Source organism: Streptomyces sp. NPDC090032, from assembly GCF_044748025.1.
Classification (GTDB): domain Bacteria; phylum Actinomycetota; class Actinomycetes; order Streptomycetales; family Streptomycetaceae; genus Streptomyces.
In genome coordinates this window covers 512,390-567,487 of the sequence record NZ_JBIVFF010000006.1, presented here as the reverse complement: position 1 = coordinate 567,487, position 55,098 = coordinate 512,390, and the positions used below count along the sequence as shown (strand labels likewise).

60 protein-coding genes (2 of these 60 only partly in view) are annotated in these 55,098 nt (G+C 70.8%); 34 read left to right on the top strand and 26 right to left on the bottom strand.

Annotated elements, in window-relative coordinates; genetic code table 11:
• Window positions 1-29 carry the 3' portion of a hypothetical protein gene (locus ACIPWY_RS18015; protein ID WP_401533825.1) on the top strand. It extends 163 nt beyond the left edge of the window, so 29 of the gene's 192 nt are visible here — the last part of the coding sequence; its start codon lies beyond the left edge, outside the window; its stop codon occupies window positions 27-29.
• A gap of 93 nt (window positions 30-122) precedes the next feature.
• Here the strand turns inward: ACIPWY_RS18015 and ACIPWY_RS18010 are convergent, their stop codons facing one another.
• The gene (locus ACIPWY_RS18010) at window positions 123-473 is read right to left on the bottom strand and encodes a metal-sensitive transcriptional regulator (RefSeq protein WP_362898339.1); all 351 of its coding nucleotides are present in this window, start codon (window positions 471-473) and stop codon (window positions 123-125) included.
• Window positions 474-661: 188 nt separating this feature from the next.
• On the opposite strand from ACIPWY_RS18010, the gene ACIPWY_RS18005 reads away from it, so the two are divergent.
• Window positions 662-1,282 carry a DUF47 family protein gene (locus tag ACIPWY_RS18005; RefSeq protein ID WP_362898337.1) on the top strand — a complete coding sequence of 207 codons (621 nt, stop codon included), beginning with the start codon at window positions 662-664 and terminating at the stop codon, window positions 1,280-1,282.
• Window positions 1,283-1,290: 8 nt separating this feature from the next.
• On the top strand, window positions 1,291-2,289 hold the full coding sequence (locus ACIPWY_RS18000) for an inorganic phosphate transporter (RefSeq protein WP_362898335.1): 999 nt from the start codon (window positions 1,291-1,293) through the stop codon (window positions 2,287-2,289).
• A 281-nt stretch (window positions 2,290-2,570) separates the two neighbouring features.
• Here the strand turns inward: ACIPWY_RS18000 and pstB are convergent, their stop codons facing one another.
• The 12 genes from pstB to mshD form a co-directional block, all read right to left on the bottom strand.
• The gene (pstB, locus tag ACIPWY_RS17995) at window positions 2,571-3,347 is read right to left on the bottom strand and encodes a phosphate ABC transporter ATP-binding protein PstB (protein ID WP_266672019.1); all 777 of its coding nucleotides are present in this window, start codon (window positions 3,345-3,347) and stop codon (window positions 2,571-2,573) included.
• 35 nt (window positions 3,348-3,382) lie between these two features.
• Window positions 3,383-4,453, bottom strand: coding sequence for a phosphate ABC transporter permease PstA (pstA, locus tag ACIPWY_RS17990; RefSeq protein WP_390014145.1), 1,071 nt, complete (start codon window positions 4,451-4,453; stop codon window positions 3,383-3,385).
• On the bottom strand, window positions 4,450-5,457 hold the full coding sequence (gene pstC / locus ACIPWY_RS17985) for a phosphate ABC transporter permease subunit PstC (RefSeq protein WP_362898331.1): 1,008 nt from the start codon (window positions 5,455-5,457) through the stop codon (window positions 4,450-4,452). Before pstC ends, pstA begins: the two co-directional genes overlap by 4 nt.
• 99 nt (window positions 5,458-5,556) lie before the next feature.
• Window positions 5,557-6,687, bottom strand: coding sequence for a phosphate ABC transporter substrate-binding protein PstS (gene pstS, locus ACIPWY_RS17980; RefSeq protein ID WP_362898329.1), 1,131 nt, complete (start codon window positions 6,685-6,687; stop codon window positions 5,557-5,559).
• Between the two features lie 238 nt (window positions 6,688-6,925).
• Window positions 6,926-7,345, bottom strand: coding sequence for an NUDIX hydrolase (locus ACIPWY_RS17975; RefSeq protein WP_393701227.1), 420 nt, complete (start codon window positions 7,343-7,345; stop codon window positions 6,926-6,928).
• The gene (locus ACIPWY_RS17970; protein ID WP_362898325.1) at window positions 7,342-8,415 is read right to left on the bottom strand and encodes a CHAD domain-containing protein; all 1,074 of its coding nucleotides are present in this window, start codon (window positions 8,413-8,415) and stop codon (window positions 7,342-7,344) included. The genes ACIPWY_RS17975 and ACIPWY_RS17970 overlap by 4 nt, the downstream gene beginning before the upstream one ends.
• A complete protein-coding gene (locus ACIPWY_RS17965) occupies window positions 8,396-10,768 on the bottom strand; it encodes an RNA degradosome polyphosphate kinase (RefSeq protein WP_401533818.1) in 2,373 nt (790 codons plus the stop codon). Before ACIPWY_RS17965 ends, ACIPWY_RS17970 begins: the two co-directional genes overlap by 20 nt.
• A gap of 112 nt (window positions 10,769-10,880) precedes the next feature.
• Window positions 10,881-11,828, bottom strand: a complete 948-nt coding sequence (locus ACIPWY_RS17960; protein WP_401533816.1) for a hypothetical protein — start codon at window positions 11,826-11,828, stop codon at window positions 10,881-10,883.
• The gene (locus ACIPWY_RS17955) at window positions 11,825-12,859 is read right to left on the bottom strand and encodes a hypothetical protein (RefSeq protein ID WP_362898319.1); all 1,035 of its coding nucleotides are present in this window, start codon (window positions 12,857-12,859) and stop codon (window positions 11,825-11,827) included. Before ACIPWY_RS17955 ends, ACIPWY_RS17960 begins: the two co-directional genes overlap by 4 nt.
• Window positions 12,856-13,776, bottom strand: a complete 921-nt coding sequence (locus tag ACIPWY_RS17950; RefSeq protein WP_362898317.1) for an ABC transporter ATP-binding protein — start codon at window positions 13,774-13,776, stop codon at window positions 12,856-12,858. Before ACIPWY_RS17950 ends, ACIPWY_RS17955 begins: the two co-directional genes overlap by 4 nt.
• Window positions 13,773-14,159 (bottom strand): GntR family transcriptional regulator, encoded by a 387-nt coding sequence (locus tag ACIPWY_RS17945; protein ID WP_383882368.1) that lies wholly within the window; start codon window positions 14,157-14,159, stop codon window positions 13,773-13,775. Before ACIPWY_RS17945 ends, ACIPWY_RS17950 begins: the two co-directional genes overlap by 4 nt.
• Window positions 14,160-14,285: 126 nt before the next feature.
• Window positions 14,286-15,218, bottom strand: a complete 933-nt coding sequence (gene mshD, locus ACIPWY_RS17940) for a mycothiol synthase (RefSeq protein WP_362898313.1) — start codon at window positions 15,216-15,218, stop codon at window positions 14,286-14,288.
• Between the two features lie 174 nt (window positions 15,219-15,392).
• Between mshD and ACIPWY_RS17935 the strand changes: the two genes are divergently transcribed.
• The gene (locus ACIPWY_RS17935; protein WP_362898311.1) at window positions 15,393-17,222 is read left to right on the top strand and encodes a bifunctional metallophosphatase/5'-nucleotidase; all 1,830 of its coding nucleotides are present in this window, start codon (window positions 15,393-15,395) and stop codon (window positions 17,220-17,222) included.
• A gap of 90 nt (window positions 17,223-17,312) precedes the next feature.
• On the top strand, window positions 17,313-18,566 hold the full coding sequence (locus ACIPWY_RS17930) for a DUF2993 domain-containing protein (protein ID WP_393701237.1): 1,254 nt from the start codon (window positions 17,313-17,315) through the stop codon (window positions 18,564-18,566).
• A 25-nt stretch (window positions 18,567-18,591) separates the two neighbouring features.
• Here the strand turns inward: ACIPWY_RS17930 and ACIPWY_RS17925 are convergent, their stop codons facing one another.
• The 3 genes from ACIPWY_RS17925 to ACIPWY_RS17915 all read right to left on the bottom strand — a co-directional run bounded on the left by ACIPWY_RS17925 (window position 18,592) and on the right by ACIPWY_RS17915 (window position 21,954).
• Entirely contained in the window at window positions 18,592-20,025 is a 1,434-nt protein-coding gene (locus ACIPWY_RS17925) for a HAMP domain-containing sensor histidine kinase (RefSeq protein WP_362898307.1), read from the bottom strand.
• Complete coding sequence (locus ACIPWY_RS17920; protein ID WP_362898306.1) at window positions 20,022-20,756, bottom strand: response regulator transcription factor; 735 nt, start codon at window positions 20,754-20,756, stop codon at window positions 20,022-20,024. The genes ACIPWY_RS17925 and ACIPWY_RS17920 overlap by 4 nt, the downstream gene beginning before the upstream one ends.
• 100 nt (window positions 20,757-20,856) lie before the next feature.
• On the bottom strand, window positions 20,857-21,954 hold the full coding sequence (locus tag ACIPWY_RS17915; RefSeq protein WP_401533811.1) for a S1C family serine protease: 1,098 nt from the start codon (window positions 21,952-21,954) through the stop codon (window positions 20,857-20,859).
• Window positions 21,955-22,292: 338 nt separating this feature from the next.
• On the opposite strand from ACIPWY_RS17915, the gene ACIPWY_RS17910 reads away from it, so the two are divergent.
• Window positions 22,293-24,047 (top strand): trypsin-like serine protease, encoded by a 1,755-nt coding sequence (locus ACIPWY_RS17910; RefSeq protein WP_401533809.1) that lies wholly within the window; start codon window positions 22,293-22,295, stop codon window positions 24,045-24,047.
• An 88-nt stretch (window positions 24,048-24,135) separates the two neighbouring features.
• On the opposite strand, the gene ACIPWY_RS17905 is transcribed toward ACIPWY_RS17910, so the two are convergent.
• Together ACIPWY_RS17905 and ACIPWY_RS17900 are read right to left on the bottom strand one after the other, a co-directional pair.
• Window positions 24,136-25,158, bottom strand: coding sequence for a LacI family DNA-binding transcriptional regulator (locus ACIPWY_RS17905; protein ID WP_362898303.1), 1,023 nt, complete (start codon window positions 25,156-25,158; stop codon window positions 24,136-24,138).
• Between the two features lie 23 nt (window positions 25,159-25,181).
• Window positions 25,182-26,054: a winged-helix domain-containing protein gene (locus ACIPWY_RS17900; RefSeq protein ID WP_401533807.1), complete on the bottom strand. Its 873-nt coding sequence runs from the start codon at window positions 26,052-26,054 to the stop codon at window positions 25,182-25,184.
• Between the two features lie 271 nt (window positions 26,055-26,325).
• Between ACIPWY_RS17900 and ACIPWY_RS17895 the strand changes: the two genes are divergently transcribed.
• From ACIPWY_RS17895 to ACIPWY_RS17845, 11 genes are all read left to right on the top strand, one after another.
• Window positions 26,326-27,159: an alpha/beta fold hydrolase gene (locus tag ACIPWY_RS17895; RefSeq protein ID WP_362898300.1), complete on the top strand. Its 834-nt coding sequence runs from the start codon at window positions 26,326-26,328 to the stop codon at window positions 27,157-27,159.
• Between the two features lie 35 nt (window positions 27,160-27,194).
• Entirely contained in the window at window positions 27,195-27,449 is a 255-nt protein-coding gene (locus tag ACIPWY_RS17890; protein WP_362898298.1) for a MoaD/ThiS family protein, read from the top strand.
• Window positions 27,450-27,577: 128 nt separating this feature from the next.
• A complete protein-coding gene (locus ACIPWY_RS17885) occupies window positions 27,578-29,122 on the top strand; it encodes a hypothetical protein (protein WP_401533858.1) in 1,545 nt (514 codons plus the stop codon).
• Window positions 29,123-29,248: 126 nt separating this feature from the next.
• On the top strand, window positions 29,249-29,977 hold the full coding sequence (locus tag ACIPWY_RS17880; protein WP_362898295.1) for a DUF2993 domain-containing protein: 729 nt from the start codon (window positions 29,249-29,251) through the stop codon (window positions 29,975-29,977).
• A gap of 239 nt (window positions 29,978-30,216) precedes the next feature.
• Window positions 30,217-30,297 (top strand): putative leader peptide, encoded by an 81-nt coding sequence (locus ACIPWY_RS17875; protein WP_351257108.1) that lies wholly within the window; start codon window positions 30,217-30,219, stop codon window positions 30,295-30,297.
• Between the two features lie 148 nt (window positions 30,298-30,445).
• On the top strand, window positions 30,446-31,285 hold the full coding sequence (locus ACIPWY_RS17870; protein ID WP_362898293.1) for a sulfurtransferase: 840 nt from the start codon (window positions 30,446-30,448) through the stop codon (window positions 31,283-31,285).
• Window positions 31,286-31,334: 49 nt separating this feature from the next.
• A complete protein-coding gene (locus ACIPWY_RS17865) occupies window positions 31,335-31,622 on the top strand; it encodes a DUF1416 domain-containing protein (RefSeq protein WP_328311485.1) in 288 nt (95 codons plus the stop codon).
• A 293-nt stretch (window positions 31,623-31,915) separates the two neighbouring features.
• A complete protein-coding gene (locus tag ACIPWY_RS17860) occupies window positions 31,916-32,299 on the top strand; it encodes a hypothetical protein (protein ID WP_362898291.1) in 384 nt (127 codons plus the stop codon).
• 14 nt (window positions 32,300-32,313) lie between these two features.
• Entirely contained in the window at window positions 32,314-33,885 is a 1,572-nt protein-coding gene (locus ACIPWY_RS17855; RefSeq protein ID WP_393701250.1) for a peptidoglycan-binding protein, read from the top strand.
• 35 nt (window positions 33,886-33,920) lie between these two features.
• A complete protein-coding gene (locus ACIPWY_RS17850; RefSeq protein ID WP_362898287.1) occupies window positions 33,921-34,391 on the top strand; it encodes a protease inhibitor I42 family protein in 471 nt (156 codons plus the stop codon).
• A 69-nt stretch (window positions 34,392-34,460) separates the two neighbouring features.
• The gene (locus ACIPWY_RS17845; protein WP_401533802.1) at window positions 34,461-34,871 is read left to right on the top strand and encodes a hypothetical protein; all 411 of its coding nucleotides are present in this window, start codon (window positions 34,461-34,463) and stop codon (window positions 34,869-34,871) included.
• A 46-nt stretch (window positions 34,872-34,917) separates the two neighbouring features.
• Here ACIPWY_RS17845 and ACIPWY_RS17840 read toward each other — a convergent pair whose 3' ends face one another.
• Window positions 34,918-35,184 (bottom strand): DUF3099 domain-containing protein, encoded by a 267-nt coding sequence (locus tag ACIPWY_RS17840; protein WP_351986526.1) that lies wholly within the window; start codon window positions 35,182-35,184, stop codon window positions 34,918-34,920.
• A gap of 73 nt (window positions 35,185-35,257) precedes the next feature.
• The gene (locus ACIPWY_RS17835; protein WP_351986525.1) at window positions 35,258-35,620 is read right to left on the bottom strand and encodes a DsrE family protein; all 363 of its coding nucleotides are present in this window, start codon (window positions 35,618-35,620) and stop codon (window positions 35,258-35,260) included.
• A gap of 150 nt (window positions 35,621-35,770) precedes the next feature.
• Here ACIPWY_RS17835 and ACIPWY_RS17830 point away from each other — a divergent pair, with 150 nt between their 5' ends.
• The 6 genes from ACIPWY_RS17830 (at window position 35,771) to ACIPWY_RS17805 (ending at window position 40,682) form a co-directional block, all read left to right on the top strand.
• Window positions 35,771-36,469, top strand: coding sequence for a hypothetical protein (locus ACIPWY_RS17830; RefSeq protein ID WP_401533799.1), 699 nt, complete (start codon window positions 35,771-35,773; stop codon window positions 36,467-36,469).
• A complete protein-coding gene (locus ACIPWY_RS17825; RefSeq protein WP_401533797.1) occupies window positions 36,466-37,305 on the top strand; it encodes a hypothetical protein in 840 nt (279 codons plus the stop codon). Before ACIPWY_RS17830 ends, ACIPWY_RS17825 begins: the two co-directional genes overlap by 4 nt.
• A complete protein-coding gene (locus tag ACIPWY_RS17820; RefSeq protein ID WP_401533795.1) occupies window positions 37,302-38,330 on the top strand; it encodes a hypothetical protein in 1,029 nt (342 codons plus the stop codon). Before ACIPWY_RS17825 ends, ACIPWY_RS17820 begins: the two co-directional genes overlap by 4 nt.
• A gap of 237 nt (window positions 38,331-38,567) precedes the next feature.
• Window positions 38,568-39,140, top strand: coding sequence for an FABP family protein (locus ACIPWY_RS17815; protein ID WP_362898278.1), 573 nt, complete (start codon window positions 38,568-38,570; stop codon window positions 39,138-39,140).
• A gap of 71 nt (window positions 39,141-39,211) precedes the next feature.
• Window positions 39,212-39,658, top strand: coding sequence for a transcriptional repressor (locus ACIPWY_RS17810; RefSeq protein ID WP_362898276.1), 447 nt, complete (start codon window positions 39,212-39,214; stop codon window positions 39,656-39,658).
• A 58-nt stretch (window positions 39,659-39,716) separates the two neighbouring features.
• Window positions 39,717-40,682 carry a YgfZ/GcvT domain-containing protein gene (locus tag ACIPWY_RS17805; RefSeq protein ID WP_401533792.1) on the top strand — a complete coding sequence of 322 codons (966 nt, stop codon included), beginning with the start codon at window positions 39,717-39,719 and terminating at the stop codon, window positions 40,680-40,682.
• 38 nt (window positions 40,683-40,720) lie between these two features.
• On the opposite strand, the gene dtd is transcribed toward ACIPWY_RS17805, so the two are convergent.
• Complete coding sequence (dtd, locus tag ACIPWY_RS17800) at window positions 40,721-41,158, bottom strand: D-aminoacyl-tRNA deacylase (protein ID WP_362898272.1); 438 nt, start codon at window positions 41,156-41,158, stop codon at window positions 40,721-40,723.
• A gap of 138 nt (window positions 41,159-41,296) precedes the next feature.
• Between dtd and ACIPWY_RS17795 the strand changes: the two genes are divergently transcribed.
• Window positions 41,297-41,917: an ABC transporter substrate-binding protein gene (locus ACIPWY_RS17795; RefSeq protein WP_401533789.1), complete on the top strand. Its 621-nt coding sequence runs from the start codon at window positions 41,297-41,299 to the stop codon at window positions 41,915-41,917.
• A gap of 84 nt (window positions 41,918-42,001) precedes the next feature.
• Window positions 42,002-42,964, top strand: a complete 963-nt coding sequence (locus ACIPWY_RS17790) for an asparaginase (RefSeq protein ID WP_362898268.1) — start codon at window positions 42,002-42,004, stop codon at window positions 42,962-42,964.
• A gap of 277 nt (window positions 42,965-43,241) precedes the next feature.
• Here ACIPWY_RS17790 and ACIPWY_RS17785 read toward each other — a convergent pair whose 3' ends face one another.
• Window positions 43,242-43,427, bottom strand: coding sequence for a hypothetical protein (locus ACIPWY_RS17785; protein WP_362898266.1), 186 nt, complete (start codon window positions 43,425-43,427; stop codon window positions 43,242-43,244).
• A 210-nt stretch (window positions 43,428-43,637) separates the two neighbouring features.
• On the opposite strand from ACIPWY_RS17785, the gene ACIPWY_RS17780 reads away from it, so the two are divergent.
• The 5 genes from ACIPWY_RS17780 (at window position 43,638) to ACIPWY_RS17760 (ending at window position 49,140) form a co-directional block, all read left to right on the top strand.
• The gene (locus ACIPWY_RS17780) at window positions 43,638-44,519 is read left to right on the top strand and encodes a GntR family transcriptional regulator (protein WP_362898264.1); all 882 of its coding nucleotides are present in this window, start codon (window positions 43,638-43,640) and stop codon (window positions 44,517-44,519) included.
• Window positions 44,468-45,253 carry an HAD family phosphatase gene (locus ACIPWY_RS17775; protein ID WP_362898262.1) on the top strand — a complete coding sequence of 262 codons (786 nt, stop codon included), beginning with the start codon at window positions 44,468-44,470 and terminating at the stop codon, window positions 45,251-45,253. Before ACIPWY_RS17780 ends, ACIPWY_RS17775 begins: the two co-directional genes overlap by 52 nt.
• Before the next feature lie 172 nt (window positions 45,254-45,425).
• Window positions 45,426-46,313, top strand: a complete 888-nt coding sequence (locus tag ACIPWY_RS17770) for a hypothetical protein (RefSeq protein ID WP_362898261.1) — start codon at window positions 45,426-45,428, stop codon at window positions 46,311-46,313.
• Window positions 46,314-46,339: 26 nt separating this feature from the next.
• Window positions 46,340-47,008, top strand: a complete 669-nt coding sequence (locus ACIPWY_RS17765) for a TetR family transcriptional regulator (RefSeq protein ID WP_362898259.1) — start codon at window positions 46,340-46,342, stop codon at window positions 47,006-47,008.
• Window positions 47,009-47,049: 41 nt separating this feature from the next.
• A complete protein-coding gene (locus ACIPWY_RS17760; protein WP_401533785.1) occupies window positions 47,050-49,140 on the top strand; it encodes a HelD family protein in 2,091 nt (696 codons plus the stop codon).
• Between the two features lie 9 nt (window positions 49,141-49,149).
• Here ACIPWY_RS17760 and ACIPWY_RS17755 read toward each other — a convergent pair whose 3' ends face one another.
• The 3 genes from ACIPWY_RS17755 to ACIPWY_RS17745 form a co-directional block, all read right to left on the bottom strand.
• Window positions 49,150-49,614, bottom strand: coding sequence for a pyridoxamine 5'-phosphate oxidase family protein (locus ACIPWY_RS17755; RefSeq protein WP_401533783.1), 465 nt, complete (start codon window positions 49,612-49,614; stop codon window positions 49,150-49,152).
• Window positions 49,615-49,664: 50 nt separating this feature from the next.
• Entirely contained in the window at window positions 49,665-51,110 is a 1,446-nt protein-coding gene (locus ACIPWY_RS17750) for an MFS transporter (RefSeq protein ID WP_401533781.1), read from the bottom strand.
• A 132-nt stretch (window positions 51,111-51,242) separates the two neighbouring features.
• Window positions 51,243-51,728, bottom strand: a complete 486-nt coding sequence (locus ACIPWY_RS17745; protein ID WP_393701273.1) for a MarR family winged helix-turn-helix transcriptional regulator — start codon at window positions 51,726-51,728, stop codon at window positions 51,243-51,245.
• Between the two features lie 223 nt (window positions 51,729-51,951).
• Between ACIPWY_RS17745 and ACIPWY_RS17740 the strand changes: the two genes are divergently transcribed.
• The 4 genes from ACIPWY_RS17740 (at window position 51,952) to ACIPWY_RS17725 (ending at window position 54,055) form a co-directional block, all read left to right on the top strand.
• On the top strand, window positions 51,952-52,443 hold the full coding sequence (locus ACIPWY_RS17740) for a helix-turn-helix transcriptional regulator (protein ID WP_393701275.1): 492 nt from the start codon (window positions 51,952-51,954) through the stop codon (window positions 52,441-52,443).
• Window positions 52,444-52,528: 85 nt separating this feature from the next.
• Window positions 52,529-52,957 (top strand): helix-turn-helix transcriptional regulator, encoded by a 429-nt coding sequence (locus tag ACIPWY_RS17735; RefSeq protein WP_362898250.1) that lies wholly within the window; start codon window positions 52,529-52,531, stop codon window positions 52,955-52,957.
• Between the two features lie 28 nt (window positions 52,958-52,985).
• Complete coding sequence (locus ACIPWY_RS17730; protein WP_401533778.1) at window positions 52,986-53,585, top strand: hypothetical protein; 600 nt, start codon at window positions 52,986-52,988, stop codon at window positions 53,583-53,585.
• Window positions 53,586-53,713: 128 nt separating this feature from the next.
• A complete protein-coding gene (locus tag ACIPWY_RS17725) occupies window positions 53,714-54,055 on the top strand; it encodes a DUF2516 family protein (protein WP_116512297.1) in 342 nt (113 codons plus the stop codon).
• Window positions 54,056-54,111: 56 nt separating this feature from the next.
• Here ACIPWY_RS17725 and ACIPWY_RS17720 read toward each other — a convergent pair whose 3' ends face one another.
• A protein-coding gene (locus ACIPWY_RS17720) for a PP2C family protein-serine/threonine phosphatase (protein ID WP_393701627.1) crosses the window boundary here: on the bottom strand, window positions 54,112-55,098 show its 3' portion. It continues 270 nt past the right edge of the window; the window shows 987 of its 1,257 coding nt (coding positions 271-1,257); the start codon falls outside the window, past its right edge; it ends in the stop codon at window positions 54,112-54,114.

Here is a 55,098-nt window from a genome sequence, read left to right as displayed (position 1 = left end):
CCCGGAGCGAGGGGTTAGGGGAGTCCTGAACCCGGAAGGGGCGCGGCCGGCTGTCCGGCGCGCCCCGGCTCGGGGTCGCGTTCCTCACAGGGGCAGGGCGCGCGGCGCGCGTCCCGGGCGTCTCAGGTGCGGAGCATCCGGGCGATCGCCTTCGTCGCCTCCTCGACCTTCGCGTCGATCTCGTCACCGCCCTTGACCGCCGCGTCGGCGACGCAGTGGCGCAGGTGCTCCTCGAGGAGCTGGAGGGCGAAGGACTGGAGGGCCTTGGTGGAAGCGGAGACCTGCGTGAGTATGTCGATGCAGTAGACGTCCTCGTCGACCATGCGCTGCAGGCCCCGGATCTGGCCTTCGATGCGGCGCAGGCGCTTGAGGTGCTCGGCCTTCTGGTGGTGGTATCCGTGGATTCCACGGTCGTGGTCCGTCACGGTCTCGCCGTCGTGGTCGGTCACGATCTCGGTCGCTTCCGTGGTCATCGCGTCCTCCCGTTGTATACCCCTACTGGGTATATGGTACCGAATTTCGAGGGGGTCTGGCGGGTTCGCGGGACCCCGTGCTCATCACAGTGCCTGATGGGCGACACTGGGGTATTGCCGGTTAGCCGTGGCCGGATGATGCGCCTAGCATCAGCCTGACCGAATCCAAAGCACCCCGAGGACCCCACGTGCGCTTTCGTCTGACCCCCAGGGAGACGAGCTTCTACGACATGTTTGCCGCATCCGCGGACAACATCGTCACGGGCTCGAAACTCCTCATGGAACTGCTCGGCGCGGATTCCTCCGCCCGAGTCGAGATCGCGGAGCGGATGCGGGCAGCGGAACACGCCGGTGACGACGCCACCCACGCGATTTTCCACCAGCTGAACTCCTCGTTCATCACGCCCTTCGACCGCGAGGACATCTACAACCTCGCGTCGTCCCTCGACGACATCATGGACTTCATGGAGGAGGCCGTCGACCTCGTCGTCCTCTACCAGGTCGAAGAGCTCCCCAAGGGTGTGGAGCAGCAGATCGAGGTCCTGGCCCGGGCGGCCGACCTGACCGCCGAGGCCATGCCGAACCTGCGGACCATGGACAACCTCACCGAGTACTGGATCGAGGTCAACCGCCTGGAGAACCAGGCCGACCAGATCCACCGGAAGCTTCTCGCGCAGCTCTTCAACGGCAAGTACGACGCCATGGAGGTGCTGAAGCTGAAGCAGATCGTGGATGTGCTCGAAGAGGCGGCGGACGCCTTCGAGCACGTGGCGAACACGGTGGAGACCATCGCCGTCAAGGAGTCCTGAGCCGTCTCATGGACACCTTTGCACTGATCGTGACGATCGGCGTCGCGCTCGGATTCACGTATACGAACGGCTTTCACGACTCGGCGAACGCCATCGCCACGTCGGTCTCCACGCGTGCGCTGACGCCTCGGGCGGCACTCGCGATGGCCGCGGTGATGAACCTCGCCGGTGCCTTCATGGGCAGCGGCGTCGCCAAGACGGTGAGTGAGGGGATCATCGCCACCCCCGAGGGCAGCAAGGGGATGGGCATCCTCTTCGCCGCCCTCGTCGGCGCGATCATCTGGAACCTGATCACCTGGTACTTCGGCCTGCCGTCCTCGTCGTCGCACGCGCTGTTCGGTGGCATGGTCGGCGCGGCACTCGCCGGCGGGACGGCCGTCTACTGGACCGGCGTGCTCGACAAGATCGTCATCCCGATGCTCACCTCGCCGGTGATCGGTCTCGTCGTCGGCTATCTCGTCATGTGCGCGATCCTGTGGCTGTTCCGGCGGTCCAACCCGCACAAGGCCAAGCGCGGTTTCCGTATCGCGCAGACGGTGTCGGCGGCCGGTATGGCGCTCGGTCACGGTCTGCAGGACGCGCAGAAGACCATGGGTGTCGTGATGATGGCCCTGGTCATCTCCGGGCACACGACGTACAGCGACGCGATCCCGGTCTGGGTCAAGCTCGTCTGCGCCCTGATGCTCTCGCTCGGTACGTACGCGGGTGGCTGGCGCATCATGCGCACCCTCGGCCGCAAGATCATCGAGCTGGACCCGCCGCAGGGCTTCGCGGCCGAGACGACCGGTGCGTCGATCATGTTCGGCTCGGCCTTCCTGTTCCACGCGCCGATCTCGACGACGCACGTCATCACCTCGGCGATCATGGGCGTGGGCGCGACCAAGCGCGTCAACGCGGTCCGCTGGGGCGTCGCCAAGAACATCGTCCTGGGCTGGTTCATCACCATGCCGGCCGCGGCGCTGGTGGCCGCGGCCAGCTACTGGGTCGTGAATCTCGCGTTCGGGTGAGTGCCGGTGGGCTGATGCGGCTGGGGGTCCGGGGGTCGTCCCCCCGGGCGATGCAGCATCACGATGCCGGCCGCGGCGCTGGTGGCCGCGGCCGGCTACTGGGTCGTGCATCTCGCGTTCGGCCAGCAGCACACGCAGTGCTCGTAACGCAGTCCTAGTAGCGCAGTCCTAGTAACGCAGTCCCAGTAGCGCAAAAGAGGGCCCGCCCCCCGGGAGCCAGGGGGCGGGCCCTTTGCCTTGCGGTGGCACCGCCATGCAGCACCGCAAGGAGTCGGTGGTGTCTAGCCGAAGCGGCCGGAGATGTAGTCCTCGGTGGCCTGGACCGACGGGTTGGAGAAGATCCGCTCGGTCTCGTCGATCTCGACGAGCTTGCCGGGCTGGCCGACGGCGGACAGGTTGAAGAACGCCGTGCGGTCCGAGACGCGGGCCGCCTGCTGCATGTTGTGCGTCACGATGACGATCGTGAAGCGCTCCTTGAGCTCGCCGATCAGGTCCTCGATGGCGAGGGTCGAGATCGGGTCGAGGGCCGAGCAGGGCTCGTCCATGAGGAGCACCTGGGGCTCGACCGCGATGGCGCGGGCGATGCACAGACGCTGCTGCTGGCCGCCGGAGAGGCCGGAGCCGGGCTTGTTCAGGCGGTCCTTGACCTCGTTCCAGAGGTTGGCGCCCTTGAGGGACTTCTCGACGATGTCGCCGAGCTCGCTCTTCTTGTACGAGCCGTTCAGGCGCAGGCCCGCCGCCACGTTGTCGAAGATCGACATGGTGGGGAACGGGTTCGGGCGCTGGAACACCATGCCGACCGTGCGGCGCACGGCGACCGGGTCGACGTGGGTGCCGTAGAGGTCCTCGTCGTCCAGGAGTACCTTGCCCTCGACGCGGCCACCGGGGGTGACCTCGTGCATGCGGTTCAGGGTGCGCAGGAAGGTGGACTTGCCGCAGCCGGACGGGCCGATGAAGGCCGTCACGGAGCGGGGCTCCACGGTCATCGAGATGTCCTCGATCGCCTTGTGGGAGCTGTAGTACGCGGTGAGGCCGCTGACGTCGATTCGCTTGGCCATAACTAATTCACTTCCGGAGGTCGCTGATGGTCGCGTCAGCGACCGGTCTTCGGGGCCTTCCAGCGGGCGATGCCGCGGGCCACCAGGTTGAGGATCATGATGAAGGCGATGAGGACGAGAGCCGCCGCCCATGCACGGTCGTACGCCGCCGGGCTGCCGCCGCTGTTCTGGTACTGCTGGTAGATGTACAGCGGCAGCGAGGACTGGGGTCCCTGGAACGGGTCCGTGTTGATGAGCGGGTTGCCCCAGACCAGCAGCAGTACGGGCGCGGTCTCACCGGCGATGCGGGCGATGGCCAGCATCACACCGGTCGTGATGCCGCCGATCGACGTCGGCAGGACGACCTTGACGATCGTGCGCCACTTCGGTACGCCGAGCGCGAGGGAGGCCTCGCGCAGCTCGTTCGGGACGAGCTTGAGCATTTCCTCGGTGGAGCGGACGACGACCGGGATCATCAGGATGGACAGCGCCATGGACCCGGCGAAGCCGGAGTAGCTGAAGCCGAGGATCAGGATCCAGAAGCTGAGGATGAACAGGCCCGCGACGATCGACGGGATGCCCGTCATGACGTCGACGAAGAAGGTGACGGCCTTGGCGAGCCTGCCCCGGCCGTACTCGACCAGGTAGACCGCGGTGAGCAGGCCGATCGGCACGGAGATCAGGGTGGCGAGGCCGACCTGCTCCAGGGTGCCGATGATGGCGTGGTAGATGCCGCCGCCGGGCTCGGCGTCGGTGACGACGCCCATCGAGTGCGTCAGGAAGAAGACGTCCAGGACCTTCACGCCGCGCGAGACGGTCTCCCAGATCAGGGAGACCAGCGGGATCACGGCGAGGATGAACGCGACCCAGACGACGCTGGTCGCGACGCGGTCCTTGGCCTGGCGCTTGCCCTCGACGGCGGTGGCGATGCCGTACGTACCGAGCACGAACAGGACCGCGGCGATCAGACCCCACTGGATCTGGCTGTCGAGTCCGGCGCCCAGGCCGATCGCGCAGCCGAGCGCGATGGCGCCGGCGGCGATGGCGTACGGGGACCAGCGCGGCAGGCGCGCGGCGCTGAGGGAGTTGGTGCCGGGGGCCGGCGGGGTGATGGTTGCGTTGCTCATGCGTTGGCCCCCGAGTACTCCTTGCGGCGGGCGATGATCGCACGGGCCCCGCCGTTCACGACGAGCGTGATGATGAACAGGACCAGACCGGAGGCGATGAGCGCGTCACGGCCCTGCTCGGTGGCCTCGCTGAACTTCGCGGCGATGTTCTGCGCGAAGGTGCCGCCGCCCGGGTCGAGCAGGCTGGCGTTGATCTCGAAGCTGGGGGAGAGGACCGTCGCGACGGCCATGGTCTCGCCGAGCGCGCGGCCGAGGCCGAGCATCGAGGCGGAGATGACGCCGGAGCGGCCGAAGGGGAGCACCGACATGCGGATGACTTCCCAGCGGGTGGCGCCGAGCGCGAGTGCGGCCTCCTGGTGCATCAGGGGCGCCTGCCGGAAGACCTCACGGCTGACGTTCGTGATGATCGGGAGGATCATGATCGCGAGCAGGATGCCGACAGCGAGGAGGGTGCGCGGGGCGCCGCCCTGCCACTCGAAGATGCCGGTCCAGCCGAAGTAGTCGTCGAGCCAGCTGTAGACGCCGGTGAGGTGCGGCACCAGGAAGAGGGCGCCCCACAGGCCGTACACGATGGACGGTACGGCGGCGAGCAGGTCGACGACGTACGCGATCACGCCGCCGATCTTCTTCGGCGCGTAGTGCGTGATGAACAGCGCGATGCCGACGGCGATCGGGACGGCGATCGCCATGGCGATGACCGAGGAGACGATCGTGCCGAAGGCGAGGACCGCGATGCCGAAGACCGGCGGGGTCGCGTTGGCGTTCCACTCGAAGGTCGTGAGGAAGTTGCCGTCGTTCTTGGAGAGCACCAGCGAGGCGCGGTAGGTGAGGAAGGCCGCGATGGCGGCCATGATCACCAGAAGCAGGATGCCGGAGCCGCGCGAGAGGCCGAGGAAGATCCGGTCACCGGGGCGGGTGGCGCCGCGCCCGGCGCGCTTTTGGAGCGCGGGCTTCGGCGGGTCGGCTGGAGTGGGTGGAGCAGTCGTTTTCGTGGATATATCCATGGGGTTCTCCGGTCTGCGGAGCCGCGGTCGGGCGGCTCCAGGCGGCGGTGCACCGGACGGTGCGGCCCGCCCCCTTCAGGGGACGGGCCGCACACTGGGTCAGCTCAGGCTCGCGATGGTCTCGCGGACCTTGGTGTTGATCTCGGTGGGGATCGGCGCGTAGCCGAGGGCCGCCAGGGAGTCCTGGCCGTCCTGGCTCGCGATGTAGGTGAGGAAGGACTTGGTGGCCGGGAAGGTGTCGGCCTTGTTGCCCTTGTCGCAGACGATCTCGTAGGTGACGAGGGTGATCGGGTAGGCGCCGTCGGCCTTCGTCGCGTAGTTCAGCTCGAGGGCGAGGTCCTTGCCGGTGCCCACGGTCTTGGCCTCGGAGATCGCCTTGGTGGCGTTCTCGACGGTGGCCTTGACCGGCGCGGAGGCGCCCGTGTCGAGGTCGACCGTCTTGATGCCGTCCTTGGCGTAGGAGAGCTCGAAGTAGGAGATCGCGCCGGCGGTCTGCTTGACCTGCTGGGCGAGGCCGGAGGAGCCCTGCGCGGACTGGCCGCCCTTGGCCTGCCAGGCCTTGCCGCCCGAGTACTTCCAGTCCGCCGGGGAGGCGGCCTTGAGGTACTTGGTGAAGTTGTCCGTGGTGCCGGACTCGTCCGAGCGGTGGAACGCCTGGATCTTGGTCTTGGGCAGCTTCGCCTTCGGGTTCAGCTTGGCGATCGCCTTGTCGTCCCAGGTGCTGATCTTGCCGTCGAAGATCTGGGCGAGGGTCTTGGCGTCCAGGATCAGGTTGTCGACACCCGGGACGTTGTAGCCGACCGCGATCGGGCCGCCGACCATCGGGAGGTCTATGCCCTGGCCGCCGGAGCAGATCTTCTTGGAGGCGGTGACCTCTTCGGGCTTCAGCGCGGAGTCCGAACCGGCGAAGGCGACCTGGCCCTGGGTGAACGCCGTGACACCGGCGCCCGAACCCTCGGGCTTGTAGTTGATCTGAACGCCCTTGCACTCGGCGGTGTACGCCTTGACCCAGGCCTGGATGGCGTTGGCCTGTGCCGAGGAACCGTTCGCGAGGAGCTGGCCCTTGGCGTCGTCGCACTTGATGTTGCCGGCCTTGGCCGTCGGGCCGCTGCTCGAACCGCCGTTGGCGCTCGTGTCGTCCGAGCCGCACGCCGTGAGGGCCAGGGCGCCGGAGACGGCGATGGCGCCGAGGGAGAGGGCGCGGAGCCGGTTCTTGCGCTGAAGCTTCACTTTCGGATGTTCCTTCCAGGAGCCGCCGGTCGGAGATCCGGGACGGCGTGCGAAGTCTGTTCGTTCCAGGCAGGCGGTGCGGTGTTCGCCCTCGTGGGCGACTCGCACCGTGTAAGCCCGAAATTAGGCAGGACAGGTGAAGCGACCGATGGGCATGAGTGAACGGCGGGTGAACCTCGGCGGTCGGTGCGGTGAGCTAATGTGTGACGTTTTGTGATGACGCGGGCACTGGCTGCGACTATGCCAGGTGGAGGGCGTTGAGCAGCGCGTCGACGAGTGTCTTGTCGCGGGGCTGGGTCAGACGGTGGCGGGCGGCGGTCGGGGAGAGCCAGGCGATGCGGTCGACCTCGCGGTTCGGTGTGAACGCACCGTCCGTCGCCTCGGCGGCCCAGTAGTCGACGCGCTTGGGGCGGCCTCTCGCGATGTAGCGGGTGGTGGGGAGGCGGGCGCCGGGAGCGCACTGGAACCCGGTCTCCTCCGCCACCTCGCGCAGCGCGCCCGCGAGGATCTCCTCACCGCGCTTCAGCTTGCCCTTGGGGTGCGACCAGTCGTCGTACTTGGGCCGGTGCACGAGGCAGATCTCAAGGCCGCCGTCGTGGGAGGAGCGGCGCCACAGCACGCAGCCGGCCGCGCGGATCATGTCGTCGCAGCTGCTCATGGGGTGTGCACCGTCTCCTTCAGCCAGGCCCGCTGGAACGCGAAACGGGCCGCTTCCACCTCGTGGCGCTGGTCGGCGTGCAGGACGCCGAGCGCGTAGGCCGTCGCCGGGGCGATGCGCGGGGTGCGGGCCGCGTGGGCGGCGGCTGCCGCGGCCTCTGCGGCGTCCCGGTGCCGGTCGAGCGCGGCGGCCGCCTCGGTCTCCGCGTCGGCCGGACCGCCGCCGGTGCCGGGCCCGCCGGGCACGACCTCCTGGGCGTAGCGGTGCAGCCGCAGCAGGAGGCGTACGTGGTGCCAGGGCGCGTCCTGGGACGGGGGCGCCGTGTCGGCGGTGAGGCCCTGGACGAGGGCCTCCGCGTTGTAGGGGTGGCCCGCCCGGTGCAGGGGGAGTGCGGCGACGGCCTCGGCGAGGCGGGACTGGGCGGTGGCGGCCAGCGCGTCGAGGTCGGCGGTGGTGGTGCGCAGCGGGACTTCGCTGGCGAGTACGGCGACGTTGTCCGCGACCGCGTGGAAGCGGCTTGAGCCCAGGGCTTGGAGGGCCGTGGAGTGGGCTCGCGTGCGGGCCAGTGTGAGCTGGCGTTCCAGGAGGGCGCCGGCCTTCGCGGCGCCGACGGTGAGATTTCCCGACGCCCGATTCTCGTTGCGCGGCAACTGGGCTGTGCCCACCCGCCCCGGCACCCCGGCCGCCGCGGGTGTCTGGGCCGGGACCGCGTGGGCGCCCGACAGACGGTGCAGTGCGCACAGCAGTCGCTCCAGGCGGCTCGCGTACGCGTGCTCCTGCGCCAACGTGCCCGACAGCCACGCCAGTTCGGGGCGCAGCGCGTCGGACCACTCGGCGTCGAGCAGAGGACGGAACGTGTGGAGGGTGCCGCTGATGCGGCGGGCCGAGCGGCGCAGGGCGCGCGCCGCGTCGGCCGCCTCCTCGGCGGTTCCCCCGGGTGCGGCGCCGCCGCTCTCGCGGTGTTGCCTCAGGGAGCGCAGGAACTCGGTGGCCTGCTCGCGCAGATAGGCCGCGACGACCTCGCCCGCGCAGCCCTCCGCTCCCGTTGTCTCAAGGTGTTGCTGTGCCACGCCGGCGCCTCCGGGCGTCTATGAGCATCTCCTGTACGTTCCGCAGGGGCCGGCCCTCCGCGTCCTTGGCGTGCCGGACCCAGTTCCCGTCCGGTCCCAGGTGCCAGGAGGCGGTGGTGTCGGACATCCCCGTCTCCAGGAGCCGGTTCAGGGCGCCCCGGTGGGCCGGGTCGGAGACCCTGACCAGGGCCTCGATGCGGCGGTCGAGATTGCGGTGCATCATGTCCGCGCTGCCGAACCAGACCTCGGGCTCGCCGCCGTTGCCGAAGGCGAAGACCCGGGAGTGCTCCAGGAAGCGGCCGAGCACGGACCGTACGCGGATGTTCTCCGACAGGCCCGCGACGCCCGGCCGCACGGCGCAGATCCCGCGGACCCACACGTCGACGGGTACGCCGGCCTGCGCCGCCCGGTACATCGCGTCGATGACGGCCTCGTCGACCATCGAGTTGACCTTGAAGCGGACGTAGGCGGGGCGGCCGGCGCGGTGGTGCTGGACCTCGTTCTCGATCCTCGAAATGAGGCCGTCGCGCAGGGACTTGGGGGCGACGAGGAGCCGGCGGTACGTCTCGCGGCGCGAGTATCCGGACAGCCGGTTGAAGAGGTCGGAGAGGTCGGCGCCCACCTGTGAGTCCGCGGTGAGCAGGCCCAGGTCCTCGTAGAGGCGGGCCGTCTTCGGGTGGTAGTTGCCCGTGCCGACGTGGCTGTAGCGGCGCAGCGTGTCGCCCTCCTGGCGCACGACGAGCGACAGCTTGCAGTGCGTCTTCAGGCCGACGAGGCCGTATACGACATGGCAGCCGGCCTCCTCCAGCTTGCGCGCCCACTTGATGTTGGCCTGCTCGTCGAAGCGGGCCTTGATCTCGACGAGGACGAGGACCTGCTTGCCGGACTCCGCGGCGTCTATCAGCGCGTCGACGATCGGCGAGTCGCCCGAGGTCCGGTAGAGCGTCTGCTTGATCGCGAGGACGTCCGGGTCGGAGGCGGCCTGCTCCAGGAACGCCTGCACGGACGTGGAGAACGAGTCGTACGGGTGGTGGAGCAGCACGTCCCGCTCGCGCAGGGCGGCGAAGATGTCGGGCGCGGACGCGGACTCGACCTCGGCCAGGTCGCGGTGGGTGCCCGCGATGAACTTGGGGTACTTCAGCTCGGGCCGGTCGAGGCCGGAGATGCCGAAGAGGCCCGTGAGGTCCAGGGGGCCCGGCAGCGGGTACACCTCGGACTCGCTGATCTTCAGTTCGCGTACGAGGAGATCGAGGACGTACCGGTCGATGGTCTCCTCGACCTCGAGCCGCACCGGCGGGCCGAAGCGGCGCCGCATGAGCTCCTTCTCCAGCGCCTTGAGGAGGTTCTCGGCGTCGTCCTCCTCGACCTCCAGGTCCTCGTTCCGGGTCAGCCGGAACATGTGGTGCTCCAGGACCTCCATGCCGGGGAACAGCTCGCCCAGGTGCTTGGGCGCCGAGATGACGTCCTCGATGGGGACGTAGCGCTGCGGCGAGGCCTCCAGGAAGCGGGAGAGCAGCGGCGGCACCTTGACGCGCGCGAAGTGGCGGTGCCCGGAGACCGGGTTGCGCACGACGACGGCGAGGTTCAGGGACAGGCCGGAGATGTACGGGAACGGGTGCGCGGGGTCCACGGCCAGCGGGGTGAGCACCGGGAAGATCTGCTGCTTGAACAGCGTGAAGAGCCGGGACTGCTCCTTGTCCGTGAGCTCCTCCCAGCGCACCAGGTGGATGCCCTCGTCGGCGAGCGCGGGGGCGACGTCCTCCTGGAAGCAGGCGGCGTGCCGGGCCATGAGCTCGCGCGAGCGGTTCCAGATCAGCTCGAGGACCTCACGGGGCTGGAGCCCTGAGGCCGAACGGGTGGCGACGCCCGTCGCGATACGGCGCTTGAGTCCGGCCACGCGGACCATGAAGAACTCGTCCAGGTTCGACGCGAAGATCGCCAGGAAGTTCGCCCGCTCCAGGAGCGGGGTGTCCGGGTCCTCGGCCAGTTCGAGTACGCGCTCGTTGAAGGCGAGCCAGCTGCGCTCCCGGTCCAGGAAGCGGCCCTGGGGCAGCTCGGCGCTGTAGTCCTCGAACTCGTCGGGGTCGGCGTCGATGTCGGCCGTGAGCTCGGGGAGATCGGGTTTGAAGTCACCGCCTGCGACGGTGTGCGGGCGGTGCGCGGCTATGGAGCCGACGGACGGCTGCGCCTGCCGGTCGGAGGCCTGGTCCTGGGCGTTCTGCTGGCTCATGGACCCATTCTTCCGCGCCTTGACCACGATGGGCGCGTCGGAGAGCGCGGGCGTGAGGCGGAGTCTCCCGTGGGGGGAGCTCTCCGCCGGTGCCCCGGTGGGGTCGGGCGCGGCGGGCTGCATTCTGTGAGAGTGGCAAGCCCGTCTGAATGGTTGGTTACGGCGACATGACGTGCGGGGCATGGCGGGGCGTCCCGGGGACGTCATCGAGGACGCCCCCGGCGCTCTGCGAAGCCTACGGCCGCTGGTTCCGGCGCAGGAGGGCGAAGACCGCCGCCACCACGAGTGCCGTCAGGGCCAGCAGGATGCCCGTCTCGACGAGCTGGAGCGGCCAGAAGTGGGAGGACGGCTGGAACTCGCGGTAGAAGCCGGTGACATTGTGCTGGGCGAGGCAGTTCGTGCCGGCGCGGCACAGGGGGTCGGCGATGTGGGCGCCGCTCGCGGTGACCGCGCCCTCGTCGAGGAAGAGGCCGGTGAAGCCCCGGTAGCCCTCGCGGACATTCCCGGTGACGGTGGCGCCGGGCCACAGGTGGGGCCGGATCTCGCCGAGCGCGGTGATCACGATGCCGGTGAGGGCGAGCGAGACACACATCGACGTGATCACGCGCCGGGAGATGAACGCGACCAGGGCACCGAGTGCCAGGCCGAGCAGCGGGAGCGCGACGGCGGTCGGGCCGAGGACGCCGTAGATGCCGTCGGTGAACCACTGGTTGTCGGGGAGGCCGCTCGCCCCCGACGCCACCAGGCGGCGCAGCGCCACGAGGATGCCGGTGCCGACGACGAGGAACGCGGCCGGGACGGTGAGCTTCGTCGTCAGCCAGCGGGCCGGGGAGACGGACTGCGTCCACGCGAGGGCGGCCGTGCCGCGCTCCAGCTCGCGGCCGAAGAGCAGCCCGCCCGCGAAAGCGGCCGCGATCCCGGGCACGAGCGTGATCAGGCTCGTGGTGAGCGCGAGCAGATACTCGTACGTGCCCGCTCCCTGGCCCGTGACGGTGCAGGCGTTCGCGACGCCCGCGACGCACTTGCCGGTGATGTGCAGCCCGGAGAAGCCCGGCCCCCACAGCCACAGCAGCATCGCGGCGGTGATCGCGACGTAGGCGACCCACAGCCACAGGGCGAGCCGGTGCACCTTCAGCACGGTCCAGGTCATCCCGGTCGAGGGGGAGAAGGTGGCGGTGCTCATGCTGCGGTCTCCTTCTTCGGCCGGTGGGTGTTCTTCGCCTGGTACCTGCGCAGGACGAGGAACGCGCCGACGACGGCGAGCGCGGTCAGGGCGAGCAGGATGCCCGTCTCCGCGAGCTGGCGGGGCCAGTAGTCGGGCGAGTGGAGGTAGGTGCGCGTGAAGCCGGTGATGTCGTGGCGGTCGAGGCACTTCTGGCTCAGGTAGCAGCCGGGGTCGGAGACCTTGGCGCCCGAGGACGTGATCGCCTTGCTGTAGACGGGCAGTTCGGGCTGCAGGCGCGAGAACGGCGAGTGCTGGAACGGCCAGTTGTTGCCGCGCAGCGCGCCGGCCAGGAGCTGCACGACACCGGCGGCCAGCAGGGCCGGCAGCGTACGGCGCAGGACGAGGGCGGCGAGTACGCCGACCGCGAGGCCGAACAGGGCGGTCGCGACGGTGGCGGGGCCGATGGAGAAGTAGAAGGAGCGGGGGCCGATGCCCGCGACCAGCAGGTGGTTGTGCGCGTTCCACACGAGCCGGTACAGGACGACGATCAGGCTCGTGCCGACGGCGACGAACACCGCGGGCACGGCCAGCTTCGCGGCCAGCCAGCGGGCGGGGGACACGGACTGGGTCCAGGCCAGCCTGGCCGTTCCCCGCTCCAGTTCGCGCGCGATCAGCGGTCCCGCCGCGAAGACGGCTATGGCGCACGAGGCGAGGCTGATCAGCGTGGACGGGCCGTAGAAGCGGTGGTCGAACGAGCCGCCGAGACCGAGGAACGAGAATCCGCCGATGTACGCGTTCTCCTGCGCACCGCTGTAGCCGAGCACGTCGAACGCCTGCTGTGCCGCGCTCGCGCCCGGTCCCCACAGCCACAGCAGCAGGCCCGCGGTGATGACGACGTACGCCGTCCACACCCACAGGGCGGTGCGGTGCAGGCGCAGCACGGTCCAGACGAGGCCGTCGGGGCCGGGGAGGGTGCGGCGCGCGGCGGGGCGGCCGGTGGCGTCGGCCGTGTTGTGCGCGTTGTCGGCGTTGTCGGTGAGTGTCTTCATGCCGTCACCGCCACGGCGGACGCGGTCGTGCCCGGGGTGATCAGCGCCGGGGCGCCGGGGTTGCGCAGATGGGCGAGGATCAGTTCCTCCATGGACGGCTCCTGTGCCTCCCAGGCGCTGTCGAGCGGCCCGTCGCGGCGGATCATGGCGGTCAGTCCGCGGCCGGCGGCGCGGGACTCGACCACGGTGTGCGGGGCGAGGTCGGCGGCCGTGCCGCGTCCGGTGACCAGGCTGTGCGCGGCCGTCAGGTCGTCGATGCCGCCGCCGAGCCGGATGCGGCCGGCGCCCAGGAGCAGCAAGTGGTCGCAGGCGTCGGTCAGTTCGGCGACGATGTGCGACGACATCAGGACGGTGGTGCCGTGTTCGGCGGCGTCCGCCATCAGCGTGCCCATCAGCTCGTGGCGGGCGAGCGGGTCGAGGTCCGCCATCGGCTCGTCGAGGAGCATCAGCTGGGGGCGCTTGCCGAGTGCGAGTGCGAGGGCGACGCGGGTGCGCTGTCCGCCGGAGAGCGAGCGGACCCTGGACGAGGGGTCGAGGTCGCCCTGCTCGACGATCCCGTGGGCGTAGGCGGCGTCCCAGCAGCCCGGGTTCAGCTCGGCGCCCATGCGCAGGGTGTCCGCGATGGAGAGCTGCGGGTACAGCGGCTTGTCCTGCGAGAGGTACGCGACGCGGTCGCGGTGCACGCCGGGGGCGGCGCCGAGGACGGTGAGGTGCCCGGAGGTGGGGCGCAGGAGCCCGGCGGCGATCGCGAGGAGGGTGGACTTTCCCGCCCCGTTGGGCCCGACCAGGGCGCTGATCCGCCCGGCGGGCAGCCGGAAGGAACACAGGTCGAGCGCGGCGTGGCCGTGGCGGCCGTAACGCTTGCCGAGCCCTGTCGCCTCGATGGCGACGGCCGGGGTGGTGCTGGTGGAACTCACTGGTCCCCCTTCGGGAAGTTTTCGTCCAGTACGGCGCCGAACAGGGCGGCCGCGTCCTCACGGTCGAGGCCCGCGGCGTGGGCGCGCCGGGCCCAGTCCGCGAGTTCGGCCCGCAGTGGCGAGTCGGCCGGGGCCGCGCCGAGCGTCCTGCGGACGAACGTGCCGAGACCTCGGCGGGCCTCGACGAGGCCCTCGCGTTCCAGCTCGCGGTACGCCTTGAGGACGGTGTTCGGGTTGATCGCGGTGGCTTCGACGACCTCGCGGGCCGTGGGCAGCTTGTCTCCGGGCTCCAGCAGGCCGAGGCGCAGGGCCTGCTGGGTCTGCTGGACGATCTGGAGATAGGTGGCGACGCCGCTGCGCCGGTCGATCCGGTACTCGACCACGTTCTTCAACACCACCCTTTCACTAATCAAGTAGTGAAAGGGTGGTGCAAAGAGAGGGGCAGTGTCAAGTGACGACTGCCCCTCGGCCGAGCTGCTGGGTCGTGCAGGACCTGGGTCTGGTCCGGCCTACGACTCCGTGCGGTACATCAGGTCCGTCTCGTACGTGACGAAGCCGAGGCGCTCGTAGACCGTGACCGCCGGCTTGTTGTCGGCGTCCACGTAGAGCATCGCCGTCGGCAGGCCCGACCTCGCCAGATGCCGCAGGCCCACCGCCGTGAGCGCCTTGCCGAGGCCGCCGCCCTGGTTGCCCGGCGCGACCCCGACGACGTAGACCTCGCCGAGCTGTTCCTCGGCGTGGACCTTGGTCCAGTGGAAGCCGATGACCTCGCCGTCGCCCTCCCGCACGGCGAGGAAGAATCCGGCCGGGTCGAACCACGGCTCGGCCTTGCGGTCGTCCAGGTCGCGCTGGGTCAGCGAGCCCTGCTCGGGGTGGTGGGCGAACGCCGCCGCGTTCACCGCGAGCCAGGCCGCGTCGTCCTCGCCGGGCACGAAGGCCCGGATGGCGACGCCCTCGGGGAGCACCGGCTCGGCGAGCGAGGGGCCCTCGGCCAACGGGCGCCGCATCTGGCGCAGTTCGCGGAACAGGGTCAGGCCGAGGACCTGCGCGAGATGCCGGGCCGCCGAGTGGCCGCCGTGCGCCCAGACCCGCAGCCGCTTGCCGGACGCGCCGAGCAGCGCCGAGCCGAGCGCCCGCCCGTGCCCGTGCCCGCGGTGCGCGGGGTGCACGACGAGTTCGGCGGCCGGCGCCTCGATGGGGTCGGTGTCCTCCAGCTGGCCGTACCCGATCAGCTCGCGGTCGACCTTCAGCAGGAAGTGGCGCACGCCCTCCCTGGGGCCGCCGCGCAGTTGCAGACGGCCCTGCTCCGACACCGCCTGCTGCCCGTCGGCGCGGGCGGCGTCGGCAAGGATCTCCAGGACGGCTTCCGCCTGGTCGGGCGTGAGAGCGGTGAGCGTCTCGATCTGGCGGTCGGGGGAGGTGGGCACGGCGTCGCTGGTCATGCACAAGAGGGTACGGCGACGGGCCCGCGCCGGGCTTGCGCCGAGTGATGGCAACCAGCTCGTAACCGGCAAACACCTGTTGTGCTACGCGCGTTGACCCTAGGCTGCCGACTTGGTCACGGCACACGGCCACCACCGCCGCCACACAGCACCCACACAGGGGGACGCAATCCGATGAACCCGTTGCCACCGCAGTCTCCGCCGGCACCGCACCGGCCCGGACGCCGCCCCGCATCGCGGATACTCGCCGTGGCGGCCGGGCTCGCCACCGTCGGCGCGCTCGTCGCGGCGCTGCCCGCGGGCGCCGCGCAGGACCGGCACCACGGCGGCAAGGACCGGCGCACGGTCGACGTGCAGCTGCTCTCCTTCAACGACTTCCACGGCAATCTGGAGCCGCCGGCCGGTTCGTCGGGTCAGGTCACGGAGAACCTGCCGGACGGCACCACGCGGAAGGTCGACGCGGGCGGCGTCGAGTACCTCGCCACGTCCCTGCGGACCGCGAGGAAGAGCCACCCGTACAGCGTCACCGCCGCGGCCGGCGACCTGATCGGGGCCAGCCCGCTGCTGTCCGGGCTCTTCCACGACGAGCCCACCGTCGAGGCGATGAACAAGCTCGACCTGGACGTCACGAGCGTCGGCAACCACGAGTTCGACGAGGGCGCCACGGAGCTGGCCCGCATGCAGAACGGCGGCTGCCACCCCAAGGACGGCTGCTTCGAGGACGGCAAGAAGTTCAAGGGCGCCGACTACCCCTACCTCGCCGCCAACGTGACGAACGAGAAGACCGGCAAGCCGATCCTCGCCCCCTACTGGGTGTGGAAGCACAACGGCGTGAAGATCGGGTTCATCGGCGTGACCCTTGAGGGCACCCCCGACATCGTCTCCGCCGAGGGCGTCAAGGGCCTGAAGTTCCACGACGAGATCGAGACCGTCAACAAGTACGCCAAGATCCTCGACAAGCAGGGCGTGAAGTCGATCGTCACGCTCATCCACGAGGGCGGCGTGCCGGCCTCAGGCTCGTACAACTACGACTGCGACTCCCCGAGCGGAGGCGCGGGCATCTCCGGCCCGATCGTCGACATCGCCAAGGGCATCTCGCCGAAGGTCGACGCGCTGGTCACCGGCCACACGCACAACGCGTACGTCTGCACGATCCCCGACCCGTCCGGCAAGCCCCGCATGGTCACTTCGGCGTCCTCGTACGGGAAGCTCTACACGGACACGACGCTGACGTACGACCGCCGCACCAAGGACATCGTGCGTACGTCGGTGAAGTCGGCCAACCACGTGGTGAGCCGCACGCAGCCGAAGGCAGCGGACATGACCGCGCTCATCGGCCGCTGGAACAAGATGGCCGCGCCCGTCGCGAGCCGGCCCGTCGGCTACATCTCGGCGGACATCCCGGGCCGCGGCGCCACTTCGCCGGAGGCGCCGCTCGGCGATCTGATCGCGGACGCGCAGCTCGCGCACGCCAAGACCCTCGACCCGAAGACCTCGCTGGCCCTGATGAACCCCGGCGGCGTGCGCTCCGACCTCGTGTACAAGGCGAGCGGCAGCGAGGGCGACGGCGTCGTCACCTACGGCGAGGGCTTCACCGTGCAGCCCTTCAGCAACACCGTGAACCTGGCCGACCTGACCGGCGCGCAGGTCATCGCCGCGCTCCAGCAGCAGGTCAGCGGTTCCAACGAGGCCTCGCCGAAGATCCTCCAGCCGTCGGCGGGCCTGACGTACACGCTCGACATGACGAAGACGGGCGCGGCCCGGGTCGTCGTCGACTCCATCAAGCTGAACGGCGCCGCGATCGACCCGGCGGCGACCTACCGCGTCGCGATGAACTCGTTCCTCGCGGGCGGCGGCGACGGCTTCGCGGCGCTCGGCCAGGGCAAGAACCCGCTGGTCGGCGACGACGACCTGAAGGCGCTCAACGACTACCTGACGGCCAACTCGTCGGCCACGTCACCGATCGCGCCCCCGAAGGCGGACCGGATCACGGTCGTGAAGTGACGTATCGCACGGCCGGGTCGGGGGCCTAAACCGTCCCTTACTGGGAGTAATGCTGGGCGGTGGGGTCGGTTCGTATGGTGAAATCTCACGATGCGTTCCCCCCACCGCATAGCCGCGTTCACGTCCGAGTCCGCCGAACTGTCTGATGTACGCACGGAGGAATCCGTTCCATCAGACACTGTGCCGCACAACCCGTACGACGAGCTGGGCGCCCTCGCGGACAATCCGCTCGACGAGTTCCTCCACGAGGAGGAGCCCGGTGACGTCGAGTGGGCGCCGCCCAACCACCGCCGTGGCAGCCGCCGCCGCAACCGGTTCGCCGGGCTCCCGCTCGCCACGAAGGCCGTCGTCGGGATCGTCGTCCTCGCCGCCTTCGTCACCCTCGCGGACCGCTGGGCCCTCCTCTACGCCGAGCACCGCGCCGCGGACCGGCTCAAGGACCAGCTGCACCTGAGCGCCGCGCCCGAGGTCGACATCGAGGGCTTCCCGTTCCTCACGCAGCTCGCCGACCGGCGCCTGGACGAGGTGAGGGTCACCGTCCCCGACGTCGCCGCGAGCCGCGTCTCCCTCGCCAAGGTGTCCGCGACCATCCGCGACGTCCGCATCGAAGGCGACGGACCCACCGATGTGCGCGGCGCCCGCATCGGCGGCATGACCGGCGAGGTCCTGCTCTCCTTCGACGACCTGAACCGCGAACTCGGCGCCTCCCAGGTCACGTTCAGCGGCCGGGGCCGCGACCGCATCCTCGCGCGCGGCACGCTGCCCGTCGCCGGACACGACCTGAAGATGCGCGCCGACGCGACGATCCGGCGCATCGGCGACACCGGCATCGCCACCGACATCGGCGGCATGCGGCTCGACATCGGCGACCTCGCCACGTACCGGCCCGGCACGCGTCCCTCCGAGGGCCTGCACCTGAGCCGCCGCTCGGTGGCGCGCCTCGCGACCGAGACCGCCAAGGCGAAGGCCCTGCTGTCCGTGCCGTCGCTCGTGCGCCGGCTGGGCGTGCCCGACTCCGCGGTGCGCGAGGCGCTGCGCAGTGACCGGCGGCTGAGCGAGCTCACCGGCTCACCGCGCTTCGTGCACCAGCTGATGTCCCTGAACCTGGTCGACCTCGCGCTCGCGCACCCGGCGCTCCTGAAGAAGTTCGGCCTCGACCCGGCCTTGCTCCAGGGCCTCACCCGGCTCACCCGCCCCGAACTCGCCGACCGCCTCTCGCTGGCGTTCCGGCTGCCGAAACTGCCGGGCGACGGGATGGGCGACGTCCGGCTGAGCGACGTGAAGGTCGAGAAGGACGGGATCCGGGTCGGGCTCACGGGGGAGGGGCTGGGCTTCGAGCGCTAGGCCCCTGGGGGGTGTTCAGCGCGCCTCAGGGGACTTCCGGCGGGGGCGTCGGTGCGCCCGGCAGCTGCACCGTCGCGACCGTGCCGCCGCCCTCCGCGGCCCCGAGCCCGACGGTGCCACCGCAGCTCTCCACCGTGCGGGCCACGATCGACAGGCCGAGGCCCGAACCCGGCAGGGCCCGCGCGGACTGCGAACGCCAGAACCGGTCGAAGACGTACGGGAGTTCATCGGCCGGGATACCGGGACCGTGATCGCGCACGGTCAGCCGGCCGCGCATGAGGTGGACCTCGATGGTGCCCTTGGGCGGGCTGAACTTGACCGCGTTGTCGAGGAGGTTCACGATCGCGCGCTCCAGGGACGCGGGCTCGGCCCGTACGTACCAGGGGGCGAGCTCGGAGGTGATCTTCAGCTCGGGCCCGCGCAGCGCGGCACGCTCCAGCGCGGTACGGACCGTGTCGTGCAGGGCGACGACCTTGAGGGGCGCGTCGCCGGCGGTCAGTCCCGTACGGGACAGCTCCTGCAAGTCCCCGATGAGCGCGGCCAGTTCGGTCATCTGGGCCTTGAGCGAGGCCATCAGCGCCTTGCGGTCGTCCGGCGGGATCGCCCGGCCCGTCTCGTCGCTGCGGGTGAGCAGCTCGATGTTGGTGCGCATGGAGGTGAGGGGGGTGCGCAGCTCGTGCCCGGCGTCGGCGATGAGCTGCTGCTGGAGTTCGCGCGACGAGGCGAGGGACGCGGTCATGGAGTTGAAGGACGCGGACAGCCGCGCGATCTCGTCGTCTCCCTCCACGGGGATGCGCACGGTGAGGTCTTCGGTACGGGCCACGTGCTCGACGGTGTCGGTGAGTTCGTCGACGGGGCGGAGTCCGGACCGGGCGATCCAGAGTCCGGCGGCACCGGCGCCGACGACGCCGATTCCGGAGACGAGGAGGAGGACCAGGGCGAGTTCGTTGAGCGTGGACTGGGTGTCCTGGAGGGGGAGGGCGATGAGCAGGGCGTTTCCGGCGAGCACCGGCTGACCGGGGCCCTCGAGCACGACGGGTACGGTCACCACCCGGACGGGCTGTCCGTCGGTGTCCGTGCCGTTGCGGTAGGTCTCGACGCCGGGGTTGGGGTCACGCGCCACGGCCTTGTCGCTGCTGGCCACCTCGACGGTGCCGCGGGAATTGGGCAGGACGCACGGGGTGCCGTCGACCTTGACCAGTTGGGCGTACGAGGTGCTCCGCAGGGCGCTCGGACGGTCGCTGGGCTTTTGGCTGCAGTTCTGCAGGAGGCCGGAGATCTCGCCGGCCTGGAGCGTCTTGCCCGACGAGTGCAGCTGGTCGTCCACCTCCGCGTACAGCTTCTTCTGCACGATCACCCAGCAGGTGACCGAGACCGCGGCCACCGCGACGGCCACCGCCACCGCGACGAGCAGCGCCAGCCGTGACCGCAGGGGCAGCGCACGGACCCGCCCGATCACTCGCCGCCCCCGGCCCGCAGCACGTACCCCACACCCCGCACCGTGTGGACGAGCCGCGGCTCGCCGCCCGCCTCCGTCTTCCTGCGCAGGTACATCACGTACACGTCCAGGGAGTTGGAGCTCGGCTCGAAGTCGAAGCCCCAGACCGCCTTGAGGATCTGTTCGCGGGTGAGGACCTGGCGCGGGTGGGCGAGGAACATCTCCAGGAGCGTGAACTCCGTGCGGGTCAGCTCCACGGTGCGCGCGCCGCGCGTGACCTCGCGGGTCGAGAGATCCATCCGCAGGTCCGCGAAGGACAGGACCTCACCGGCGTCGTCCGCCGGGCCGCCCGCCGAGGCGTAGGCGCTGCGCCGCAGCAGGGCCCGTACCCGCGCGAACAGCTCGTCCAGTTCGAACGGCTTGACCAGGTAGTCGTCGGCGCCCGCGTCGAGCCCGGTCACGCGGTCGCCGACGGTGTCGCGGGCCGTGAGCATCAGGATGGGGGTGCGGGACCCGCCGGCCCGCAGCCGCCGGGCGGCCGTGAGGCCGTCCATGCGGGGCATCTGGATGTCGAGGACGACCAGGTCGGGCTGGTACGCGGCGGCCTTGTCGAGCGCGTCCGCGCCGTCGACCGCGACCTCCGTGCCGTACCCCTCGAAGGCGAGGCTGCGCCGCAGCGCCTCGCGGACGGCGGGTTCGTCGTCGACGATGAGAATGCGCTGGGGTTCGCGGTCGCCTTCGGCGGGGCTCATGGGCGGGCTTCCTCGGGGGTGCGGGCGGTGGTGCGGGGCCGGTATCAGCCTCGCACGGCGGCTCTACGGGTGCGTGCGGCGCGGCGGCGCGCGGCCGGGGTCAGCTGCCGGAGGTGCCCCCGCTGCGCAGCGAGTCGAGGTCGGCCTTGACGGTGTTGACCGGGATGGCGAAGCCGAGGCCGACGCTGCCCGCGCCCGACGATCCGGACCCGCTGTCCGAACTGGACGAGTACATCGCGGAGTTGATGCCGATGATGTTGCCGTTCATGTCGATGAGGGCGCCGCCGGAGTTGCCGGGGTTGAGGGACGCGTCGGTCTGTATGGCCTTGTACGTCGTCTTCGACGAGCCGGTGTCGCCGTTGAACTGCTGCCCGCCGAACTCGAACGGCCACCGGCCGTCGCCTCCACCGCCCTGTTGCTGCTGCTGCTGTTCCTCGTCCGTGGAGACGGTGACGTCGCGGTCGAGCGCGGAGACGATGCCGCTGGTGACGGTGCCGGTCAGGCCCTCGGGGGAGCCGATGGCGACGACCTCGTCGCCGACCTTCACGTTGTCGGAGTCGCCGAGGGACGCGGTCTTGAGACCCGACGCGTTCTTCAGCTTGATGAGGGCGAGGTCCTTCTTGGCGTCGGTGCCGACGACCTCGGCCGTGTAGGTCTTGCCGTCGCTCGTGCGCACCTTGACCGCCGAGGCGCCGGAGACGACGTGGTTGTTGGTGACGATCTCGCCGTCACTCGTGATGACGACACCGGAGCCGGTGGAGCTGCCCGCGTTCGAGGTCGCGCTGATCTCCACGATGGCGGGGCTGACTGCCGCGGCGACGCCGGAGACGGTGCCCTTCTGGCTGGTGGGCACGACGCTCGCCCCGGCGTTCGTGGACGTGGAGTCCTTGCCGGTCAGCTCCTGGAAGGCGTACGCGGTGCCGCCGCCGACGGCCGCGGCGGCGATGGCGACCGCGGCCAGCAGGCCGAGCGGACCCTTGACCCGTCGCCGCCGCGGGGCGGGCGGAACAGGGGAGCCCTCCGGCACCGGAGCGGGCCACATCTGCGAACCCGGCGCGGCGTTCGCCGGCTGCGGCGGGTCGTACGCGGGCGGGGGCGGAAAGGCGCCGCCCGCCTCGGGGGTCCCCGGATACGGGGACTGCGAGTGCTGCTGCTGGCCCTGGGGGTACTCGCCGCTTCGGCGGAAGCTCTCGGTCATGGCAGTAAGCCTGAGCCGCGTTCATGAGAGCCACCTGAGCGTGCCCTGAGAGTCCCGCGAGAACCCTGTTTGCCCGATATAAAGGCGCACTCGGGAAACGGCCGGTGGACGCAGGATGAGATGCGGGCGGGCGCCGGGACAACTCTCACCTGCCCGCTGTGAAGGTCGTGTGTCGAGGGGTCCGTGAGGCCTACGATCCGTGCGCCGGAGGGGGGTCTGCGGCGTGGTCCGGGGCTGAGCCCGATTCTTCGTGTGCTCTGTGTCCGGTACCGGCCGTGGTGCGCATCGTCACGCCCCTTCTCGGGCCCTGAAGCCACTCTTCACACCAGGAGCCCTGAGTGATACCTGCCCTGCGCGACCGCTGGAGACGCCCCGTCACGGCGCTGTCCACGGCCGCTCTCGCGCTGACGCTGAGCTGCGCCGGCGCCCTCGTGGCACACCCCGCCACCGCGGCCGACGAGCCGCACAGACTGCCCGACGCGAGCGTCGCCCGGACCGCGAATCCGGCCCCTGCCGCATCCGACGCCGAACTGCGCAAGCGGGTCGTCGAGGCCGCGAAGACCCAGGCGACCCCGGAGACGAAGCCCAAGAAGACGCCGTTCATCATCGGCGGCACCGAGACGCCGATCTCCTCCGCGCCGTGGATGGTCCAGCTCTCGTACTACGACCCCGCGTCCGGGGACGGCTACTTCTGCGGCGGCACCCTCGTCGCCCCGAACAAGGTCCTCACCGCGGCCCACTGCGTCTCCGGCCTGGACTGGGTGAACAACGGCGCGGTCGTGGCCGGCACCGCGGGCCTGCTCGACAGTGCCCAGGGCACCGTCGCGGGCGTCTGGCGCCAGTGGAACCACCCGCGCTACAACGCCGAGACCATCCAGAACGACATCGCGGTGCTCACCCTGGACCGTCCGCTGGAGGACCAGTGGTCGAAGGTGGTCCAGAGCAACGACACCGCCTCCTACAAGGCGGGCACCTCCGCCACCGTCTACGGCTGGGGCCTGACCTCCGGCGCCGAGGGCGCCGACCTGTCGGCGACCCTGCGCAAGGCGACCCTGCCGATGGTCTCCGACTCCACCTGCAACACCGCGATGCAGTCGGTCCTCGGTGAGGACGACTTCATCGAGGGCTCGATGTTCTGCGCGGGCACCCCGGCGACGGGCGCCGACGAGGGCACCAAGAGCCCCTGCAGCGGCGATTCCGGCGGCCCGGTGGTCGTCGGCGGACGTGTCGTCGGCATCGTCTCGTGGGGCGTCTCCGGCTGCACCGCGAAGGGCGCCTACCCCGTCTTCACCAAGGTCTCCTCGTACGTCTGGGCGGCCCAGCCGCGCATCGACGACACGGACCTGAGCTTCGACGGCCGGGCCGACCTGCTGGCGCGCACCCCCTCCGGTGGCCTGTTCGAGCAGGACAGCAAGGGCACCTCGCTTGCCACGCGCGCCTACCAGAGCGCCGGCTGGCAGACCGCGAGCTGGGCTCTCCAGGCCGACCTGGACCGGGACTTCTTCCAGGACCTGATCATCCGCGACAGCACCGACGGCAAGCTGTACCGCAGCTACTACAACCACGCGTCGGACACCTTCGAGTGGATGCAGATCACCTCGGTCTGGGGCGGCTACAAGTCCTACGCCATCCCCGGCGACATGACCGGTGACTCCCGCCCCGACCTCGTCGCGGTGGACGCCGACGGCTCGACGTACCTCTACCCGGGCAAGGGCAACGGCGAGTTCTACGGCAAGGTCAAGGTCGTCGACAAGGCCTGGAAGGGCGTCAAGGTCTTCGGCCGCGGCGACCTGACCGGCGACGGCAAGGCGGACCTCCTGGTCCGCAACAGCTCCGGCGTCCTGTACCTCTACCGGGGCACGCAGGTCGAGCACACCCCGTTCGCGGCGCGCATCCAGGCGCGTACGGGCTGGAACTTCACCTCGTACGTGACGAACGGAGACGTGACCGGCGACGGTATCGCCGACGTCATGGCCCGCGACTCGGGCGGCACGCTCTGGCTCTACCCGGGCACCAACAAGGCGTCCGCCGACGTCTTCGGCGCGCGCAAGAGCCTGGGCACCGGGTTCAACCAGTACAACCTGATGTTCTGAGCGATCACGCGCCACGAGTGACACACAGCACGCGCGCGTCGGTCCCGAAGTCCGGGGCCGGCGCGCGCGGTCGTTCCTCGCGGTCAGGTCACGGGCAGCCGCAGGACTGGCGGACGACCAGCCGCGAGGGGAACACCTTGAGGCGCTCACGCCGGGACCCTGCGACGCGCAGCGAGTCGTCGAGGACGAGGTCGACGGCGGACCGCGCCATCGCCGAGCGGTCCGACGCGACCGTCGTCAGCGGCGGATCCGTCAGACCCGCCTCCTTCACGTCGTCGAAGCCGGCGACGGCCAGTTCGCCCGGCACCTCGATCCGCAGCTCGCGCGCGGCCCGCAGGATGCCGAAGGCCTGGTCGTCCGTGGAGCAGAAGATCGCCGGAGGCCGCTGCGGCCCGGCGAGCAGCTCGAGCCCGATCTTGTACGCGTCGTAGCGGTTGTACGGCGCCTCGAACAGCCGCCCCTCGGTGGACAGTCCCGCCTCGTGCATGGCCCGGCGCCAGCCCTCGACGTGGTCGGAGACCGGGTCGCCGACGGACGGCGTCTCGGCGGTGCCGCCGAGACAGGCGACGTACGGGTGGCCGTGTTCGAGAAGGTGCCGGGTGGCCAGCTGGGCGCCGCCGATGTCGTCGATCACGACGGCGACGTCGTCGATCGCCTCGGGCCGCTCGTGCAGCAGGACCACGCGCGCGTCCCACGCCTCTATCTCGGCCGCGGCCAGATCGTTCAGGCCGTGGCTGACGAGGATGAGGCCGGACACCCGCATGCCGAGGAAGGCCCGCAGATAGTGGACCTCGCGCTCCTCGACGTAGTCGGAGTTGCCGACGAGGACCATTTTTCCGCGCTCGGAAGCCGCCTGTTCGACGGCGTGCGCCATCTCCGCGAAGAACGGCTGGCGCGCGTCCGGCACGATCATGCCTATGAGGTCGGTCCGCCGCGACGCCATGGCCTGGGCGACCCGGTCGGGCCGGTACCCCAGTTCCTTGATCGCGGCGAGTACACGCTCGCGCGTGGCCGGGGCAACCGGCCTAGGTCCGTTGTTGATGACGTAGCTCACGACCGCGGTCGAAGTACCCGCCAGTCGCGCCACATCATCCCGAGTCACCTTGGCCACGCGCGGAGTCTACGCGGATGGACCTACCGCTGGGCAGGGCGTCCGGCGGCGGCCTGGTGAGCGCCCGCCCGGGGCTGCTCGACCGGCTCCCGCACGGCACGGGAATCGGCCCCGGAGTCCGTGTCGTCGGCCCTTTCCGTGTGTGCTGCGTGCGCCGCGTGCTCTGCGGGATCCGGCTTCGGAGCGGCTGCCTTGGCCTTCGCCGCGTCCGCCGCCCGCTCGACCTTCTCGGGCGTCACGAAGCGGTAGCCGACGTTGCGCACGGTCCCGATCAGGGACTCGTGCTCGGGCCCGAGCTTCGCGCGCAGGCGCCGCACGTGGACGTCCACGGTGCGGGTGCCGCCGAAGTAGTCGTAGCCCCACACCTCCTGGAGGAGCTGGGCGCGCGTGAAGACGCGGCCCGGGTGCTGCGCGAGGTATTTGAGGAGCTCGAACTCCTTGAAGGTCAGGTCGAGGACCCGCCCCTTCAGCTTCGCGCTGTAGGTGGCCTCGTCGACCGACAGGTCGCCGTTGCGGATCTCCATCGGGGAGTCGTCGGCGACGATCTGCTGGCGGCCCATCGCGAGCCGCAGCCGCGCCTCGACCTCGGCGGGTCCCGCCGTGTCGAGAAGTACGTCGTCGATGCCCCAGTCGGCGGTGACCGCCGCCAGGCCGCCCTCCGTCACCACGAGGACCAGCGGACAGCCGGGCCCGGTGGAACGGAGAAGCTGGCACAGGCTGCGTACCTGCGGGAGGTCGCGGCGCCCGTCGATGAGGATGACGTCGGCACCGGGGGTGTCGACGAGAGCCGGGCCTTCGGCGGGGGCGACCCGCACGTTGTGCAGCAGCAGGCCGAGAGCGGGGAGCACCTCCGTCGACGGCTGAAGGGCATTGGTCAGGAGCAGCAGAGAACTCATCGCGCCCCACCTGCCTGGGTCGTCCTGCGGTCCTGCACGTTTCGCTCGCCCATAACGTCTGGTTCCTCCTCGGTCCCTGCGAGGACGTTTACGGCACTGCTTCGTACTGCTTGTTCGTACTGCTCTTCTGTACTGCTTTGCACTGCTTCGGACCCCGCGCCCTGGGGCCCTGCGCGCCCTGCCGACCGCGTTCGTATACAACGCAGTCCGAAAGCACAAAAGGACCCGGGGGCTTCGCTGCCCGGATCCTCTGGCAAGCAGAATAGCCCACATGAGTTCCGGTGGGGCAGGTCAAGACGCACGTTCTTCTGTGCAGCCGATCACTGCGCGCTCACGGCGCGTGATGCTGCGCACGCGGGACGGCGTCCCGATCGAGGCTTCCTACGACCCCGGTCCGGGCCCGGCAGGGGGCCCGGTGATCGTGGTCGCGCACGGGTTCACAGGCGATCTGGAACGGCCGCATGTCCGGCGTGCGGCGGGTGTGTTCGCGCAGGATGCCGCCGTGGTCACGTTCTCGTTCCGCGGGCACGGGCGGTCGGGCGGGCGGTCGACCGTCGGCGACCGGGAGGTACTCGACCTGGTGGCCGCCGTGGAGTGGGCGAGGTCACTCGGGCATGAACACGTGGTGACGGTCGGCTTCTCGATGGGCGGATCTGTCGTCCTGCGGCACGCCGCGTTGCACAGGGGGCGCACGGAAGCGCGTTCCGACGCCGTGGTCGCGGTGAGTGCCCCGGCCCGCTGGTACTACCGCGGGACCGCGCCGATGCGGCGGCTGCACTGGCTGGTGACGCGGCCGGCCGGCCGGATCGTGGGCCGTATCGGGCTCCGCACCCGCATTCACCCGCACGAGTGGGACCCGGTGCCGCTCTCGCCCGTCGAGTCCGTGCCGCTGATCGCGCCGACGCCGCTCCTGATCGTGCACGGCGACCGGGATCCGTACTTCCCCCTCGACCACCCGCGGATGCTGGCCGAGGCCGCGTCCGGCGGCGCCGAGCTGTGGCTGGAGACGGGCATGGGGCACGCCGAGCACGCGGCGGACGACGGACTCCTCGCGCGGATCGGTGACTGGGCCACGGCATCATGGACGACGGCAACCGCCGAATAGACCGCATGGACAGACCCATGGGAGGAGCGCCGCACATGGCCAACGGGACCATTCGCTACTGGGCCGCGGCCAAGGCGGCCGCCGGTGTCGCCGAGGAGCCGTACGAGGCAGAGACGCTGGCCGACGCGCTGGACGGCGCGCGTACGCGACACCCCGGAGACCTGGTGCGCGTCCTGCAGCGTTCCTCGTTCCTGATCGACGGTGACCCCGTCGGCAAGCGCGGGCATGAGACGGTACGGCTTGCCGAGGGCGGCACGGTCGAGGTGCTCCCGCCGTTCGCAGGAGGGTGACCGCGATGAGTGACGAGCCGTACGAAGACGAGTACGGGCAGCAGCAGCCGCCCCAGCAGACCCAGCCACCCCAGCAGACCCAGCAGTGGCAGGGCCAGACCTGGGACACCCAGGTCCAGCCGACACACCTGCCGCCCCGGGGTTACGAGCCCGGCCAGGCCGCGTATGGGCAACCCGCGTACGGGCAACCCGGGTACGGGCAGGCCGCGCATGGGCAGGCCGGGTACGGCCAGCCCGCACAAGGGCAGGCCTCACACAGCCAGGCCGCGCACGGGCAGGGCCCGGCGAGCCAGGCCGGCCATGACCAGCACGCTCATGGCGACCAGCAGGCGTACGGGGCTCAGCAGGCGTACGGCGATCAGCAGTCGCGTGGCGGTGATCAGCAGGCGTATGGGGCTCAGCAGGGGTACGGCGATCAGCAGTCGCGTGGCGGTGACCAGGGGTACGGCGATCAGCGGTCGCGTGGCGGCGATCAGCAGGCGTACGGGGCTCAGCAGGCGTACGGCGATCAGCAGTCGCGTGGCGGTGACCAGCAGGGGTACGGCGATCAGCGGTCGCGCGGCAGTGACCATCAGGCATACGGCGCCCAGCAGGCGTACGGCGGTGACCAGCACGCCCACGGCTACGGGCAGGTGCCGTACGGCCAGGGGCCCGCTGTCCAGACGCCGGGCGGGCAGACTCCGTCGGCCGCGACGCATGCCGCGTACGGTCACACTCCGCCGCCGCCCGCGCCCGGGCCCGCCGCTCACGCCGCGCCGGCCGCGCACGCCGCGTACGGTCAGGCGCCCGGCGCCCCCGGTGGCGACCAGGAGACGCAGGTCTTCGGGACGGTCGCGGCGGCGCAGCCGCTGCCGACCGCCGAGCCGGAGGCCGGGGCGGGCGCGTACGGGCCCGCCACCGTCACCGGCAACGCCCGCGTCACCGACGCGCAGCGCGCCCGCGCCGAGGGGCGGTCACCGATCATCGAGCCCGGGATGCAGCCCGCCGCGCTGACCGCGCTGCTCGGGCTGCTGCTCGCCGGCGGCGCCGCCGTGGGCCAGTACGCGCTGCTCGTGCCGCTCGTGCTCCTCCAGGCCGTCACGGCCGCCGGCTGGTTCCGGCTCAACGGGATGTGGCCCGCCCGGCAGGGCATCGCGCTCGCCTTCGCGGGCGGCCTCGCCGCCGACGCGGCGCTGCTCGTCACCGGCCGGGAGAACGCGCCCGCCGCGATCCTCGGCACCCTCGGCGTCTGGGTCCTGCTCACCCTCGTCCTCCAGCTCCGCAGCCATGCGGCCCCGGACGAGCGCATGTACGGCCTGATGGCGACGGTCGCCTCCGCGGCGCTCGCCATCGTCGCGACCGGACATCTGGCGGCCGACCCGGACGCCGTGACCGTCGGCGCCGTGGCCGTCGCCGTCGCCGTCCTCGCGCGGGCGCTCCCGCTGCCGACGCCCGCCTCCGTGGCCGTCGCGCTGCTGGCCGCCGCGGGCGCCGGCATCGCGGCCGGCGGCATGACGGACATGGGGTCCAAGGGCGCGCTCCTCGGCCTGGGCGCCGGTGTCTGCGCCCTGATCGGCCACCGCGTCGCGAGCTACGACTATCCGTCCCGCTTCGTGCACATGACGGCGGGCGTGGCCCTGCCGCTGGCCGCCGCGGCCCCGGCCGTCTACCTGCTCGGGCGGGTGGTGGGCTGAGCGTCCGGCGGGCGTACTGCCTGTCACAGCTGATCGACAAGAATCGGGCCGGGCCCCCTTGGCGGGGGTCCGGCCCGTACTCTCGCGATCAGGAACTGTCGTCCAGGTGGGGGGAAACACCGGGTCATGCGTGCTCTGCGGATACTTCTGATCGTCGTCGTGATCCTGGGCGGCCTGTTCGTCATCGCCGACCGGGTCGCGGTGAACTACGCGGAGGGCGAGGCGGCCGACCGCGTGCGCACCAGCGAGGGCCTCCCCGAGAACCCCGACGTGTCGATCAAGGGCTTCCCGTTCCTGACCCAGGTCGCGGGCGGCACGCTGGACGACGTGGAGATCGGCATCAAGGACTACGACGCGAAGAGCGGCGGCGAGTCGATCCGGATCGCCGATCTGAACGCCGAGATGCACGGCGTTCAGTTCAACAGCAGCTTCAGTTCCGCCACCGCCGACTCGGCCACCGGCACCGCCCGTATCTCCTACGCCGAGCTGCTCAAGGCCGTGAAGAAGCAGGACGCCGCCCAGATCGCCCCGGGGATGACGGCTCAGATCGAAGGTCTCTCCTACGGCGGCGGCGACAAGGTCAAGGTCGCGATCACCGTGCACACGCCGGTGGGCACCCTGCACCCCACCGTCCTCAGCTCGGTCAAGGTCACCGGCGGCAAGGTCTCGGCGCGTGCCGACAGCCTGCCCGAGGTCGGCGCGCTCGACCCGGCCGAGGGCCGGATCCGAGCCGTCACCGACTTCCAGCAGGCGATCGACGACCTGCCGGCCGGGATCGAGCTGGACCGGGTCGAGGCGGTCAAGGACGGCGTCGAGATCTCGGTGAAGGGTTCGAAGCTCGACCTCGTCGGGTAGGCCCCCCGCAGACGCGTCGGACAGGCCCTCGCGGACTCGTCGGACAGGCACCCGGAGAACGGCGCGTCCGCACTGCGAGACAGCGCCGTCCGCACAGCAGTGATCAGCGGTGCCCCAGCGGCCCCGGAGCCCTGGGAATGAGGCCCCGGGGCCGCACTCGTCTCGCATTGCGGACGATCGTGTCTCACGATGCGACATGCCGGTGACACGGCCGCCCGTGCCTACCTACGATCGGTGGCATGAAGCGACAGGCGGATCTTACGAAGCGGCGGGCAGTAGACCTGTGCCGCGTCGCCGCCATGCTCTGTCGTACCGCCTGAGCGGGACGGCAACTCCCGCTTCCCCAGGCCCCATTGAGGCGGCCTCCCCTCGCGCGCGCCGAATGCCGCCCCTGCCCGCATGCAGGGCCGTGCCCGCACCGCACCCGCACTTCCGCACCCCGCCGTAACTGCCCCGGAGGAGAAAAACATGAGCCGCAGCGACGTCCTGGTAGACGCCGACTGGGTCGAGGCGAACCTCGACAACCCGAAGGTCGTCATCGTCGAGGTCGACGAGGACGCTTCGGCGTACGACAAGAACCACATCAAGAACGCCGTCAAGGTCGACTGGCAGCAGGACCTCCAGGACCCGGTCCGCCGCGACTTCATCGACCAGGCCGGCTTCGAGAAGCTCCTGTCCGCGCGCGGCATCGCCAACGACGACACCGTCGTCCTCTACGGCGGTAACAACAACTGGTTCGCGTCCTACGCCTACTGGTACTTCAAGCTCTACGGCCACGACAGCGTCAAGCTGCTCGACGGCGGCCGCAAGAAGTGGGAGCTCGACTCGCGCGACCTCGTCGCCGAGATCGTCCAGCGCCCCGCCACCGAGTACAAGGCCAAGGCCCAGGACACCTCGATCCGCGCCTTCCGTGACGACGTCGTCGCCGCGATCGGCAGCCTGAACCTCGTCGACGTGCGCTCGCCCGACGAGTTCTCCGGCAAGCTCCTCGCCCCGGCCCACCTCCCGCAGGAGCAGTCGCAGCGTCCGGGCCACGTCCCGTCCGCGCGCAACATCCCGTGGTCGAAGAACGCCAACGACGACGGCACGTTCAAGTCGGACGACGAGCTCAAGGCCCTCTACGAGGACGAGCAGGTCGACCTGGCCAAGGACACCATCGCGTACTGCCGCATCGGTGAGCGCTCGGCCCTGACGTGGTTCGTCCTGCACGAGCTGCTCGGCCAGGCCAACGTCAAGAACTACGACGGCTCGTGGACCGAGTACGGCTCCCTCGTCGGCGTGCCGATCGAGCTCGGCGCCAACAAGTAACCCTCCCGTACCCCTCAGACAGACCTGACCGACCTTTTTGGAGAAGCACATGTGTGGAGCGAAGGCCGGCGGCCCCGACGCCTCGACGATCAAGCCCGGTGAGACCACCATCCAGGGCCAGGTGACCCGCGACGGCGAGCCCGTCACCGGTTACGTGCGCCTGCTGGACTCGACCGGCGAGTTCACGGCCGAGGTCCCCACCTCGGCGACGGGCCAGTTCCGTTTCTACGCGGCCGAGGGCACGTGGACGCTGCGCGCCCTCGTCCCCGGCGGCTCGGCGGACCGTACGGTCGTCGCCCAGACCGGTGGCCTCGCCGAGGTCGCCATCGCCGTCTGACGCGGCTCGCCGCGTGACGGCGGCGCAGATACGGCCGAGGGGCCGCACCTCCGGGGGTTGGACGCCTACGGAATCGAGGTGCGGTCCCTCGGCTTTGTGCGGCCGCTCGGCTTTGTGCGGAGCTTCTGAGCCCGTGTGGATCTTCGGAACTCGTGCGGGGCTTCTGAGCCCGTGCCGAGGGGGCGTGTACATGGCGGCGTTCTGCTAATTTTCTTGAAGGCTGTGACCTGACTCAACTTCCTTGTGCGGAAGGCGCGTCGAGGTCGGGGACTCAAGAAAACGGGGGCAGGGCCATGACCTCTCCGGACGGATACCAGGTCGGGCACAAGGGCATGTCGGGCCAGGCCGGCGAACTCGACGGCGCGGGCCGCGACGTCGGCAAGATCGGCAAGGCGATCGCCGGCACGATGTGCTACTCGCAGGACGCGCTCGGCGGCTCCGACACCGCGCCCGCGTTCAACACGTTCGCCGCCGCCTGGGAGTCCGAGACCAAGGTCCTCGAAGCGGCCCTGCACGAACTCGCGGACAAGGTGCGCCTGGCCAGCCACGCGTACTCCGGTTCCGACATCGGCGTCCGCAACGGCGCGAAGTCCGTGTCCGTGGGCTCCGCGGCCGGGGAGCGCGTCAGTACGATGCCGACGCACGGCGAGCGCCCGTCCGCGCTGTCCGACTACTGACGGGGCCCGCGACCGTGACGGAATCCACGAACGACCGCAGACAGAAGCTCAACGGCCTGCGCGACAGGATCTCTTCGGCCGGCAGCAAGAACGACCTGATCGACGCGATCGACGATGCCCTCGGCGTCTCGGGTCCGGTGGGCGATCCGAAGGTGATCGAGGCCCTCGGCAAGCGCTACACCGGTCAGACCGACGAGGCCGACGCCGTGAGCGACCGGATCGACAAGATCGCCCGCAAGGGCCTGCCGCAGGTCTGGGTCGGTGACACGAGCGTCCTCGCCTCCGACGTGGTGGGCGCCGCCTCCCGCGACGCCCAGCAGATGATCGAGGCGTTCCAGGGCGGCGGCAAGGCCCTGATCGCGCTGTCCGACGTACTGGAGACGGCGCAGACCCTGGACGGCACCGGCCGCGGCAAGCTGCGCGACGCCCGCGGCATGCTCGGCGGCAAGGACGGCTGGTTCGACGACTGGCACGAGGACGACGACGAGGAAGCCCTCCGCTTGAAGGCCCGCTCGCTGGCCTCGGGCGGTGTCGACGACCTGCACAAGGCGGCCGCCGACGCCGACGACGCCGCCCGCGTCGCGGCCCGCGACCTCAACAAGTTCGCGGCCGAGGCACGCGCCGGCCGGATGGCCACCGACGAACTGACCGCCGCCGACCGGCTCGCCCTCGCCGACACCGCCAATCCCGGCGGCGACCCCGAGCTGAACGAGATCCTCAGCGCCAACGACCTCGAACGCTCCGGTCGCGCCATGGAGAACATGCCGCCCGCCGAACGGGCCCGCATGGAAAGGCTGTTGGCGAGCGCGTCGAGCCCGCAGGAGAAGGCGTACCTCATGAAGGCCCTCGCCTCGGGCCACGACATCGGCGAGATCGAGAAGTTCGGCGGGAAGATCCACGGCAAGGACGCGGCGTGGCTCGCGGCGCACCTGACCCCGATCACCACGGACTCCGTCGCCTCCGGCAAGGAGCAGCAGGATTTCCGCGGCGAGCTCTGGGACCAGGACGACGAGACCTGCGTTCCGTCCTCGACCGTCACCGCCCGCGCCCTCGTCGACCCGGTGTACGCCCTCGAACTCACCGGCGGCCCCGACGGCACCGACGACGACCCCGCCCACTTCCGCAAGCGCCTGCACGACGAGCAGTTCCGGATGAACGAGGAGGGCGACGGCGAGATGGACGGCTGGTGGTGGGACCGCCATCCGGCCGGTATGGACTCCGACGGGCAGGAGGAGATCTCCGACAAGGAGCTCGGCCCGCACACCGGAGACAAGTACGACCAGCAGGACATGGGCGGCGCCGACGACCGGCGCGGCGTCCTGCCCGAGATCGAGAAGTCCGTCGCCGACGGCAAGCCCGTGCCCATCAACATCACGCGCGTCGACGAGGACGGCAACCGCCACGGCCACAGCCTGATGATCATCGGGCAGGAGGACGGCAAGCTGCAGGTCTACAACCCGTGGGGCACCACGTCCTGGATCAGCGAGGACGACTTCGTCAACGGCGACATCGAGGCCGTCGTCGACGACCGTTACGCCAAGTCCCACCAGGGCGACATCAACCGCGTCTACATCCAGCAGGACTGAACTCACTACCCAGCAGGACTGAACCCATCGTGCGAATGCGAATCATTGTGCGTACCGCGGCCGCTTCGGCCGCCGCCCTCGTCGCCCTGTCCGGATGCGGCGGCTCCACCGGGCCCACCGCGTTCGGGCCGGGCGAGCGGAGCGTCACCGTCGACAAGGGCGACACGTTCACGCTGGAGGTCCCGGCCAACCCGGCGCTCGGCCAGAACTGGTACCTGGCGAGCCCGCGTCCCGACAAGGGCGTCGTCACGTACCAGGGCAGGCGCGAGGAGGAGGACGGCGGCGACGAAGACCTCATCGGCAGCGGCGACGGCGCCCAGTTCTTCGACTTCGAGGCGCACGCCCCCGGCCGGACGACGGTGAAGCTGCTGTTCTGCCCGCACGGCCTGTGCGGGAGCGCCGCCGAGGTGAGCGCGAGCCCGGTTCCGACGGCGACGACCACGGCGGCCCCGACGCGGTCGGACGACGAGGTCACCTATTACGTCTACTCGATCACCGTCCGCTGACCTGCGGGAACGGACGACAAAGGGGATGACGGAACGGGATGACGGACGGGACGACGGAACGGAATGACCATGGTCCACGAGAGCTCCCCACGCACCGACGACGAGGTGCTCGCCGCCACCGACGTCCCGACGCTGCTGCGCCACGGCCTCGCCCGTGAGACCTTCCGCACCGCGCTCTTCGGCGACGGCGCGATCGCCGCGGCCGTCACCCTCGACCGGCTCGACGTGCTGCCACGCTCGGTGACGTACGTAGCGAAGATCGTCCGGGCCGGCGGCCTCGCGTACGCGGCTGCCCTGCCCGAGCCGCTGCCGTCACGTGAGGCGTCCGCGTGCCTGCTGGACTGGCTGGAGACGGCGGCGCAGGCGGCAGAGGCGCCGGATGACGAGACGCGGGCGGCGCGGTGGCTGGAGACGGTCGCGGAGATCGTCGCGATGCGCCGCGCCGGCCGGGGCGCGACAGCGGGTCCCGGGAAGTCCTAGGGGTCTCAGGGCTCCCTAGGGGCCCGAGGGTCCCAAACGGAACGCCCTAGTGGTCTTCGGGCCGCTTCTTGCCGTCCAGCTCGTCCCACCACTCGTCGGACTTCGCGTCCCCGGACGGGTCGTCCCACCAGCGGTCGTCGGGGCCGCGGCGGTTGGCGACGATCGCGGCGACGGGCGGAATCACCATCGCCACGATGCACATCCCCACGGCGGCGGGCACGGACCAGAGGCGCACGACGGCCCAGGCCAGGACGAACAGGCCGATGCAGAGGCCCATCATGGCGAAGTACAGGTGACGACGCCGCGAGTACATGCCTCAAGCGTAGGTCCGCGCCGCGCCGATAGCCGCGTCGACGGCCGCTTCGGTCACCGCCTCGATCGCCGCCTCAATAGACGAGCGCCTGCGTCCCGTCCGCCATCGCCTCCTGCACGAAGACCTGCGCGCCCGCGATCCGGACCCCCTCGATGACGTCCTTCTCCGTGATCTCGCGACGGGCCGCGCACTGCGTGCACAGCGTGATCCGCCCGGCTGCCAGGATCGATTCGATCAGGTCGGGCAGCGGCGCGGCGTGCGGCAGCTCGAACTCGGCGGCGCGGCCAGGCAGCGCGAACCAGGACGACTCTCCGGTCAGCCAGAGCGAGACCTCCACCCCGCTGGCCACGGCCACCGCCGCCACCGTGAAGGCCTGCGAGCAGCGTTCGGGGGCATCGGCCCCCGCGGTCACCTTGATCACGAGCTTGTTCGCCATGGCTGAATCGTAATCAACTGCCGTACAACCAGGGATGTTGCCTGTGGGTCTCCTGTGCGCGCGGATACGGAATCCGTGCTTCGAGTTCCGTGGGGGGACCCGTTGGATGACGAACGAATACCGCAGGGGGCGCCGGAGGCGTCCGTGCCCGTGGCGCCGGAGAGACCGCGGCGCCGCGGCCGCACCACCCTGCTGATCGCCTGCGCCGCCGTCCTCGGCGCCGTCGCGGGCGTGTGCACCGGATACGTCGTACAGGCGGACCGCAAGCCGACGGCGCTGCCGCCGCTGTCCCTGGCGGTGGTGGCGCAGGCGAAGGGCGAGGGCCCCGAGGTGGCGCCCCGGCCCCAGGACGGCGACCTGCGCAAGCTCCTCGTGCCCAGGCCCGCCGGGACGCAGAAGGCGCAGGCGCAGCAGGGCTGGCTGAACCAGTACAGCTTCGCGAACGGCTTCACCGATCCGCGCTGGATGTTCGGGCAGCTCGCCGAAAGCGGCTTCCGCCGGGCCACGGTCGAGGCCTGGCGGCGCGGTCAGTCCATGACGGAGGTCCAGCTCATCCAGTTCCGCGACGACACCGATTCCGGCTCGCGCAAGTTCCTGGGCGGCCAGCAGGGCTACATGGGCGACAGCGAGTGGGCGGGCAACGGGGGCGTGCCGCTCACGGGCAGCGGCAACGGCCTCGTCTACGTCTACGACAAGCCGCACACCGAGGCCGGTTACCTCCCCGTGTACCAGGCCAGGGCGCTCGCCGCCCGCGGCGACATCGTCATGGACATCCGGCTGTACGACACCAGGCCGATCCCCGAGAAGACCGTGATGTCTCTCGCGAAGCGCCAGTTGGAGCGACTGTGAGCGACCTGGACACACAGCTTCCCGAACCCGGGCCCACCCAGGATCCCGCCCCCGTCGCCACGGTCCCCGCTCCCGGCGCGGGGAGTGCGGCCCGCCGCTGGCCGGCCGTGGCCGTGGCCTGCGCCGTCGTGCTCGCCGTCGGGGCCGGCACCGGCCTCACCGTCATGAAGGTGAACGCCGCCGACCGCTCGGCGCCCACCAAGGTGTGGGCGAAGCCGAAGGAGCAGAAGCGGGCGAAGCCCGGCCAGGCCAAGGCCCGGGGGCTCAGCGCCCGGCTGCTTCCGGTCCCCAAGGCGTACCAGCCGGGCCCGGACATCGACGAGTACGGCAACGACAAGGCCCTCAACGGCAGGGAAGCCGCCGCCCGTCTCAAGAACGGCGCGCGCAACCTGCCCTCCCGCCAGCGCGAGGAGCAGGGCAAGGCCATCGACAAGCTGAAGCTCAGAGGCCTGGCCATGCGCAGCTATCAGCTGAGCGGCTCCATGGGGTTCGCTGCTGACGACGACAAGAATTCCCTCGTCGTCGAGATACAGCTCGCCCAGATGCAGAACCGCAGGGCCGGGCGTCAGCTCGAGGAGTTCCGGAGCGAGTTCCTGCGCTCGGTCGGCGGGTTCCCGAAGGGGCCGACGGTCAAGGGGCACAGCAACGCCGACTGTTTCCTCGCACCCAAGGACAGCAAGGGCAAGCTCGAAATGGTCGTCTGCAGCGCGTACGAGGACGACGTCCTGGTCACCACCACCGGGTACGGCCCCAAGCCGCTCGACACCGCCGAGGTCGCCGACCTGCTCGCCCAGCAGCTCGACCGCCTGACGTCGCAGGGAGGGCAGCTCGTATGAGCGAGACACTGCAGCCGGCCGAGGAGCCGCAGCAGGCCGAGACGCCGCAGCCGTCCGAGCCCCCGCAGCCGGCCGAGCCCCCGCGGGAACGGGAGCCTGTAGCCGTCGAGTCCCCGCGGGAACGGGAGCCTGTAGCCGTCGAGTCCTCGCAGCAGCAGGACCCCGTGGCCGCCGAGTCTCCGCAGCAGCCGGGACCGGTCCCCGCCGAGGCGCCCGCGACTGTGGCCGCCCCCAGGGACCGGCGCGTCCTGCGTGCCGTTCTGCGCTGGACCGCCGCCGTCGTCGTCTTCGGCCTGGTCGGCGCGGCCACCGCGTACGGCGTCACCGAGCAGAAGCGCACCGACCTGCCGGGTCTGGCCACCGAGAGCGACGGCCGCTGGGACTTTCCGGCGATGGAGAAGCCCCCGCTGCCCGACGGCTCCCCGGCCCCCTTCGCCGACGGCAACGACAGCGAGACCCACTACGCCGATCTGCGCAAGCTGGTCCTGCCCCTGCCCCGGGGTGCCAGGCCGGACAGGGCCCTGGCCGGAAAGGACGGGTGGCTGCCCACGCCGGCGTACCTCGACGCGTACGAGAAGGACGCGCGCCAGGACCTGGGGCAGCAGCTCGAGGACGACGGTCTGCGGCAGATCGCGGCCCGCGGCTGGACCACGCCCGACGGAACGCACACGCGGATCTACGCGCTGCGCTTCACCTCGGCGGCCTTCACCCGGATCGTCCACGCCGACCTGACGGACAACGTGGCCTCCCCGGCGGACGCGCCGTACGCCGACGAGGAGTACGGCGGCTGGGCGGAGAAGGCCAACGTTCAGTACACGAAGCGGAACGTCTTCACGGAGGCGAAACCGTACGGGAGGACGGCCGTGCGCTACGCCTACATCGAGGCCGGTGACGTCATCGCCCTGGTGATCCAGTCCGGGGAGGCCGCGAAGGCGGGGAAGAGCGGGGAGGCCGGGAAGGCCGCCCTGCCGCCCCGGATCACCTTCCAGCAGACCGTCGTGCTGCAGAGCCAGCTCCTGGGCTGACCCTCCGCACCCCGGTTGGGTGACCTCACCGAGAGAGCCGGGCCCCACCCGACTAAAGTGGGGCCCGGCTCTGTACCTGCCCACCACCGCTCACCGAGGAGCACCCCGTGCTTGAGGCCTTCTTCTCCGCTCTCCTTGTCCTGGTCTGCGTCGGCGTTATCGCGTTCGCCGGGCTGACCGTGAAGAAGCTGTACCAGGGCCAGCGCTGACCCCCACCAGAGAGACGCTTTGCAGACCATGATCGAGATCCCGTCCGACCTGCACCCCGACCTCGTCCCCCTGGTGTTCCTCCTCGGTAACTGGGCGGGCGCGGGTGTCACCGACTTCCCCGGCGCCGAGAAGGCGAACTTCGGGCAGGAGGTCTCCTTCACCCACGACGGGCGGGACTTCCTCGAGTACCACTCGCACACCTGGATCCTCGACTCCGAGGGCAACAAGGTGAAGCCCCTGGAGACCGAGTCCGGGTTCTGGCGCATCGACAAGAACCGCAAGGTCGACGTCGTCATGGTCCGCGACGACGGCGTCGTCGAGATCTGGTACGGCGAGCTCGCCGACCAGAAGCCGCAGATCGACCTGGTCACGGACGCCGTCGCGCGCACCGCGACCGCGGCCCCGCACACCGGTGGCAAGCGGCTCTACGGCTATGTGAAGAGCGACCTGATGTGGGTCGGCGAGAAGCAGACCCCCGAGGTCGAGCTGCGCCCGTACATGTCGGCCCAGCTGAAGAAGGTCGTCTCCCCGGACGACGTGGCCGAGATGGCCCGCAACCTCCCGGACCTGCCCGACGACGGCATCGCTTTCTTCAAGTAGGCCCACAGCCCGTCTGTTCTTCGAGTCTTCAGGTAGGCCCACAGCCTGCAAGTGGTCCTAGACTCGGCGGTGTGGTGAGCACCGAGGGAATCGACTGGAAGAGCGATCTGCGGCAGCGCGGCTACCGGCTGACGCCGCAGCGTCAGCTGGTCCTCGAGGCTGTGGACACCCTGGAGCACGCGACCCCCGACGACATCCTCTGCGAAGTGCGCAAGACGGCGTCGGGGATCAACATCTCGACCGTCTACCGGACGCTCGAACTGCTCGAGGAGCTGGAGCTCGTCAGCCATGCCCACCTCGGGCACGGCGCGCCGACGTACCACCTCGCCGACCGGCACCACCACATGCACCTGGTGTGCCGGGACTGTACGAACGTGATCGAGGCCGATGTCGCGGTCGCCGCCGAGTTCACCGCGAAGCTGCGTGACACCTTCGGCTTCGACACGGACCTCAAACACTTCGCGATCTTCGGCCGCTGCGAGGACTGCGCGGGGAAGAAGAGCGACCCGCAGGAGTAGAAGAAGCGCGCCATGCAGGAATAAGCGCGTCCGCGTGCTCGTCGTAGTGTCTGTGAACATGAAGAGCCCCCTCCTGTCCCTGCCCGGCGCCGTTCCCGCCGAGGGCGTGGACGAAGGCGTCGCCGCGCACTACGGCGACCTGTTCCGCGAGCAGCGCACTCTCGCCGACGGCAACGGCCTCGTCGACCTCTCCCACCGCGGCGTCGTCACCGTCACCGGCGACGACCGGCTCGCGTGGCTGCACCTGCTCCTCACGCAACACGTCAGCGACCTCCCGGCCGGCCAGGCCACCGAGGCGCTCGTCCTCTCCGCGCACGGCCACATCGAGCACGCCCTGTACCTCGTCGACGACGGCACCACCACGTGGGCGCATGTCGAGCCCGGCACCCAGGAGGCGCTGATCGCCTACCTGGAGTCGATGAAGTTCTTCTACCGGGTCGAAGTCGCCGACCGCACCGAGGAGTTCGCGCTCGTCCAGCTGCCGGCCGGTTCGATCGCGCCGGTCCCGGACGGCGTCGCGGTGCGCGAGACGGCGTACGGCCGCGACGTGTTCCTGCCGCGCGCCGGCCTGGAGGCGTACGCGGAGCAGAACGGGCCCGCGGTCGGGCTCCTCGCCCACGAGGCGCTCCGCGTGGAGAACCACCGGCCGCGCCTCGGCTTCGAGACCGACCACCGCACCATCCCGCACGAGCTCGGCTGGATCGGCACCGCCGTCCACCTCCAGAAGGGCTGCTACCGCGGCCAGGAGACCGTCGCCCGCGTGCAGAACCTCGGCAAGCCGCCGCGCCGCCTCGTCTTCCTGCACCTGGACGGCAGCGACGTGCACCTGCCCCCGCACGGCGCCCCGGTCCGCCTCGCGTCCGACGGGCCCGAGGGCCGCAAGCTGGGCTTCGTGACGACGTCCGTACGCCACCACGAACTCGGCCCGATCGCGCTCGCCCTGGTGAAGCGGAACGTGCCGGTGGACGCGGACCTCATCGTGGAGACGACCGCGGCCGCGCAGGAAGTCGTCGTCGAGCCCTGACACCGCTCGGGGGACGGGCAGGGGCGGGCAGGGAAGGGTTACATCTCCAGAAGCACCGTGAACGGGCCGTCGTTCGTCAGGGACACCCGCATCTGCGCCCCGAACCGGCCCGTCGCCACGGTCGCCCCGAGGGCCCGCAGCTGCGCGACGACCTCGTCGACCAGCGGCTCGGCCACCGGTCCCGGCGCCGCCGCGTTCCAGGTGGGGCGGCGGCCCTTACGGGCGTCCCCGTAGAGCGTGAACTGGCTGATCACCAGGAGCGGGGCGTCGATGTCGCTGCACGACTTCTCGTCGGCGAGCATCCGTACGGACCAGAGTTTGCGGGCCAGTTGGGCGGCCTTCTCCTTGGTGTCCTCGTGCGTGACCCCCACGAGGACGCACAGCCCCTCGCCCTTGATCTCGCCGACGGTCTTCGTCTCGTCGTCCTCGACCACGACGACGCTCGCGCCGTCCACCCTCTGCACCACTGCACGCATGCGACCATCATGCCGTGCTCCGGAACCGCCCATCCGGGGCAGATTAGGGCACTCGTGCACAGAGTGGCCACCGGGAGTGGCACGATGCCTCTACGCGGTGCACCGCGTCGGTCCGGTCGAGGGGACGGTAGGGACGCAATGAGCCAGACATCGAGCATCGGGCAGCCCTCAGGGGCGCCCGTTTCGTTGACGCACGCCAGTCGCATCACCGGTACGAACCGCCTCAGCACGACGCGGCCGCCCACGCAGCGGGTCGCGAGCCCCGAGCTGCCACAGGCGCCCGCGCACGACCTGTCCGCGCTGCGGTTTCCCGAGCTGCGGACGCTGCGCCGCGAGGCCCAGCAGGACGAGGCCGACCTGAGCTACGTACGACGGCTGCTCCAGGGCCGTATCGACATCCTGCGGGCCGAGGTGGCGCGCCGCAGGGACCCCGAGGCGCCGGTCGTGGACCGGCTCTCCGAGATCCTCACCGACAAGGCCGCCCGGCACCGCTCCTCCGCCCGTCACGTCACCCTCGGCACGCCCCGCAGCGAGGAGTACCGGGGCCTCGCCGCCGAGACGCTCGCCGAGGTCGAGCTGTCGGACCTGGACGCCCGGACGGACGATGAGCTGCACACGGCGATGGGCCGCCTCGTGGGCTATGAGCAGCAGGTCTCGCGCCGCCGTCACCTGCTCCAGTCGACCGCCGACGATTGCAGCGCCGAGATCGCCCGCAGGTACCGTGAAGGCGAAGCACAAGTAGACGACCTGCTCGCGTGACGCGGCCGCACCGGTGATCCCGGTGGCCCGCTGCGGGGCGGGTCAGTCCATGGCCCGCCATGGACCCGCCCCGGAAGGCCACCGATGTCCCCCTCCTCCGCCGCCGCCATACCCCCGGTCCTCGCCGAGGTCGTCCGTTCCGGCTTCGTCGAGGGCCATCACCGAGGCAGCCTGGTCGTGCTGGCCGCGGACGGGACCGTGGAGCTCGCCCTGGGCGACGTGACCGCTCCTGTCTTCCCCCGCTCGTCGAACAAGCCGATGCAGGCGGCCGGCGTGCTGCGCGCGGGCCTCGACCTGTCGGGCGAGCGGCTCGCGCTCGCGGCGGCGAGCCACTCCGGTGAGATCTTCCACCGCGATCTCGTCCAGAAGATGCTGGCCGAGCACGAGCTGACCCCGGCCGAGCTCCAGTGCCCGCCCGACCTGCCGCTCGACCCCGTCGAGACCGAGACGTACCTGGCGGCGGGCGCCGTACGGGACCGGGTCACGATGAACTGCTCCGGCAAGCACGCGGCGATGCTGGCCGCCTGCGACGTGAACGGCTGGCCCAAGGAGTCGTACCTCGACCCCGAGCACCCGCTCCAGAAGCTCATCCACGAGGTCGTGGAGGAGGCCGCGGGCGAGCCCGTCGCCTCCGTCGGTACGGACGGCTGCGGGGCGCCCCTGATGGCGATCAGCCTCACCGGCCTCGCCCGCGCCTTCCGTCACTTCGTGCTCGCCCCCGAGGGCTCGGCGGAGCGCCGGGTCGCCGACGCGATGCGCGCGCACCCCGAGTACGTCGCCGGTACGCGCCGCCCCGACACCTGGCTGATGCGCGAGGTGCCGGGCGTCCTGTCGAAGATGGGCGCGGAGGCGGTCCAGGCCGTGGCGCTCCCGGACGGGCGGGCGCTCGCCTTCAAGATCGACGACGGCGGGACGCGGGCGCTCGGCCCGGTTCTGGCCCGCGCGCTGCGGATGCTGGGCGTGGACGGCGAGGTCGTGGCCCGCATCGGCGAGGCGCCGCTGCACGGCGGCGGGGGCGTCGTGGGGGAGATCCGGGCGGCCTTCTAGGCCCTGCTGTCGAACGGGACGGGGGCCGCGCGGTAATCCGGTGGCCCCGCCCCGCGGGCCCCGCCTGGCGTGACGGGATGACCCGCGACGACCTCGACGTACGGCCGATCACCGATGACGGGCTTGCCGACTGGTCCCGAGCGCTGAACACCGGCTCCGGGCATCTTCTGAGGTGCATGTGCTGTGGTGCTGACGTGCTGACGTGCTGTGGTGCTCCGGCGCGCTGTGACGCCATGGCGTGACCGGGCTCCCGGCTCCCCTCCGGAAGGGAGCCCGGTCAGCCGCTCTGGGCCAGCAGCATCACGAGGATCACGGCCCCGATGCCGCTGATGAGGTTGTTCTTGGCCTTGAGGCCGACGGAGAGCGCGACGAACGCGATGATGCCCATCGGCCCGTACTTCCACTGGATCAGCTGCTCGAACCCGATGGCGAGGGCTGCTACGGCGATCGCGACGAACGGCATGTCTGGTCCCCCTTCAGTTCGGGAGCGATGACCAACCGGGCCAACCCCTTGGGTTGTCCGACCATATGGCTCAAGTTGGCAACCAACTCCACTGAACTTATCTCCGATGGCGCCGACCGATAACCATCATTCTCTCAACTCGCCTAAGATGGCGAGAAGTTGTCGGCATCTCTTCAGCAACCCCCACCAAGTGATGGTTAGTTGTAGCGTTTGGTTGTGACCCAGGAGAGCGTTGCAGTGAACGGCGGCAGAAGGTCCTCCCCCCAGGCGATCGCCGACGTCCTGCGGGAGCGCATCAAGGCGGGTGAGCTGCGTGCGGGCGAGCGGCTGCCGACACAGGCGGAGCTGGCCGAGGAGTTCGGCGTGGAGCGCGGCGCCGTACGCCAGGCCCTGCGCGCCCTTCAGGAGGACGGACTGCTCAGCAACGTGAGCAAGGGCAGCCCGCCGAGGATCGCCGAGCAGGCCGCCCCGGCCCGCGACGTACCGCAGCGCACGATGGTCGGCCTGCCCCCGCGTCTGTCCGAGGCGTTCGCGTCGCCGCAGGTGAGGATCGACGCCGTCTGTCTCACCGCGGAGAACCTGGTGATGGCTCTCGGCGATCCACTGCGCCTCATCCACGAGGGCCGCATGCGCCCCGACTCGGTCGACGTACGCATCCTGCTGCCCAGCCGCGACATCCGCCTCGCCTTCCCCGTACCGGTCGATGACGCCGGGGACGGGGACGGGGTGCACCAGCGCTGGCTCGATCAGCGCAACGCGCAGGGTCAGGTACTGCGCCACAACCTGCGCTCGCTGCGGTCCTCGCACGGCATCGACGTACGGGTCACGTTCCGGGCCCTGCCCTTCACCCCGCCGATCAAGCTCTACCTGCTCAACGGGAACGAGGCGCTCCTCTCGTACTACCTGGTCGCGCGGCGCGAGGAGGAGATCGAGAGCGGCATGCTCGACATGTACGACACGCTCGGCACGGAGTCGCTGCTGTTCTCGTTCGAGAAGCGGGCCGGGCAGCGGGATACGGCGTTCGTGGAGGAATCGCAGATGTGGTTCGACGCCCTCTGGGAAACCATCACCACGGACCTGACACTTTCCTAGTGACTTCTGATGCAACGAAGCAGACTGTTCCGGTGGCTGAAGCGGCGGAATCACTGCGCGGACTGATCCAAAGGGCGCGCTTCGTGCTCTTCGACTTCGACGGGCCGATCTGCCGGCTGTTCGCGGGGCACTCGGCGGCGCGGGTGGCCGTCGAACAGGTGCGGTGGCTCGAGGAACGTGGTCTGCGCGGTCTGCTCACCGAGGAGGAGCGCGCGGAACCGGACCCGCACGCCGTCCTGCGCGCCGTCGACCGCCGGCGCCCCGGCAGCGACCTGGTCGTCGAACTGGAGGAGCGTCTCACTCAGCAGGAGCTCACGGCGGTGGCCTCGGCGTGGCCCACGCAGTACGCCGACCCGCTGATCAGGACGTGGAGTGCGGTGGGCGCGCAGCTGGCGATCACGACGAACAACTCCCCGTCGGCGGCCTCCCGTTACCTGGCCACACGCGACCTCGCGGACTGCTTCGGCCCGCACGTCTACGGCCGGACCCAGGACCTCCACCTCCTGAAACCCCACCCGCACTGCGTACTGCGCGCCCTCGGAGCGATGGGCGCGACACCCGAAGCGTCCCTGCTGCTCGGCGACGCCCCCTCGGACTTCGAGGCGGCGACCGCGGCGGGAATCCCGTTCTTGGGCTACGCCCGTAATGAACGCAAGGCGAAGGCGCTGAGGGAGGCCGGGGCCGAACTGCTGGTGGAGTCGCTGGAGCCGGTGGTGCGGGTGTTGCGGGGGTGAGCAGGGCCAGGGCGAAGAGCCCGCCGGTCCCGTGTCGCCGAACGGCGGTCTTGCCCGGGTGTTGCCGAGTGGAGACCATGACGTCCGGCGACTACGAGGTATCCAGCGACTACGAGCTATCCACCGGAGTGTGAACGGCCCTTGGTGGCCGCTGACTTGAGGGGGGTTACGTATGTCCGACGGGGGCAGCGGCACGTCCGAGCGGGGTGTCATACGGGCGCTGCGGCGCTATCAGGTGCGCCTCGAAGCCGTGGTCACGCGGGTCCTGCTGCTCGGGATCGCGGTCACGGCGCTGGTCGCCCAGTTCGTGAAGCCGGTGGGGGACGCGCTGGAGGGCAAGTCGTATCTCGGCGGGGCCCTGCTCAGCCTTGTGGCCTATGTCCTCTATGACGCGCTGAAGGATCTGTCCTCGTCGGTCACGCTGCCTGTGCGCAGCCTTGTGAACTCACGGAACCTCGGCAGATATGTAAGCGAGGCGTTCCGGGCCAGGAAGGTCGAGATCAGCTTTCTCGGCTACACGGGAGAGACGCTCTACAACGAGCTCTATCACCGGCTCGAGGGCTTGCTGGAGGACTCAGGGCCGACCAGGCGGGTCATTGTCAGGGTGCTGGTCCCGGATTTCGGGCAGCCGATGACGGTGCCCTCGCGGGTGGGGGAGGGCGGGGCGCCGGTCGATGATCCGGAGTTCCGCAGACGTCTGGAGCGGAAGATCGAGGAGTACGACCAGATACTGGGGGGTCTCGCCGCACGCCTCACGGCTTTGGGCCGGATGGCGGTCGAGTGTGAGTACCGGGTCTATGCGGGCATCCCGCGGGACAAGATCTGCATCTTCAACCGGGAGCAGGTGCTTCACGGCCTCTACAACGTGCTGGCTCGCACGGTGCTGGACAGCTCCGACCCCGGTTTCTACGACCCCAAGGGTTACAACACGGACCTGAATGTGTGGACCCGTGACGGTGCGACGGCGGACAACACGGATGTCGACCGCTGGATCAAGCACTTCGACGATCTGTGGTTTGTGGCGCAGGCGCCCTCCTGGCGCAGGGCGCCGGTCACATAACACCCGCCCTGCGTACCCTTTCGCCCATGAGTGGCGAGACCGGTGACGAGACCGGTGGTGGCGAGACCGGTGAGATGGGCCTCCGTGAGCGGAAGAAGCGGCGGATGTACCAGGCGATCTCCGAGGCGGCCATCGGGCTGTTTCTGGAGAAGGGGTTCGACAAGGTGTCCGTCGCCGAGGTGGCGGCCGCCGTGGAGATCTCCAAGCCGACCCTGTTCCGGTACTTCCCCACCAAGGAGGACCTGGTCCTGCACCGGTTCGCCGATCACGAGGGCGAGGCCGCGCGCGTCGTCGCCGGGCGGGGGGACGGCGTGACGCCGATCGCCGCGCTGCGGGCGCACTTTCTCGACGGGCTGGAGCGGCGCGATCCGGTGACCGGGCTGAACGACCACCCCGCGGTGCTCGCCTTCCACCGGCTGCTCTACGGCACGCCTTCGCTGGTCGCGCGGGCCTACGGGTATCAGGAGCGGTCGGAGAAGATCCTGGCGGGCGCGCTCGGAGAAGGGGTGCGGGCGGCGCTCGGTGCCGGGCAGATCTTTGCCGTGCAGCGGGTTCTCGCCATGGAGAACTGGCGGCGGATCGCCGCGGGCGAGAGCGCCGACGCGGTGTGGCCGGATGCGGTGGAGGCTGCTGAGCTGGGGTTTCAGCAGTTGGAGGGCGGGCTCGGGGCGCTCAGTCATTCTGAGAGCAAGTAAAGAATGTTACTCGGTTACGTTATTCGCGTTACTCTCGTCCGGTGACCGACTCCGCCGATCTCCGTGCCCTCGTCCAGGAACGCCACCACCACGACCTCTGCCGCGCCGCCCTCGCCGCGATGATCGTAGGCGCCGACGAACAGGTCGTCATCGGCGAGAACGCCTCCGCCTCCGGGGCCGACGCCGAAGTGCTCGGGTACCAGCTGCGCTCCAAGGCCAAGGAACTGCACGAGCTGCCCGAGGTCCCGCTCTTCTTCGGGCGCCTCGACTTCGCGGACGGGGACGGCGACCACGCCGGGCAGAGCTATCACGTCGGGCGGCGCCGCGTAGGGGAACACCCGGCCGCCCCGCCCCTCGTCGTCGACTGGCGCGCCCCCGTCTCGCGCGCTTTCTACCAGGCCGGACCCCAGGAACCGCAAGGGGTCGCGGTCCGGCGCCGCTTCGGATGGGCCCCCGCCGGCAAGGGCGACTCCGCCGATCTGACGGGCCTGGAGGACGAGTGGCTCACGGCGGAGAGCGGGTCTGCTCCCGCTCACCCCTCCGGTGAGGGCAGCAGCCGCATCGTCGCCCGCGAGATCGAGCGCCCCCGCGTCGGCCCCATGCGCGACATCGCCGCGACCATCCAGCCCGATCAGGACGACCTCGTCCGCGCCGATCTCGCCACCTCCGTCTGCGTGCAGGGCGCCCCCGGCACGGGCAAGACCGCGGTCGGTCTGCACCGGGCCGCGTACCTCCTCTACACGCACCCCCAGCGCGTCCAGCGCGGCGGACTCCTCATTCTCGGGCCCAACCGCACCTTCCTCACCTACATCTCCGAGGTGCTGCCCGCGCTCGGCGAGAGCGGGGTGCGGCAGTCCACCATCGAGGAGATCCTCGTCGAGGAGAGCAGCACGGCGGTGGCCAGGGCGCGGACGTACGAGGACGCCGAGGCCGCGGCCGCCGTGAAGCACGACCCCCGCATGGCCGAGGTCCTGCGCCGCGCCCTCTACTCGCGCGTGCGCCCCGAGGCCGCCACCGACTCCCTCGCCGTCCCCGACGGTTCGTACCGCTGGCGGGTCCCGGCCGGTGTGCTCGCGCGGATCGTGGCGGCCGTACGGGAGGAGGAGCCGCCGTACGCGATCGGGCGGGAGCGCGTGCGCAGCCGGGCCGTGCGCCACCTTCAGGAGCAGGCCGAGCGCAGGTCGGGGCCGGTGAACAACCTCTGGCTGCAGAAGGTCGGCAGGGCGCGGCCGATGAGCGCGTACGTCGACGCGGTGTGGCCCCGGACGCGTCCGGAGGAGGTCGTGGCGGGGCTCCTCGGCGACGCGGACGCGCTCGCCGCCGCGGCGGACGGGATCCTCGACGCCGGCGAGCAGCGGGCGATCCTGTGGGCGAAGCCCCCGCGCTCCGTGCGTTCGGCCTCCTGGTCGGCGGCCGATCTCGTCCTCCTCGACGAGGTCGCCGGGCTCCTCGAACACCCCGCCGGGTACGGGCACATCGTCATCGACGAGGCCCAGGACCTCTCCCCGATGCAGGCCCGGTCGATCGCGCGCCGCGTCGCGTACGGTTCGCTCACCGTCCTGGGCGACCTCGCGCAGGGCACCACCCCATGGGCGGCCCGCACCTGGGGCGAACTGCTCGGCCACCTGGGCAAGCCCGACGCCCTGGTCGCGCCCCTGACCACGGGGTTCCGGGTCCCCGGCGCGGTCGTCGCCCTCACCAACCGTCTCCTCTCCCTCCTCGACGTGGACGTGCCGCCCGCCCGTTCCCTGCGCCAGGACGGCGAGTTGAGGATCCGCCGGACGCGGGACGTCATCGCGGAGACCGTCGACGCCGTGCGCGAGGCGCTCTCGTACGAGGGGTCGGTGGGCGTTGTCGCGGCCGACGACGAGACGGTGCGGCTGCTGCGAACCGCCTTGACAGGTGCGGGAGTTGAGGTGAGCGGGCCGGATGATCCGCGGGCGCGCGTGACCGTCCTCGGGGCGTCCGTCGCCAAGGGCCTCGAGTACGACCATGTGGTCGCCGTCGAGCCGGCGGCCGTGGCCGAGGCCGAGCGCCGCGGCCTGCACCGGCTGTACGTCGTCCTGACCCGCGCCGTCTCCCGCCTCGACGTCGTGCACAGCCGGCCGCTGCCGTTCCCCGCGGCGCCCTGAGCCGTCCGCTCACTTCGGGATGTCGAGCGCCGTCCCGTAGAGCCGGGTCACCCGGAGCCTGATCACCACGCGGCTCTCCTCGACCTGCCGGCCGAGGAACTCCCCCTCCTGCGCGGGGTCGTCGAACCCCGGCGTCATGGCGAGCAGTTCGCGCCCGACGGCGTCGCCGGGCGTGGCCGTCACGTCCGACACCTCGGCCTCTCCCTCGGCGACGGCGAACGACCACAGGTCGGGGCCGGTGACGTGCAGCGCGGCATGCGGGTCGCTCCGCAGCTGACGGGCCTTGAGGCGGTCGGTCGTGGTGGAGACGCGCAGGACGCGCTCGCCGGGACTCCAGTGGTAGAGCACGGTGGACAGGTGCGGGTGCCCGGTGCACCGCACGCTCGCCAGCGTTCCGAACCGGCCGCGGGCCAGCAGCAGGTGAAGCTCTTCGTCGGTGAGGGTCCGGGGTGCGGGGCCGCTCTTCGCTGACATGACGCCTCCGGGCGGTGTCGTGGTGGTGGGGTGGTGGTGGGGTGGGTTGGTCAGGCCGTCGTACGGGGCCTGCGCAGGACCACGTAAGCGATCACGAACGCGGTGACGAGCAGACCCGTACCGACCGTGAAGGCCAGGTGGTAGCCGCTGGTGAGGGCCTCGGCGCGGGTGCCGCCCTGTGTGGTGAGTGAGCGGGTGCGGGACGCGGCGAGCGTGGAGAGCACGGCGACGCCGACGGCCATGCCGATCTGCTGGGTGGTGTTGAAAAGGCCGGAGGCGAGCCCGGCGTCGGCCTCGCTCGCCCCGGACATGCCGAGCGAGGTCAGCGCGGGCAGGGCGAGGCCGAAACCGGCCGCGAGGAACATCACCGGGAGGATGTCGGTGGCGTAGTGCGCGTGCACGGGGACGCGGGCGAGGAGTCCGAGTACGCCGATCAGGAGCGCGATCCCGGTGAGCAGCACGTTCCGTTCGCCGAAGCGGGCGTTGAGGCGTGCCGAGATACCGAGGGAGACCGCGCCGATGACGGCGGCGGCGGGGAGCATGGCGAGGCCGGTCTCCGCGGCGCCGTAGCCGAGGACTTGCTGGAGGTAGAGCGCGACGAGGATCTGGAAGGAGAAGAGCGCGGCCACCATCAGCATCTGGACCAGGTTCGCCCCGGCGACGCTGCGCGAGCGCAGGATCCGCAGCGGCATGAGCGGCGTACGGGCCCTCGCCTGCCGGACGAAGAACCCGGCGAGCAGGAGCGCGGCGACGGCCCCGGTCCCGAGCGTGCGCGCCGAAGTCCAGCCGTACGCCTCGACCTTGACGACGGAGTAGATCCCGAGCATCAGACCGCCGGTGACGAGCAGCGCGCCGGCCGTGTCGGCACCCGCCCTGAGGCCGAGGCCTCGGTCGCGGGGCAGGGCGGGCACGGCGACCGCGAGGGCCGCGAGCCCGATGGGCAGGTTGATGAAGAAGATCCAGTGCCAGCTGAGGCCGTCGGTGAGGAGGCCACCGAGGACCTGCCCTATCGAGGCCCCGGCGGCTCCGGTGAAGCTGAACACGGCGATGGCCCTGGCGCGTTCGCGGGGTTCGGTGAACAGCGTGACGAGGATGCCGAGGCTGACGGCGGACGCCAGCGCGCTGCCGACGCCCTGGAGGAACCGCGCGGCGATCAGGAGCGCGGGGCTCGTGGCCACGCCCGCCAGGAGCGAGGCCGCGGTGAAGACCGCCGTGCCCCCGAGGAACAGCCGCTTGCGTCCGACGAGGTCGCCGAGCCGACCGGCGAGCAGCAGCAGGCTGCCGAACGCGATCAGGTAGGCGTTGACGACCCAGCTGAGTCCGGCCGGGGTGAACCCCAGGTCGCTCTGGATGGCCGGCATCGCCACGGTGACGATGCTGCCGTCGAGGACCGTCATCAGCATCCCCGTGGCCAGGACGCCGAGCGCCGGCCACCGGGAGCGCTGGGGGGTGAGGAGTGACGGAAGGGCGCGCAGGGGTGCGGAAACGGCAGGCATTTACGGTCATCTCCTGTCAAAGGGCCACTGCGGAGCCGCTGTGGGCCAACAGGAATGACCGTAGCAGATAGTTTTGTTGCAGACTATCTTTTACGGGCGCATGCAGGGGTATAGGCGAGCGGGGGTGGGTGGTTAGTGCCGACGTGCCCTTCGGGGTGCCGGGTGCGGGCTCTCGGGCGGGGTGGCCAGGTGGCCGTCGACCAGGCGGTTCAGCGCGCGCAGCAGCACCTCGCGCTCTGTCTCGGGGAGCGAGCCGAGCGCCTCTTCGTGGACGCGGTCGGCGATGGCCTGGCTCTCCACGGCGACCTGTGCGCCCTTCTCCGTGACCGCGATGATCCGTGCCCGTCGGTCCCGCGCCGACGGGCGCCGCTCGGCGAGGCCCGCCTTCTCCAGGGCGTCGACCGTCACCACCATCGTGGTCTTGTCCATGTCGCCGATCTCCGCGAGCTGCGCCTGGGTGCGCTCCTCCTCCAGGGCGTGCACCAGAACGCAGTGCATCCGGGCCGTGAGGCCGATCTCGGAGAGGGCCGCCGCCATCTGCGTACGCAGCACATGGCTGGTGCGGTCGAGCAGGAAGGAGAGGTCCGGTTCGGTGCGGGTGGGCGCCATGGAGGTCATGGGTGCAAGGGTAGCCAATTTGATCCGTTGCGGATTATCTGCAACGTGGCCCACCCCAGGGGCACGTCCGGGTGCACCACGTCACCCACCGCCCCGACGTGGTGCTCCACGCGGACCGTGCGATCGTCCCGGCCCCCCCGGGCCCGTCGTGGTCGCCGGTCCCGCGCGCCGGCTCGCGGCGAGTGGCCGGACGCGGGCACGGGCCCGGCCGTACGCTGGCAGCGTGACCCTCGACGACCTCGTAAGGCTGCGCCGGGCCCGGGACATGATGGACCGCGACTACGCGCAGCCCCTCGACGTCCCGGCGCTCGCGCGCGCCTCCCTCATGTCACCCGGGCATTTCTCCCGCAGCTTCCGGGCGGCCTTCGGCGAGACCCCGTACAGCTACCTGATGACCCGCCGTGTCGAGCGGGCCAAGGCGCTGCTGCGCCGGGGCGATCTGAGCGTGACGGAGGTCTGCTTCGAGGTCGGCTGTACGTCGCTGGGGTCGTTCAGCTCGCGCTTCACCGAACTGGTCGGCGAGACCCCGAGCGCGTACCGGGCCCGTAACCACGACCCCGGCGCGGTCATACCCGCGTGCGTCGCCAAGATCCTCACCCGCCCGGTCAGGAACGGACCCGTGGGGAACGCCCGAGTCCTCGACGGCCGAATCCCTGACGGCCAAGTCCTCGACGGAGAAGCGGAAACGGGTCCTCGCGCCCAGGGCCCGGCCTAGGGCCCATGCCGCCTTCCGGGTGGCGTGGCGCACTTTTGCAAGCAGACGCTTGCAATAGTTAGCAAGGTCGAGGCAGTATCGAAGCATGGCATCGCTCAACGTCGGCAATCTCGGTGAGTACCTGCGAGAGCAGCGCCGCAGTGCGCAGCTCTCGCTCAGGCAGCTCGCCGATGCCGCCGGGGTGTCCAATCCGTATCTGAGCCAGATCGAGCGCGGTCTTCGCAAGCCGAGCGCGGAGGTCCTCCAGCAGGTCGCCAAGGCCCTGCGGATCTCCGCCGAGACGCTGTACGTGCGGGCCGGGATCCTCGATGCGGAGCGGGAGCGGGAAGAGGTGGAGACGCGCGCCGTCATCCTCGCCGACCCCTCGCTCAACGAGCGCCAGAAACAAGTGCTGTTGCAGATCTACGAGTCCTTCAGGAAAGAGAACGGGACCGAGGTACAGCACGACCGTCAGGAACACCCCGCCGACGGCCCCCGCACGGCCGGGGGCAGCGGTGCCGAACCCTCAAGCTGAAGCCGATGTGATCCGGGAGGACCACGCCATGGCCATCACCGACGACCTGCGCAAGACCCTCAGCAACCCGACCCCCCTCTACTTCGCCGCCGGCACGGCCGAGCTCGCCTACCAGCAGGCGAAGAAGGTGCCCGGCATCGTGGAGCAGCTGCGTGCCGAGGCCCCGGCCCGCTTCGAGGCCGTACGCAACACCGACCCGAAGGACGTCCAGGAGAAGGCGGCCGGCCGGGCCAAGGAGGCCCAGGCGGTCATCCAGTCCAAGGTCAACGAGGTGCTCGGCTCGCTCGACACCGACCTGAAGAAGATCGGCGAGACCGCACAGGACCTCGCCCTGCGCGGTGTCGGCGTCGCCGCCGAGTACGCCGTCAAGGCCCGCGAGACGTACGAGAAGGTCGCCGAGCACGGCGAGGAGACCGTGCGGGCCTGGCGTGGTGAGGCGGCCGACGAGATCCTCGAGGTCGCCGAGGTCGCCGAGGCCGTCGAGCCCGACACGGAGCCTGTCGCCGGCGTGCCGGCCGCCGCGAAGTCCGGTCCGGCCGAGGCCTCCGCCAAGAAGCCGGTGGCGGCGAAGAAGGCCCCGGTCAAGAAGACGACGACCGCGAAGAAGACCGCGCCCTCCGCGAAGTAGCGGCATGGCGGGGTGACGGAAGCGGTACGGAGCGTACCGAGGGGCGGGCCGGGCACTTACCGAGTGTCCGGCCCGTTCACCGGGTACGGTGGCCGCGTAGAACTGACCTGACTCTGGTGGTGGGCGTTGTGCTGATGTCGGCTTTCGGCGGCTTGATGTGGCTGCTCTACACCGCCATGCTCGTGCTCGCGGTGGTCGCTCTGGTGATGGCCGCGTTCTCGCGCGAGGACGCGTTCCGCGCGGCGGACAAGCAGAACAAGATGTTCTGGCTGATCATCCTCGGGATCGCCGTCGCCGTGAACCTGCTCGTCCCGATGCTGTTCCTCCAGCTCGCGGGGCTCGTCGCGACGATCGTCTTCTTCGTGGACGTGCGGCCCGCGCTCCAGCAGGTGTCGGGCGGCGGCCGGGGCCGCCGTGGCGGTGGCTCCAGCAGCGACGGTCCGTACGGGCCGTACAACGGCGGGCGCTGAGCCCTCCGGCCTGGCCCGGAGCGGCTGAGCCCTCCGGCCCGGCCCGGACGGAAGGCCTAGTTTCCCCGGTCCAGGAGGACGACGGCCACGTCGTCCGTGAGGTCGCCGCCGTTGAGGTCGCGGGCCTCGTTCACCGTCGCGTCGATGAGTTCCTCGCCGCGCAGCCCCTCCGCGAGCCCGCGACGCACCATGTCCACCATGCCGTCCTGGCCCAGGCGCTGCTTGCCGTCGCCGACCCGCCCCTCGATCAGGCCGTCCGTGTAGAGCATCAGGCTCCACACCGGGCCGAGCTCCACCTGCCGGCGCGGCCAGCGGGCGCGCGGCAGCAGGCCGAGGGCCGGTCCGTTGTCCTCGTACGGGAGCAGCTCGGCCGTCGGCGTTCCGGGCACGCGGGGGGATCCGGGGGCGCGGGTGTACGTGGGGCGGGAGATCAGCGGCGACGGGTGACCGGCCAGGCACAGGCCGGCACGGCGGCCGTCGGGGGAGATGTCGACCGTGCACAGCGTCGCGAAGATCTCGTCGTCCGCCCGCTCGTGTTCGAGGACCTGCTGGAGCGTGGAGAGCAGCTCGTCGCCGCACAGTCCGGCGAACGTCAACGCACGCCAGGCGATGCGCAGTTCGACGCCGAGCGCGGCCTCGTCGGGGCCGTGTCCGCAGACGTCGCCGATCATGGCGTGCACCGTGCCGTCCGGCGTGCGGACGGCGTCGTAGAAGTCGCCGCCGAGCAGCGCGCGGGAGCGGCCGGGGCGGTAGCGGGCCGCGAAGCGCAGCGGGGAGCCGTCCAGGAGCGGCGTCGGGAGCAGGCCGCGCTCCAGGCGGGCGTTCTCCTGGGCGCGCAGCCGGGACTCGGCGAGCTTGCGCTGGGCGACGTCGGCGCGCCTGCGCTCGACGGCGTAGCGGACGGCGCGGCCCAGCAGGCGGCCGTCCAGCTCGTCGCGGAACAGATAGTCCTGGGCGCCGACGCGCACGGCCTCGGCGCCGCGCTCCGCGTCGCCGGACGCGGTGAGGGCGAGGACGGCGTGGCGCGGCGCGAGGCGCAGGAC

Bases quoted from the DNA above. Each gene is read 5' to 3' on its own strand.
- ACIPWY_RS18010 (WP_362898339.1), bottom strand. From the start codon at position 473: ATGACCACGGAAGCGACCGAGATCGTGACCGACCACGACGGCGAGACC.
- ACIPWY_RS18000 (WP_362898335.1), top strand. From the start codon at position 1,291: ATGGACACCTTTGCACTGATCGTGACGATCGGCGTCGCGCTCGGATTC.
- pstB (WP_266672019.1), bottom strand. From the start codon at position 3,347: ATGGCCAAGCGAATCGACGTCAGCGGCCTCACCGCGTACTACAGCTCC.
- pstA (WP_390014145.1), bottom strand. From the start codon at position 4,453: ATGAGCAACGCAACCATCACCCCGCCGGCCCCCGGCACCAACTCCCTC.
- pstC (WP_362898331.1), bottom strand. From the start codon at position 5,457: ATGGATATATCCACGAAAACGACTGCTCCACCCACTCCAGCCGACCCG.
- ACIPWY_RS17975 (WP_393701227.1), bottom strand. From the start codon at position 7,345: ATGAGCAGCTGCGACGACATGATCCGCGCGGCCGGCTGCGTGCTGTGG.
- ACIPWY_RS17965 (WP_401533818.1), bottom strand. From the start codon at position 10,768: ATGCAGCCCGCCGCGCCCGACCCCACCGGGGCACCGGCGGAGAGCTCC.
- ACIPWY_RS17960 (WP_401533816.1), bottom strand. From the start codon at position 11,828: ATGAGCACCGCCACCTTCTCCCCCTCGACCGGGATGACCTGGACCGTG.
- ACIPWY_RS17955 (WP_362898319.1), bottom strand. From the start codon at position 12,859: ATGAAGACACTCACCGACAACGCCGACAACGCGCACAACACGGCCGAC.
- mshD (WP_362898313.1), bottom strand. From the start codon at position 15,218: ATGACCAGCGACGCCGTGCCCACCTCCCCCGACCGCCAGATCGAGACG.
- ACIPWY_RS17935 (WP_362898311.1), top strand. From the start codon at position 15,393: ATGAACCCGTTGCCACCGCAGTCTCCGCCGGCACCGCACCGGCCCGGA.
- ACIPWY_RS17930 (WP_393701237.1), top strand. From the start codon at position 17,313: ATGCGTTCCCCCCACCGCATAGCCGCGTTCACGTCCGAGTCCGCCGAA.
- ACIPWY_RS17920 (WP_362898306.1), bottom strand. From the start codon at position 20,756: ATGAGCCCCGCCGAAGGCGACCGCGAACCCCAGCGCATTCTCATCGTC.
- ACIPWY_RS17915 (WP_401533811.1), bottom strand. From the start codon at position 21,954: ATGACCGAGAGCTTCCGCCGAAGCGGCGAGTACCCCCAGGGCCAGCAG.
- ACIPWY_RS17900 (WP_401533807.1), bottom strand. From the start codon at position 26,054: ATGAGTTCTCTGCTGCTCCTGACCAATGCCCTTCAGCCGTCGACGGAG.
- ACIPWY_RS17895 (WP_362898300.1), top strand. From the start codon at position 26,326: ATGAGTTCCGGTGGGGCAGGTCAAGACGCACGTTCTTCTGTGCAGCCG.
- ACIPWY_RS17890 (WP_362898298.1), top strand. From the start codon at position 27,195: ATGGCCAACGGGACCATTCGCTACTGGGCCGCGGCCAAGGCGGCCGCC.
- ACIPWY_RS17880 (WP_362898295.1), top strand. From the start codon at position 29,249: ATGCGTGCTCTGCGGATACTTCTGATCGTCGTCGTGATCCTGGGCGGC.
- ACIPWY_RS17875 (WP_351257108.1), top strand. From the start codon at position 30,217: ATGAAGCGACAGGCGGATCTTACGAAGCGGCGGGCAGTAGACCTGTGC.
- ACIPWY_RS17870 (WP_362898293.1), top strand. From the start codon at position 30,446: ATGAGCCGCAGCGACGTCCTGGTAGACGCCGACTGGGTCGAGGCGAAC.
- ACIPWY_RS17865 (WP_328311485.1), top strand. From the start codon at position 31,335: ATGTGTGGAGCGAAGGCCGGCGGCCCCGACGCCTCGACGATCAAGCCC.
- ACIPWY_RS17860 (WP_362898291.1), top strand. From the start codon at position 31,916: ATGACCTCTCCGGACGGATACCAGGTCGGGCACAAGGGCATGTCGGGC.
- ACIPWY_RS17850 (WP_362898287.1), top strand. From the start codon at position 33,921: ATGCGAATCATTGTGCGTACCGCGGCCGCTTCGGCCGCCGCCCTCGTC.
- ACIPWY_RS17845 (WP_401533802.1), top strand. From the start codon at position 34,461: ATGGTCCACGAGAGCTCCCCACGCACCGACGACGAGGTGCTCGCCGCC.
- ACIPWY_RS17840 (WP_351986526.1), bottom strand. From the start codon at position 35,184: ATGTACTCGCGGCGTCGTCACCTGTACTTCGCCATGATGGGCCTCTGC.
- ACIPWY_RS17835 (WP_351986525.1), bottom strand. From the start codon at position 35,620: ATGGCGAACAAGCTCGTGATCAAGGTGACCGCGGGGGCCGATGCCCCC.
- ACIPWY_RS17820 (WP_401533795.1), top strand. From the start codon at position 37,302: ATGAGCGAGACACTGCAGCCGGCCGAGGAGCCGCAGCAGGCCGAGACG.
- ACIPWY_RS17815 (WP_362898278.1), top strand. From the start codon at position 38,568: ATGATCGAGATCCCGTCCGACCTGCACCCCGACCTCGTCCCCCTGGTG.
- ACIPWY_RS17805 (WP_401533792.1), top strand. From the start codon at position 39,717: ATGAAGAGCCCCCTCCTGTCCCTGCCCGGCGCCGTTCCCGCCGAGGGC.
- dtd (WP_362898272.1), bottom strand. From the start codon at position 41,158: ATGCGTGCAGTGGTGCAGAGGGTGGACGGCGCGAGCGTCGTCGTGGTC.
- ACIPWY_RS17795 (WP_401533789.1), top strand. From the start codon at position 41,297: ATGAGCCAGACATCGAGCATCGGGCAGCCCTCAGGGGCGCCCGTTTCG.
- ACIPWY_RS17790 (WP_362898268.1), top strand. From the start codon at position 42,002: ATGTCCCCCTCCTCCGCCGCCGCCATACCCCCGGTCCTCGCCGAGGTC.
- ACIPWY_RS17785 (WP_362898266.1), bottom strand. From the start codon at position 43,427: ATGCCGTTCGTCGCGATCGCCGTAGCAGCCCTCGCCATCGGGTTCGAG.
- ACIPWY_RS17770 (WP_362898261.1), top strand. From the start codon at position 45,426: ATGTCCGACGGGGGCAGCGGCACGTCCGAGCGGGGTGTCATACGGGCG.
- ACIPWY_RS17765 (WP_362898259.1), top strand. From the start codon at position 46,340: ATGAGTGGCGAGACCGGTGACGAGACCGGTGGTGGCGAGACCGGTGAG.
- ACIPWY_RS17755 (WP_401533783.1), bottom strand. From the start codon at position 49,614: ATGTCAGCGAAGAGCGGCCCCGCACCCCGGACCCTCACCGACGAAGAG.
- ACIPWY_RS17750 (WP_401533781.1), bottom strand. From the start codon at position 51,110: ATGCCTGCCGTTTCCGCACCCCTGCGCGCCCTTCCGTCACTCCTCACC.
- ACIPWY_RS17745 (WP_393701273.1), bottom strand. From the start codon at position 51,728: ATGACCTCCATGGCGCCCACCCGCACCGAACCGGACCTCTCCTTCCTG.
- ACIPWY_RS17735 (WP_362898250.1), top strand. From the start codon at position 52,529: ATGGCATCGCTCAACGTCGGCAATCTCGGTGAGTACCTGCGAGAGCAG.
- ACIPWY_RS17730 (WP_401533778.1), top strand. From the start codon at position 52,986: ATGGCCATCACCGACGACCTGCGCAAGACCCTCAGCAACCCGACCCCC.